At 65.7% G+C, this 57671-nt stretch carries 47 protein-coding genes and 1 pseudogene (1 of these 48 running past the window's edge); 23 read left to right on the top strand and 25 right to left on the bottom strand.

The annotated features are described in order from the left end of the window. Positions 1–12267 carry the 5' portion of a retention module-containing protein gene (locus L6D89_RS17770; protein ID WP_236200670.1) on the bottom strand. Its footprint begins 2574 nt before the window's first position, so 12267 of the gene's 14841 nt are visible here — the first part of the coding sequence; its start codon is at positions 12265–12267; the stop codon falls past the left edge of the window. A 338-nt stretch (positions 12268–12605) separates the two neighbouring features. On the opposite strand from L6D89_RS17770, the gene L6D89_RS17765 reads away from it, so the two are divergent. Genes L6D89_RS17765 through L6D89_RS17755 form a run of 3 tightly spaced genes read left to right on the top strand, consistent with a single transcriptional unit; the run spans position 12606 to position 17493 of the window. Further along, positions 12606–13955 (top strand): TolC family outer membrane protein, encoded by a 1350-nt coding sequence (locus L6D89_RS17765; RefSeq protein ID WP_236171961.1) that lies wholly within the window; start codon positions 12606–12608, stop codon positions 13953–13955. Positions 13956–13976: 21 nt separating this feature from the next. Continuing rightward, positions 13977–16133 carry a type I secretion system permease/ATPase gene (locus L6D89_RS17760; RefSeq protein ID WP_236200669.1) on the top strand — a complete coding sequence of 719 codons (2157 nt, stop codon included), beginning with the start codon at positions 13977–13979 and terminating at the stop codon, positions 16131–16133. Further along, complete coding sequence (locus L6D89_RS17755; protein WP_236171958.1) at positions 16123–17493, top strand: HlyD family type I secretion periplasmic adaptor subunit; 1371 nt, start codon at positions 16123–16125, stop codon at positions 17491–17493. The genes L6D89_RS17760 and L6D89_RS17755 overlap by 11 nt, the downstream gene beginning before the upstream one ends. A 176-nt stretch (positions 17494–17669) precedes the next feature. Here the strand turns inward: L6D89_RS17755 and L6D89_RS17750 are convergent, their stop codons facing one another. From L6D89_RS17750 to L6D89_RS17730, 5 genes are all read right to left on the bottom strand, one after another. Then, positions 17670–18311, bottom strand: a complete 642-nt coding sequence (locus L6D89_RS17750) for an NAD(P)-dependent oxidoreductase (RefSeq protein WP_236200668.1) — start codon at positions 18309–18311, stop codon at positions 17670–17672. A 134-nt stretch (positions 18312–18445) separates the two neighbouring features. Next, positions 18446–19330: a 3-hydroxyisobutyrate dehydrogenase gene (gene mmsB / locus L6D89_RS17745; RefSeq protein WP_236200667.1), complete on the bottom strand. Its 885-nt coding sequence runs from the start codon at positions 19328–19330 to the stop codon at positions 18446–18448. 196 nt (positions 19331–19526) lie between these two features. Beyond that, complete coding sequence (locus L6D89_RS17740) at positions 19527–20630, bottom strand: enoyl-CoA hydratase/isomerase family protein (protein ID WP_236200666.1); 1104 nt, start codon at positions 20628–20630, stop codon at positions 19527–19529. A gap of 10 nt (positions 20631–20640) precedes the next feature. After that, on the bottom strand, positions 20641–21459 hold the full coding sequence (locus tag L6D89_RS17735) for an enoyl-CoA hydratase (protein WP_236171952.1): 819 nt from the start codon (positions 21457–21459) through the stop codon (positions 20641–20643). 326 nt (positions 21460–21785) lie between these two features. Beyond that, a complete protein-coding gene (locus tag L6D89_RS17730; RefSeq protein WP_236200665.1) occupies positions 21786–22949 on the bottom strand; it encodes an isobutyryl-CoA dehydrogenase in 1164 nt (387 codons plus the stop codon). A gap of 151 nt (positions 22950–23100) precedes the next feature. Between L6D89_RS17730 and L6D89_RS17725 the strand changes: the two genes are divergently transcribed. Beyond that, positions 23101–23979: an AraC family transcriptional regulator gene (locus L6D89_RS17725; RefSeq protein WP_236171949.1), complete on the top strand. Its 879-nt coding sequence runs from the start codon at positions 23101–23103 to the stop codon at positions 23977–23979. Between the two features lies 1 nt (position 23980). Here the strand turns inward: L6D89_RS17725 and L6D89_RS17720 are convergent, their stop codons facing one another. Continuing rightward, positions 23981–25228: an ABC transporter substrate-binding protein gene (locus tag L6D89_RS17720; protein ID WP_236200664.1), complete on the bottom strand. Its 1248-nt coding sequence runs from the start codon at positions 25226–25228 to the stop codon at positions 23981–23983. A 210-nt stretch (positions 25229–25438) separates the two neighbouring features. Here L6D89_RS17720 and L6D89_RS17715 point away from each other — a divergent pair, with 210 nt between their 5' ends. Genes L6D89_RS17715 through L6D89_RS17705 form a run of 3 tightly spaced genes read left to right on the top strand, consistent with a single transcriptional unit; the run spans position 25439 to position 27129 of the window. Further along, positions 25439–26005 carry a hypothetical protein gene (locus tag L6D89_RS17715; RefSeq protein ID WP_236200663.1) on the top strand — a complete coding sequence of 189 codons (567 nt, stop codon included), beginning with the start codon at positions 25439–25441 and terminating at the stop codon, positions 26003–26005. 54 nt (positions 26006–26059) lie between these two features. Further along, entirely contained in the window at positions 26060–26752 is a 693-nt protein-coding gene (gene ung, locus L6D89_RS17710) for a uracil-DNA glycosylase (protein ID WP_236171944.1), read from the top strand. A 5-nt stretch (positions 26753–26757) separates the two neighbouring features. After that, positions 26758–27129: a hypothetical protein gene (locus tag L6D89_RS17705; RefSeq protein ID WP_236200662.1), complete on the top strand. Its 372-nt coding sequence runs from the start codon at positions 26758–26760 to the stop codon at positions 27127–27129. Positions 27130–27207: 78 nt separating this feature from the next. Here L6D89_RS17705 and L6D89_RS17700 read toward each other — a convergent pair whose 3' ends face one another. From L6D89_RS17700 to L6D89_RS17685, 4 genes are read right to left on the bottom strand one after another with little or no spacing between them, the layout of a single operon-like run. Beyond that, the gene (locus tag L6D89_RS17700; protein WP_236200661.1) at positions 27208–28728 is read right to left on the bottom strand and encodes a tripartite tricarboxylate transporter permease; all 1521 of its coding nucleotides are present in this window, start codon (positions 28726–28728) and stop codon (positions 27208–27210) included. Between the two features lie 10 nt (positions 28729–28738). Then, a complete protein-coding gene (locus L6D89_RS17695) occupies positions 28739–29206 on the bottom strand; it encodes a tripartite tricarboxylate transporter TctB family protein (RefSeq protein WP_236200660.1) in 468 nt (155 codons plus the stop codon). A 49-nt stretch (positions 29207–29255) separates the two neighbouring features. Further along, complete coding sequence (locus tag L6D89_RS17690; protein WP_236171935.1) at positions 29256–30233, bottom strand: Bug family tripartite tricarboxylate transporter substrate binding protein; 978 nt, start codon at positions 30231–30233, stop codon at positions 29256–29258. 27 nt (positions 30234–30260) lie between these two features. After that, on the bottom strand, positions 30261–31550 hold the full coding sequence (locus L6D89_RS17685; RefSeq protein ID WP_236200659.1) for an OprD family porin: 1290 nt from the start codon (positions 31548–31550) through the stop codon (positions 30261–30263). Between the two features lie 285 nt (positions 31551–31835). Between L6D89_RS17685 and L6D89_RS17680 the strand changes: the two genes are divergently transcribed. Further along, on the top strand, positions 31836–32507 hold the full coding sequence (locus tag L6D89_RS17680; RefSeq protein ID WP_024765529.1) for a response regulator: 672 nt from the start codon (positions 31836–31838) through the stop codon (positions 32505–32507). After that, entirely contained in the window at positions 32500–33906 is a 1407-nt protein-coding gene (locus L6D89_RS17675) for a sensor histidine kinase (protein WP_236200658.1), read from the top strand. The genes L6D89_RS17680 and L6D89_RS17675 overlap by 8 nt, the downstream gene beginning before the upstream one ends. 147 nt (positions 33907–34053) lie before the next feature. On the opposite strand, the gene L6D89_RS17670 is transcribed toward L6D89_RS17675, so the two are convergent. Together L6D89_RS17670 and ygfZ are read right to left on the bottom strand one after the other, a co-directional pair. Further along, positions 34054–34890: an HDOD domain-containing protein gene (locus tag L6D89_RS17670; protein ID WP_236171929.1), complete on the bottom strand. Its 837-nt coding sequence runs from the start codon at positions 34888–34890 to the stop codon at positions 34054–34056. Between the two features lie 45 nt (positions 34891–34935). After that, complete coding sequence (gene ygfZ / locus L6D89_RS17665) at positions 34936–35871, bottom strand: CAF17-like 4Fe-4S cluster assembly/insertion protein YgfZ (protein ID WP_236200657.1); 936 nt, start codon at positions 35869–35871, stop codon at positions 34936–34938. 169 nt (positions 35872–36040) lie between these two features. Here ygfZ and L6D89_RS17660 point away from each other — a divergent pair, with 169 nt between their 5' ends. Then, entirely contained in the window at positions 36041–36295 is a 255-nt protein-coding gene (locus L6D89_RS17660) for an FAD assembly factor SdhE (RefSeq protein ID WP_024765533.1), read from the top strand. Beyond that, entirely contained in the window at positions 36279–36731 is a 453-nt protein-coding gene (locus L6D89_RS17655; RefSeq protein WP_236200656.1) for a protein YgfX, read from the top strand. Before L6D89_RS17660 ends, L6D89_RS17655 begins: the two co-directional genes overlap by 17 nt. Here the strand turns inward: L6D89_RS17655 and nadB are convergent. Continuing rightward, positions 36700–38316 carry an L-aspartate oxidase gene (nadB, locus tag L6D89_RS17650; protein ID WP_236200655.1) on the bottom strand — a complete coding sequence of 539 codons (1617 nt, stop codon included), beginning with the start codon at positions 38314–38316 and terminating at the stop codon, positions 36700–36702. The genes L6D89_RS17655 and nadB overlap by 32 nt on opposite strands. A 460-nt stretch (positions 38317–38776) precedes the next feature. On the opposite strand from nadB, the gene rpoE reads away from it, so the two are divergent. The 12 genes from rpoE to pdxJ all read left to right on the top strand — a co-directional run bounded on the left by rpoE (position 38777) and on the right by pdxJ (position 49349). Further along, entirely contained in the window at positions 38777–39361 is a 585-nt protein-coding gene (gene rpoE / locus L6D89_RS17645; RefSeq protein WP_024765535.1) for an RNA polymerase sigma factor RpoE/AlgU, read from the top strand. Between the two features lie 31 nt (positions 39362–39392). Further along, a complete protein-coding gene (locus L6D89_RS17640) occupies positions 39393–39977 on the top strand; it encodes a sigma-E factor negative regulatory protein (RefSeq protein ID WP_024765536.1) in 585 nt (194 codons plus the stop codon). A 21-nt stretch (positions 39978–39998) separates the two neighbouring features. Further along, positions 39999–40943 carry a MucB/RseB C-terminal domain-containing protein gene (locus L6D89_RS17635; protein ID WP_236171917.1) on the top strand — a complete coding sequence of 315 codons (945 nt, stop codon included), beginning with the start codon at positions 39999–40001 and terminating at the stop codon, positions 40941–40943. Continuing rightward, entirely contained in the window at positions 40940–41410 is a 471-nt protein-coding gene (locus L6D89_RS17630) for a SoxR reducing system RseC family protein (protein ID WP_236200654.1), read from the top strand. The genes L6D89_RS17635 and L6D89_RS17630 overlap by 4 nt, the downstream gene beginning before the upstream one ends. Before the next feature lie 36 nt (positions 41411–41446). Further along, entirely contained in the window at positions 41447–42868 is a 1422-nt protein-coding gene (locus L6D89_RS17625) for a DegQ family serine endoprotease (RefSeq protein WP_236171914.1), read from the top strand. Positions 42869–43015: 147 nt separating this feature from the next. Then, a complete protein-coding gene (lepA, locus tag L6D89_RS17620; RefSeq protein ID WP_024765539.1) occupies positions 43016–44815 on the top strand; it encodes a translation elongation factor 4 in 1800 nt (599 codons plus the stop codon). Positions 44816–44820: 5 nt separating this feature from the next. Beyond that, positions 44821–45675: a signal peptidase I gene (lepB, locus tag L6D89_RS17615; RefSeq protein WP_236200653.1), complete on the top strand. Its 855-nt coding sequence runs from the start codon at positions 44821–44823 to the stop codon at positions 45673–45675. A 144-nt stretch (positions 45676–45819) separates the two neighbouring features. Continuing rightward, positions 45820–46197 (top strand): DUF4845 domain-containing protein, encoded by a 378-nt coding sequence (locus tag L6D89_RS17610; protein WP_236171911.1) that lies wholly within the window; start codon positions 45820–45822, stop codon positions 46195–46197. Further along, positions 46194–46886, top strand: coding sequence for a ribonuclease III (rnc, locus tag L6D89_RS17605; RefSeq protein ID WP_275094688.1), 693 nt, complete (start codon positions 46194–46196; stop codon positions 46884–46886). The genes L6D89_RS17610 and rnc overlap by 4 nt, the downstream gene beginning before the upstream one ends. Next, positions 46879–47820: a GTPase Era gene (gene era / locus L6D89_RS17600; protein WP_236200652.1), complete on the top strand. Its 942-nt coding sequence runs from the start codon at positions 46879–46881 to the stop codon at positions 47818–47820. The genes rnc and era overlap by 8 nt, the downstream gene beginning before the upstream one ends. A gap of 88 nt (positions 47821–47908) precedes the next feature. Then, positions 47909–48613, top strand: coding sequence for a DNA repair protein RecO (gene recO, locus L6D89_RS17595; protein ID WP_236200651.1), 705 nt, complete (start codon positions 47909–47911; stop codon positions 48611–48613). Beyond that, on the top strand, positions 48606–49349 hold the full coding sequence (gene pdxJ / locus L6D89_RS17590; RefSeq protein ID WP_017517398.1) for a pyridoxine 5'-phosphate synthase: 744 nt from the start codon (positions 48606–48608) through the stop codon (positions 49347–49349). Before recO ends, pdxJ begins: the two co-directional genes overlap by 8 nt. Positions 49350–49507: 158 nt before the next feature. Here the strand turns inward: pdxJ and cmoB are convergent, their stop codons facing one another. From cmoB to L6D89_RS17535, 11 genes and pseudogenes are all read right to left on the bottom strand, one after another. Then, positions 49508–50476 carry a tRNA 5-methoxyuridine(34)/uridine 5-oxyacetic acid(34) synthase CmoB gene (gene cmoB, locus L6D89_RS17585; protein WP_236171906.1) on the bottom strand — a complete coding sequence of 323 codons (969 nt, stop codon included), beginning with the start codon at positions 50474–50476 and terminating at the stop codon, positions 49508–49510. Continuing rightward, entirely contained in the window at positions 50473–51213 is a 741-nt protein-coding gene (gene cmoA / locus L6D89_RS17580; protein ID WP_236200650.1) for a carboxy-S-adenosyl-L-methionine synthase CmoA, read from the bottom strand. The genes cmoB and cmoA overlap by 4 nt, the downstream gene beginning before the upstream one ends. A gap of 113 nt (positions 51214–51326) precedes the next feature. Next, a complete protein-coding gene (locus L6D89_RS17575; protein WP_081517641.1) occupies positions 51327–51899 on the bottom strand; it encodes a hypothetical protein in 573 nt (190 codons plus the stop codon). 86 nt (positions 51900–51985) lie between these two features. Next, the gene (locus L6D89_RS17570; protein WP_236200649.1) at positions 51986–52732 is read right to left on the bottom strand and encodes a substrate-binding periplasmic protein; all 747 of its coding nucleotides are present in this window, start codon (positions 52730–52732) and stop codon (positions 51986–51988) included. Between the two features lies 1 nt (position 52733). After that, positions 52734–53408 (bottom strand): lysoplasmalogenase, encoded by a 675-nt coding sequence (locus tag L6D89_RS17565; RefSeq protein ID WP_236200648.1) that lies wholly within the window; start codon positions 53406–53408, stop codon positions 52734–52736. 107 nt (positions 53409–53515) lie between these two features. Continuing rightward, complete coding sequence (locus L6D89_RS17560; RefSeq protein WP_236171896.1) at positions 53516–53911, bottom strand: protease inhibitor I42 family protein; 396 nt, start codon at positions 53909–53911, stop codon at positions 53516–53518. A gap of 501 nt (positions 53912–54412) precedes the next feature. Further along, on the bottom strand, positions 54413–55873 hold the full coding sequence (locus tag L6D89_RS17555; RefSeq protein WP_236200647.1) for a hypothetical protein: 1461 nt from the start codon (positions 55871–55873) through the stop codon (positions 54413–54415). Between the two features lie 2 nt (positions 55874–55875). Continuing rightward, positions 55876–56484: a hypothetical protein gene (locus L6D89_RS17550; protein ID WP_236200646.1), complete on the bottom strand. Its 609-nt coding sequence runs from the start codon at positions 56482–56484 to the stop codon at positions 55876–55878. Between the two features lie 4 nt (positions 56485–56488). Then, positions 56489–56989 carry a hypothetical protein gene (locus L6D89_RS17545; protein WP_236200645.1) on the bottom strand — a complete coding sequence of 167 codons (501 nt, stop codon included), beginning with the start codon at positions 56987–56989 and terminating at the stop codon, positions 56489–56491. Continuing rightward, a complete protein-coding gene (locus L6D89_RS17540) occupies positions 56986–57372 on the bottom strand; it encodes a hypothetical protein (RefSeq protein ID WP_236200644.1) in 387 nt (128 codons plus the stop codon). Before L6D89_RS17540 ends, L6D89_RS17545 begins: the two co-directional genes overlap by 4 nt. A gap of 1 nt (position 57373) precedes the next feature. Continuing rightward, positions 57374–57671, bottom strand: a pseudogene (locus tag L6D89_RS17535) (hypothetical protein); the annotation flags it as partial.

The raw sequence follows: 57671 nt of genomic DNA, 5'->3' as shown, positions 1-57671 counted from the left end.
GCTGAAGCTGCGCTTGCCGTCCTCGTTGAGGGTCAGGGTGCTGTCGGTGGCGGTGGGCAGGTCGTTGCTGCCGGTCACGGTGATGGTCACAGTGGCCGGAGCGCTGACCGCGCCCTGGGCGTCCTTCGCGGTGTAGGTGAAGGCCACCTGGCGCGATTCGCCGACATTCAGCGAATCGAAGTCGGTGCCCGGGTTGAACACATAGCTGCCGTTGGCGTTGAAGGTGAGGGTGCCGTTGCCGGCGCCCACCCCTTGTACCAGGGCGTAACCATTGAGGTTGATCGCACTGTCGATGTCGGTGGCAGCCGGTACCTGGCCGTTGAGTGTGTTGTTCTCGCCGGTGGTCTGCAGGTCGTTCTTGGCTTCCGGTGCATCGTTCACCGCATTGACACCCACGGTGACGGTGGCGGTGCTGATGGCGCCGTGGCCGTCGCTGATGGTGTAGGTGAAGCTGCCGGCGCCGTTGAAGTCCTTGGCCGGGGTGAAGACGACGTTGCCGCCCTCGAGTTTCACGCTGCCATTGACGGCGCCCTGGACGCTGATGATCGAGAGCTTGTCGCCGTCCACGTCGCTGTCGTTGCCTAGCAGGGTCTGCGGGGCGATGGTCAGCGGGGTGTCCTCGTTGGTCACCAGCTCGCCCACGGCGTGGGTCAGCGCGGTGCCGCCGACGGTGGTGTAGGTGCCGCCCTGCGGACGCATTTCCACCTGCAGCTGGGCCTGGCCGCCCTGATCCCAGTAGACGATCTCGATGCTGTGGTTGCCGCTCTGGGCGATGTTGAACACCGCCGACTCGCGACCGGTCGGGCTCTGGATGGCGTCGTACTTGAACACCTCCACGCCGTCGATCTTGATGCTGAAGCCGTCGTCGGCGTTGACCCGCAGCTGGTAGTTGCCGGCGTTGAGGCTGATCGCGCCGGTGAGCTGGATGATCGCATCGGAGGTGTTCGCCGGGTCGGTGTTCAGCGAACCGGCATCATTGCCGAGGAACTTCTGCAGGTTGCCGTCACCGCCCAGGTCACCGCCGCTGAGGTTGTAGTTCAGCGTGGTGGAGGTGAAGGTGGCGCTCGGGTTGTGCCCGGCCATGAAGGTGGTCACCTGGCTCAGGGTGGTCAGGTTGGCGCCGTCCGGGCCTTCGTTGTAGCCCCAGTAGCTGCCCTTCAGACCGCTGACGGTGAAGTTGTCGTTCACCGCCACCGGTGCATCGTTCACCGGGGTGACGTTGAAGGTGATCTTGTTCGGCGTGGTATCGAACGCGCCGTTGCTGTCCTTCACCGAGAAGGTGAAGTTGGCGTAGTTGTCGCCATTGCCGTTGGCCGCCGGGGTGAAGACCAGCTTGCCGAGGTCGGCTGCGTTGATCACCTGGCCGGCGCTCACCGCGCTGCCGTTGAACTTCAGCGTGCCATTGGTGGGCAGGCTGTCGATGCGCACGGCGCTGAGGGCGTCGTTGTGGTCGACATCGCGGAAGCCGAAGTCGCCGGCAGCGAAGGCGCGGCTGCCACCCTCGTCGAGAACGATGGTCTTGTCGGCGCCTTCGGGAGCGTCGTTCGCACCGTTGACGGTAATGGTCACGGTGGCCGGAGCGCTGACCGCACCCTCGGCGTCCTTCGCCGTGTAGGTGAAGGACACCTGGCGGCTTTCGCCCGGAGCGAGGCTGTCGAAGTCAGTGCCCGGATTGAACACGTAGCTGCCGTTGGCATTGAAGGTGAGGGTACCGTTGCCGGCGCCGACGTCCTTCACCAGGGCGTAGCCGTTGGGGTTGATCGCGCTGTCGATGTCGCTGGCGACCGGCACGGATTTCGATAGCGTGGCGTTCTCGCCGGTGGACTGCAGGTCGTTCTTGGCTTCCGGCGCATCGTTCACCGCTGCGATGCCGACCGTGACCAGTTGCTCGACGCTGCCGCCATGGCCATCGCTGACCACCACGGTAAAGCTGTCGCTGCCGTTGTAGTTGGCGGCGGGGGTGTAGGTGTAGTGGCCGTCGCTGCCGAAGGTCACCGTGCCGTTGGCCGGGCCGCTGCCGTTCTTCACGGCATAGGTGAGGCTGTCGCCGTCCACGTCGCTGGCGTGGATCTGCCCGGAAACCGGGGTGTCCTCGTCGGTGCTCAGGTTCTGTGCACCGCTGACGGTCGGCGCATCGTTCACCGGGTACACGGTGACGTTCAGGTCGGCGGTGCGGGTAGCGGCGTCACCGTTGCTGGACTCGGTCGCCGTGGCGCTGACTTCCAGCTTGATGGTGCCGTTGAAGTCGGCCGGCGGAGTGAGTGTCAGGGTGTCGAGGTTCCAGCCCTTGAGGTCGACGCTGTTGTGGGTGGCGTCGGCGGTGAAGCTGTTCTTGCCATCGCTGAGGGTGGCGCCGGCCGGGATCTTGCCGATGCTCACCGACAGGGTTTCCGAGCCGTCGGTGTCGACCAGCGCTGCCTTGATCTTCGACAGGTTGATCGCGGTGTCCTCGTTGCCCTCGTTGAGGCCGAAGACCTTGTAGTGGCTCTGGCCGGCGTCGCCGGTCAGGTCGGACAGGCGCTCGCCACTGCCGGTCAGTTCGCTGGTGTTGTGGTACACCAGCGCGTTGCCGCTGCCCAGTACCTGCGCGGCGCTGCCGTTGTCGGAGATGCTCAGGCTGTAGTTGCCCGGGCCGCTCTGGTTGTGCTGGTAGAGGGCGATCGGGTAGTAGCCGCTCTCGGTCGGGGTGAAGCTGCCGCTGAACTGGCCACTGGTGCCGCCAGTGCCGCCCCAGGTGGCCTGGGCGACGGTGCTGCCACCGATGACCAGGCGCACGCTGTCGTCACCCACTCCGCTGAAGGTGTAGGTGTGGCCGGCCTCGAGGAAGATCAGGCCGCTGACCTTGGTGGCGGTGCCGGCGGTGACGTCGGTGTTGCGCACCGTGTCGGTGGAGCCGTGGGTGGTCGGGGTGCCGGCGGCATCGATCTTCGCCTGCAGGTCGGCCGGCGCTGCGCCGTTGCCGCCACTGCCCAGGGCCAGGCCGGTCCAGGTGTCCACGGTCAGGCCGGTGGCTTTCGGGTGGCTGCTGCTGCCGTCCAGGCTCAGGTTCGGCTTGTCCGCCACCGCCTCGATGGTGACGGTGACGGTGGAGCTGGAAGTGCCGCCCTTGCCGTCGCTGATGCTGTAGGTGATGGTGTCGGAGCCGCTGAAGTTCTCCTTCGGCGTGTAGCTCAGGCTACCGTCCTGGTTGATCACCACGGTGCCGTTGCCGGCGCTGGCGCCGGTGACGATCAGGGCGTCGTGTTCGGCATCGGTGTCGTTGCCCAGCACGTCGATGCGGATCGCCGTGTCTTCGTTGGTGTGCGCGGTGTCCGGCACGGCAACCGGGGCGTCGTTGGTCCCGGTGACGGTGATGGTGATGGTCTGCGGGTCACTCAGCGCGCCGTTGTTGTCCTTCGCCTGGTAGGTGAAGGTGACGTTCTCGCTCTGCCCGGCGGCCAGGTGATCGAAGGCGGTACCCGGGGTGAAGGTATAGCTGCCGTTGGCGTTGAAGGTCAGCGAGCCTTTGCCCTGTGCCACGTCGGTGGCCAGCTGATAACCCGCGATGGTGCCGTCGACGTCGGTGGCAACCGGGACCTGGCCGTGGAGAACGGTGTTCTCTTCGGTGGTCTGGCTGTCGGCGTAGGCGACCGGCTTGTCGTTGGTCCCGGTGACGGTGATGGTGATGGTCTGCGGATCGCTCAGTGCGCCGTTGTTGTCCTTCGCCTGGTAGGTGAAGGTGACGTTCTCGCTCTGGCCCTGGGCCAGGTGGTCGAAGGCGCTACCCGGGTTGAAGCTGTAGCTGCCGTTGGTGTTGAAGGTCAGCGTGCCCTTGCCGGCGGCAACATTGGTCGCCAACTGGTAGCCGGTGATGCTGCCGTCGATATCGGTCGCGGTCGGTACGCGGCCATTGAGGACGGCGTTTTCGTCGGTGGTGGCGGTATCGCTGAAGGCGACCGGCTTGTCGTTGGTGCCGATGATGTTCACGGTCACGGTGGCGCTGGTGCCATCGGCAGACTTCACGGTGAAGGTATCGGTCAGGGTCTGGCCCTGCTTCAGCTCGTTGTAGGCGCTGCTGGCGACGTAGGTCCAGTTGCCGTCGCTGCCGAGGTTGAAGGTGCCGTACTTGCCGGCGACGTTGCTCTGGGTCTGGAAGGTGGCCGGGCTGTCGACATCGCTGACAGTCAGCTTGCCGCCGGTGCTGATCGGCGTGTTGGTTTCGCTGACGCTGACGACGTTCATGCCGCCGATGACCGCGGGATCATTGCTGCCGGTCACGGTGATGGTGATGGTCTGCGGGCCGCTCACCGCACCGTTGTTGTCCTTCGCCTGGTAGGTGAAGGTGACGTCTTCGCTCTGGCCGGCGGCCAGGTGGTCGAAGGCCGTGCCCGGGTTGAAGGTGTAGCTGCCGTTCTCGTTGAAGGTCAGGCTGCCCTTGCCCTGGGCGATGGTGTTGACCACCTCGTAGCGGACGATGGTGCCGTCGACATCGGTGGCGACCGGCACCTGGCCGTGGAGAACGGTGTTCTCTTCGGTGGTCTGGGTATCGGCGAAGGCCACCGGCTTGTCGTTGGTGCCGTTGATGGTCACGGTGACGCTGGCGGCGGTGCCGTCGGCGGCCTTCACGGTGAAGGTTTCGGTGAGCTTGTCGCCGATCTTCAGTTCGTTGAAGGCGGAGTTGGCGACGAAGCTCCAGGTGCCATCGGCGGCCAGGCTGAAGGTGCCATAGCTGCCGACGGTGCCGGCCTGGGGCTGGAAGCTGGCCGGGCCGTCGACATCGGTGACCTCGAGCTTGCCGGCAATGGTGACCGGCGCATCGGTTTCGTTGGCGCTGCCGCTGGTCTGCCCGCCAATGATGGCCGCGTCGTTGCTGCCGGTGACGGTGATGGTGACGGTCTGCGGGTCGCTCAGCGCGCCGTTGTTGTCCTTCGCCTGGTAGGTGAAGCTGACGTTTTCACTCTGCCCGGCAGCCAGATGATCGAAGGCGGTACCCGGGGTGAAGGTGTAGCTGCCGTTGCTGCTGAAGACCAGGTTGCCCTTGCCCTGGCCAATGCCGCTGGCCAACTGGTAGCTGGCGATAGTGCCGTCGATGTCGGTGGCGATCGGGACCTGGCCATGGAGAACGGTGTTCTCCTCGGTGGTCTGGGTATCGGCGTAGGCCACCGGCTTGTCGTTGGTGCCGTTGATGGTCACGGTGACGCTGGCAGTGGTGCCGTCGGCGGCCTTCACGGTGAAGGTGTCGGTGAGTTGATCGCCGACCTTCAGTTCGTTGAAGGCGGAGTTGGCGATGTAGCTCCAGGTGCCATCGGTGCCGAGGCTGAAGGTGCCGTGCAGGCCGGCGACATTGCTTTGCGCCTGGAAGCTGGCCGGGCCGTCGACGTCGCTGACCTCGAGCTTGCCGCCGAGAGTGAGCGGGGCGTCGGTTTCGTTGACGCTGGCGCTGGTCTGGCCGCTGATCACCGCCGCGTCATTGGTGCCGGTGACGGTGATGGTGATGGTCTGCGGATCGCTCAGCGCACCGTTGTTGTCCTTCGCCTGGTAGGTGAAGGTGACGTCTTCGCTCTGGCCGGCGGCCAGGTGGTCGAAGGCCGTGCCCGGGGTGAAGGTGTAGCTGCCGTCGCTGTTGAAGACGAGGGTGCCCTTGCCCTGGGCGACATCGGTAGCCAACTGGTAGCCGGCGATAGTGCCGTCGACGTCGGTGGCGATCGGAACCTGGCCATGGAGAACGCTGTTCTCTTCGGTGGTCTGGCTGTCGGCGTAGGCGACCGGCTTGTCGTTGGTGCCGGTGACGGTGATGGTGATGGTCTGCGGGTCACTCAGCGCGCCGTTGTTGTCCTTCGCCTGGTAGGTGAAGGTGACGTCTTCGTTTTGCCCGGCGGCCAGGTGATCGAAAGCCGTACCCGGATTGAAGGTGTAGCTGCCGTTGGCGTTGAAGGTCAGCGAGCCCTTGCCCTGGGCAACATCGGTAGCCAATTGGTAGCTGACAACGTTGCCGTCGATGTCGGTAGCGGCCGGAACCTGGCCGTTGAGCACGGTGTTCTCGTCGGTGCTGGCGACGTCAGCCGAAGCCACCGGGGCATCGTTGGTGCCGTTGATGGTGACGGTCACGGTGCTGCTGGTGCCGTCGGCAGCCTTCACGGTGAAGGTGTCGGTGAGCTTGTCGTCGACATTCAACTCGTTGTAGGCGCTGTTCGCGATGTAGCTCCAGGTGCCATCGGTGCCAAGGCTGAAGGTGCCGTGCAGGCCGGCGACATTGCTTTGCGCCTGGAAGCTGGCCGGGCCGTCGACGTCGCTGACCTCGAGCTTGCCGCCGAGAGTGAGCGGAGCATCGGTTTCGTTGGCGCTGGCGCTGGTCTGGCCGCTGATCACCGCCGCGTCATTGGTGCCGGTGATGGTGATGGTGATGGTCTGCGGGTCGCTCAGCGCGCCGTTGTTGTCCTTCGCCTGATAGGTGAAGGTGACGTCTTCACTCTGGCCGGCGGCGAGGTGATCGAAGGCGGTACCCGGGGTGAAGGTGTAGCTGCCGTCGCTGTTGAAGACGAGGGTGCCCTTGCCCTGGGCGACATCGGTAGCCAACTGGTAGCCGGCGATGGTGCCGTCGACGTCGGTGGCGACCGGAACCTGGCCATCGAGAACGCTGTTTTCCTCGGTGGTCTGGCTGTCGGCGTAGGCCACCGGTTTGTCGTTGGTGCCGGTGACGGTGATGGTGATGGTCTGCGGGTCGCTCAGCGCGCCGTTGTTGTCCTTCGCCTGGTAAGTGAAGGTGACGTCTTCGCTCTGGCCGGCGGCGAGGTGATCGAAAGCCGTACCCGGGGTGAAGGTGTAGCTGCCGTTGGCGTTGAAGGTCAGCGAACCTTTGCCCTGGGCAACATCGGTAGCCAATTGGTAGCCGACAACGTTGCCGTCGATGTCGGTAGCGGCCGGAACCTGGCCGTTGAGCACGGTGTTCTCTTCGGTGCTGGCGACGTCAGCCGAGGCCACCGGAGCATCGTTGGTGCCGTTGATGGTGACGGTCACGGTGCTGCTGGTGCCGTCGGCAGCCTTCACGGTGAAGGTGTCGGTGAGCTTGTCGTCGACACCCAGCTCGTTGTAGGCGCTGTTCGCGGTGTAGCTCCAGGTACCGTCGGTGCCGAGGTTGAACGTGCCGTGCAGGCCGGCGACGTTGCTCTGCGCCTGGAAGCTGGCCAGGCCGTCGACATCGCTGACGGTCAGTTGGCCGCCCGTGGTGATCGGTGCATCGGTCTCATTGACGCTCACGCTGGCTACGCCGCCGATCACGGCCGGGTCGTTGCTCCCGGTAACGGTGATGGTCAGGGTCTGGGTATCCGTGGCGCCATGTTCGTCGGTGACGATGTACTTGACCACGATGTCCTTGCTCTCGCCTTCGGCGAGGGACTGGTAGGCCGGGTTCTTGCCGTCGAAGGTCCAGCTGCCGTCGGTCTTCAGCACGAAGCCGGCCGGCGGGTTGCCGGAGACGCTGAAGCTCAGCTTGGCGCCGTCGTCCACGTCGGTGGCGGTGAGCTGGCCCTTGCTGACCTGGTCTTCCACGGCGGCAGCGGTCGCGGCGTCGGCGCGCGGGGCATCGTTGGTGCCGGTGACGGTGATCGCCAGGAAGCTCTGGGTGCTCGCGCCGTGCTCGTCGGTGACGGTGTAGGGCACGTTGATGATCTGCACCGCACCCGCCTTCAGGTGCTGGTAGGCGGCATCGCTGGCGTCGAAGCTCCACTTGCCGTCGCTGCCCAGGGTCAGGCCCGCCGGGGCGGCCTGGTTGAGGCTGAAGGTCAGCTTGGCGCCGTTGTCGACGTCGATGGCCTTGAGCTCGCCGCTGATCTGCGCGTCTTCGCGGACGAAGGTCAGCGAGGGCAGGGCGAGCGGCGTGTCGTTGGTGCCGGTGACGGTCAGGGTCAGGGTGTTGCTGCTGGTGGCGCCATGCTCGTCGGTGACGGTGTAGTCGATCGACAGGACCTTGGTCTCGCCGGCGGCGAGGCTCTGGTAGGCCGGGTTCAGGCCGTTGAAGGCCCAGGTGCCGTCCTTGAACAGGGTGAAGCCGGCCGGCGCCTTGTCGTTGAGGCTGAAGCTGAGCTTGGCGCCGTCGTCCACGTCGGTGGCGACCAGCTTGCCGAAGCTGAGCTTGTCTTCAGTGCCCGCTGCGTTGGCGGCCTGGGCCACCGGTGCGTCGTTGGTGCCGGTGATGGTGATGGTCAGGCTGCTGGAGCTGCTGGCGCCGTGTTCGTCGGTGACGGTGAACGGGATGCTGATGGTCTGGGTGGCACCGGCTTTCAGGTGCTGGTACTCGCTGACGCTGGCATCGAAGCTCCACTTGCCGTCGGCATCGACGCTGAAGCCGGCGGGTGCGGTCTTGTCCAGGGCATAGCTGAGCTTGGCGCCGTTGTCGGCGTCGGTGGCGGCGAGCTGGCCGCTGATCTGCGCATCTTCCTTCACGGCGCCAGTGGTGGCGCTGGCCACCGGTGCATCGTTGGTGCCGGTGACGGTGATGGTGATGGTCTGCGGGTCGCTCAGCGCGCCATTGTTGTCCTTCGCCTGGTAGGTGAAGGTGACGTCACGGGATTCGCCATCGGCCAGGCTGTCGAAGTCCTTGCCGGGGTTGAAGCTGTAGCTGCCATCCGGGTTGAAGGTCAGGCTGCCGTTGTGGGTGCCGACGTCGGTGGTCAGTTGGTAGCCGGCAATGGTGCCGTCCACGTCGGTGGCGGCCGGGACCTGGCCCTGGAGAACGCTGTTCTCCTCGGTGGTGGCGGTATCGGCGTAGGCAATCGGGGCGTCGTTGGTGCCGGTGACGGTAAGCGTCAGGGTCTGGGTATCGGTCGCACCGTGTTCGTCGGTGACGATGTACTTGACCACGATGTCCTTGCTCTCGCCTTCGGCGAGGGACTGGTAGGCCGGGTTCTTGCCGTCGAAGGTCCAGCTGCCGTCGGTCTTCAGGGTGAAGCCGGCCGGCGGGTTGCCGGAGACGCTGAAGCTCAGCTTGGCGCCGTCGTCCACGTCGGTGGCGGTGAGCTGGCCCTTGCTGACCTGGTCTTCCACTGCCGCAGCAGTGGCGGCATCCGCGCGCGGGGCATCGTTGGTGCCGGTGACGGTGATCGCCAGGAAGCTCTGGGTGCTCGCGCCGTGCTCGTCGGTGACGGTGTAGGGCACGTTGATGATCTGCACCGCACCCGCCTTCAGGTGCTGGTAGGCGGCATCGCTGGCGTCGAAGCTCCACTTGCCGTCGCTGCCCAGGGTCAGGCCCGCCGGGGCGGCCTGGTTGAGGCTGAAGGTCAGCTTGGCGCCGTTGTCGACGTCGATGGCCTTGAGCTCGCCGCTGATCTGCGCGTCTTCGCGGACGAAGGTCAGCGAGGGCAGGGCGAGCGGCGTGTCGTTGGTGCCGGTGACGGTCAGGGTCAGGGTGTTGCTGCTGGTGGCGCCGTGTTCGTCGGTGACGGTGTAGTCGATCGACAGGACCTTGGTCTCGCCAGCGGCAAGGCTCTGGTAGGCCGGGCTCAGGCCGTTGAAGGCCCAGGTGCCGTCCTTGAACAGGGTGAAGCCGGCCGGCGCCTTGTCGTTGAGGCTGAAGCTGAGCTTGGCGCCGTCGTCCACGTCGGTGGCGACCAGCTTGCCGAAGCTGAGCTTGTCTTCAGTGCCCGCTGCGCTGGCGGCCTGGGCCACCGGTGCGTCGTTGGTGCCGGTGATGGTGATGGTCAGGCTGCTGGAGCTGCTGGCGCCGTGTTCGTCGGTGACGGTGAACGGGATGCTGATGGTCTGGGTGGCACCGGCTTTCAGGTGCTGGTACTCGCTGACGCTGGCATCGAAGCTCCACTTGCCGTCGGCATCGACGCTGAAGCCGGCGGGTGCGGTCTTGTCCAGGGCATAGCTGAGCTTGGCGCCGTTGTCGGCGTCGGTGGCGGCGAGCTGGCCGCTGATCTGTGCATCTTCCTTCACCGCGCCAGTGGTGGCGCTGGCCACCGGTGCATCGTTGGTGCCGTTGATGGTCACGGTCACGCTGCTGCTGGTGCCGTCGGCGGCCTTCACGGTGAAGGTGTCGGTGAGCTTGTCGCCGACATTCAGCTCGTTGTAGGCGCTGTTGGCGGTGTAGGTCCAGGTGCCGTCGGTGCCGAGGTTGAAGGTGCCGTGCAGGCCAGCGACGTTGCTCTGCGCCTGGAAGCTGGCCGGGCTGTCGACGTCGCTGATGTCCAGCTTGCCGCCGAGGGTCAGCGGGGCGTCGGTTTCATCGGCGCTGACGCTGCTCTGCCCGCTGATCACCGCCGCGTCGTTGGTGCCGGTGACGGTGATGGTGATGGTCTGCGGGTCACTCAGCGCGCCGTTGTTGTCCTTGGCCTGGTAGGTGAAGGTGACGTCGCGGGTTTCGCCATCGGCCAGGCTGTCGAAGTCCTTGCCGGGGTTGAAGCTGTAGCTGCCGTCCGGATTGAAGGTCAGGCTGCCGTTGCCCTGGCCGACGCCAGTGGTCAGCTGGTAGCCGGTGACGCTGCCGTCCACGTCGCTGGCGGCCGGCACCTGGCCGTTGAGAACGGTGTTCTCCTCGGTGGTGGCGCTGCCCGGCTGGGCGACCGGGGCGTCGTTGGTGCCGGTGACGGTGATGGTGATGGTCTGCGGGTCACTCAGCGCACCGTTGTTGTCCTTCGCCTGGTAGGTGAAGGTCACGTCGCGGGTTTCGCCCTGGGCGAGGCTGTCGAAGTCCTTGCCGGGGTTGAAGCTGTAGCTGCCGTCCGGATTGAAGGTCAGGCTGCCGTTGCCCTGGCCGACGCCAGTGGTCAGCTGGTAGCCGCTGACGCTGCCGTCCACGTCGCTGGCGGCCGGCACCTGGCCATTGAGCACGGTGTTCTCTTCGGTGGTGGCTGCGCCCGGCAGGGCCACCGGCGCGTCGTTGGTGCCGGTCAGGGTCACGGTCAGCGTGGCGCTGCTGGTGGCGCCGTGCTCGTCGGTGACGGTGTAGGGCACCTGCACCACCTGGGTTTCGCCCTCGGCCAGGTGCTGGTAGGCCGGGTCCTTGCCATCGAAGGTCCAGCTGCCGTCCGGCTTCAGGGTGAAGCCCGCCGGCGGGTTGCCGTTGGTGGTGAAGGTCAGGGTGCTGCCGGTGTCGCGGTCGGTGGCCTGCAGTTGGCCGCCGATCACGCTGTCCTCGGTGACGCTGGCCTGGCCATCCTGGGCAACCGGCGTGTCGTTGGCGCCCTGCACGTTGATGGTGATGACGCGGGTGTCGGTAGCGCCGGACGGGTCGGTCACGGTGACGGTAAAGCTTTCGCTCGGGTTCTGCCCCAGGGGCAGGGCGTTCACCGCATTGGCGTCGACCACGTAGGTGTAGCTGCCATCGGCGTTGACGGTGAGTTCACCGTAGGCGCCCTTGGCGCTGCCGCTCCAGGTCAGGTTGGTGTCGTCGACGTCGGTGGCGGTCAGTTGGCCCTTGATGTCGGCGAAGCTGTCGTTGGCGGCGGTGTCGGTGACGGTGCTGGTATAGGTGCCAGTGGCCACCGGGGCGTCGTTTACCGGGGTGATGCCGACGTTGACCACGAGCGTGCTGGACGCGCCACGGGCGTCGGTGACGATCACGGTGAAGCTGTCGGCGCCGTTGTAGTCGCCGTTGGGGTTGTACTGCCAGGTGCCGTTGGGGTTGAGCACCAGCAGGCCGTTGGCCGGCGCCTGGCCGACGCTGTAGCTGATGGTGTCGCCGTTCGGATCGCGGGCGGCGAAGGTGCCCGTGAGCAGGGTGTCCTCGGCGGTGGTGAGGTTCAGCACACCGTTGCTGCCTTCGCCGAATTCGGGCGCGAGGTTGGGCGGCAGGTCGCCCTGGCGCTCGTCGCCGGCGGAGCCACCGTTGTCCAGGCCGGCGGTGGTGTAGCCGATGGTCGGGTCGACGTGCCCGGCGGTGGCATCGAGCACCACGAAGCTGTGACCGCCGCCAACGCCACCATTGCCGCCAGCTGCCGACGGAGCGGCAGTCGGGCCCGCTGCGGTGGGGGCGAGGGCCTGGGTCGGGTCGAGACCGGCGGCGATGGCCTTCTGCAGGTCCTCGGTGCTCGGCGCGTTGTTTGCCTGCACGGCTGCGTGGTGCGTCTCGGTCTGCGGCAGGTCGGCGCTGCTCCACTGGCTGTCGCGGCCCAGGTCAACCAGCTTGCCCTTGCCGACGTCGAGCGTCACCGCGCCGGAAGCGCCAGTGAGCAACTGCTCGCCCTGGTAGATGCGGTCACCTTCAACCAGGACGCGCTGGACGCCCTCGGGGGACACCGCAATCACTTGGCCGATGATGCTTTTTACGACGGCGACGACGCTGCTCATGCACTTCTCCTGGTGAGGCTTGCCTGGTTGCCGACCGGCCGCGTGCGAGGTCGGCTCAGGAGGCATTCCCTTGTCTGTAAGAGCAAAAAAGTTGGCGTCAAAATCATGGCTTATAGCGGATGGAAATTACGTATATGCCAATGTATTGACCATTCGATTGCCATCCTAAACAATTGGCAAATCGATGTCACTTTGATATCGGTGGCTCGCCCAAAAAAATTTAGCGTGAAATTCATCACGCTTTTTGATGCTTTCCTTGCAGCCATTCGCCGGTCTTTTGACGCTGATTGCGGCAATCGAATCGCTGCGGCTATCTCACTGATAAGGATGTTTTCCTCATGCGCATGCGATTCGCCCCTGTAGTGCCCTTCGCCCTGGCATTCGTGCTCCCCGTTCAAGCTGACTCGCTCAACCAGGCCATGCAGAAGGCCCTGGAGTACCACCCGGAAATCCAGGCCGGCGTGAACTCCCGCCTCGCCGCGGACAAGCAGCTGCGCGCTGCGAAGGGTGGCTACCTGCCGTCCGTCGACCTGACCGCCGGTTACGGCCGTGAAGGCTCCGACAACACCACCACCCGCGGCCAAGGCGACCACTGGGAAACCCTGAACCGTGGCGAATCCAACCTCGCCCTGCGCCAGATGGTGTTCGACGGCTTTGCCACCTCCAGCGAGGTCGGCCGCCAGCAGGCCAACGTGAACTCCCGCGCCTACGCATTGCTCGGCACCTCCGAACGCACCGCGCTGGATGTCGCCCAGGTCTACACCGATGTGCTGCGCCGTCAGGAAATGGTTCGCCTGGCCGAGGAAAACCTGAAGAATCACCAGCGCGTCTACGACCAGATCAGCCTGCGCAGTTCCCGTGGCGTCGGTCGCCTCGCCGACCAGGACCAGGCCGAGGCCCGCCTGGCCCAGGCGCAGAACAACCTGATGACCGAGAAGACCAACCTGGCCGACGCCCGCACCAACTACTACAGCGTGGTGGGCAGCGACCCGGTGGACCTGAGCGACCCGAGCGGTCTTGCCGGCCAGCTGCCGGATGACCTCCAGGCCGCCCGTCGCCAACTGGTCGAGAACAGCCCGATCCTGCGCTCCGCGGAGTCCGACGTGGCTGCCGCCGAGAAGCAGTACGAAGCAGCGAAATCGACCTTCTATCCGAGATTCGATGCAGAACTTTCCCGCGGTGCCGATAACAACCTCGACGGAGAAGAAGGCCACAACAACGAATGGCAGGCCATGCTGCGCATGCGCTACAACCTGTTCGCCGGTGGCAGCAACAAGGCCGAGCTGGAAGCCAAGTCGTACGAGGCGAACCAGGCCCTGGATATCCGCAACAACGCCCTGCGCCAGTTGAACGAGGAACTCGGATTGTCCTGGAACGCCCTGAACAACGCCCGCGATCAGCTGCCGATCGCCCGCCAGTACGTGGACTACAGCACCCGCGTGCGCGAGGCCTACCAGAAGCAGTTCACCATCGGCGAGCGCACCCTGCTCGACCTGCTGGACAGCGAGAACGAACTGTTCAACGCTTCGCGCCGTCTGGCCGACCTGAAGTACACCGAGCTGTTCACCCAGTACCGCATCAAGGCCACCCTGGGCGAACTGCTCAAGAGCCAGGGCGTGGTCGCGCCGATGGCCGCGGTGGCTTCCGAAGACGTCAAGCCGAAAGTCCAGCTGCCCGGCCTCAACTAACCTGCCCGAGAGAGCATCCGCGTGGATCAAGAAGTCAGCGCCGTACCCCTAAGCCACGATCCACGCGGTCTGCTCGACGACCCGCTGCTGGACAGCCTGCTGACGCTCTGTCAGCTGCACCAGAAGCCGGCCAGCCGGGCCATGCTCACCAGCGGCCTGCCGCTGCCCGGCCAGCGCCTCTCCGCCGAGCTGCTGCCCCGCGCGGCGGCTCGCGCCGGCCTGCAGGGGCGCCTGCTGCAGCGTAAGCTGGAGCAGATTCCCGCCCTGGCGATGCCGGCCATGTTGCTGCTGCGCGAAGGACGCTGCGCGGTACTGCTGGGCTGGGAGAGCAATGGCGATGCGCGCCTGCTGCTGTCCGAGAGCGACGGCGGCGAAGTCCGCGTCAGCCGCGAACTGCTCGGCGAGGACTACGCCGGCCAGGCCTTCTTCGCCCAGCCGCAGCACAAGTTCGACCTGCAGCACGGCGAACTCATCCCGCGCGCCAAGAGCTGGTTCCGCGACACCCTCAAGCGCTCGCGCTGGCTGTATGTCGACGCCGTCGCCGCGAGCCTGCTGATCAACCTGATCGCCCTGGCCGCGCCGCTGTTCGTGATGAACGTCTATGACCGCGTGGTGCCCAACCAGGCCGCCGCCACCCTCTGGGTGCTGGCCATCGGCATCAGCGGCGCCTACCTGTTCGACCTGCTGCTCAAGACCATGCGCGGCCTGTGCCTGGACCTGGCCGGCAAGAAGACCGACCTGATCATCTCGGCGACGCTGTTCGAGCGTATCGTCGGCATGAGCATGAAGTACCGCCCGGCGCGGGTCGGCTCGTTCGCCCAGAACATCCACGAATTCCAGACGCTGCGCGACTTCCTCAACTCGCTCACGCTGACCACCCTGATCGACATGCCCTTCACCCTGCTGATCCTGCTGGTGATCGGCATCATCGGCGGGCCGCTGGTGTTCGTCCCGCTGATTGCCTTCCCGCTGGCCGCCGGCCTGGGCTGGCTGATGCAGCGGCCCTTGGTGGAAACCATGAACCGCACCATGGCGCTGGCCGCCGAGCGCCAGTCGAGCCTGATCGAGACCCTCGCCAGCCTCGACGCGGTGAAGGTCAACAACGCCGAGAGCGAGCGCCAGTACCTCTGGGAGCAGACCATCGGCACCCTCAGCCGCCTGGAGCTGCGGGTCAAGCTGCTGTCGACCCTGGCGATGAACATCACCGTGCTGATCCAGGCGCTGGCCGGGGTCATCATGATCATCGGCGGCGTCTACCTGATCATCGCCGGCGACCTCTCCATGGGCGGCCTGATCGCCTGCTACATGCTCAATGGCCGCGCCCTCGGCCCGCTGACCCAGCTCTCCGGGCTGATCCAGCGCTACCAGCAGGCGCGCCTGTCCATGGCCACCACCAACCAGATGATGGAGCTGCCGCAGGAGCGCAACGCCGACGAACGTCCGCTGACCCGCTCGCAGCTGCGCGGCGGCATCGAGATGCGCGGCCTCGACTTCGCCTACCCGAACCAGCAGGTTGCGGCGCTGCATGGCATCAACCTGCAGATCCGCGCCGGCGAGAAGATCGGCATCATCGGCCGCAGCGGCTCGGGCAAGAGCTCCCTGGCCAAGCTGATCGTCGGCCTGCACCAGCCCGACAACGGCAACCTGCTGGTCGACGGCGCCGACGTGCGCCAACTGGATATCAGCGAGCTGCGCCACAACATCGGCTACGTGCCGCAGGACATCAGCCTGTTCAGCGGCACCCTGCGCGACAACCTGGTCAGCGGCGCGCGCTATATCGATGACGAACGCGTGCTGGAAGTGGCCGAGCTGACCGGGGTGAACGAGTTCGTCCGCCTGCATCCGCAGGGCTACGAACTGCAGGTTGGCGAGCGTGGCCACAACCTCTCCGGCGGCCAGCGGCAGAACGTCGCCCTGGCCCGCGCATTGTTGCTCGACCCGCCGATCCTGCTGCTGGACGAACCCACCAGCGCCATGGACAACGCCGGCGAGGAGCGCCTGAAACAGCGCCTGCAATCGATCATGGGCGAGAAGACACTGCTGCTGGTCACCCACCGCGCCTCCATGCTCAGCCTGGTGGAGCGCCTGGTGATCATCGACAAGGGCCGCATCATCGCCGACGGTCCGAAGGACGTGGTCATGGATGCACTGAAGAAGGGGCAGATCAGTGTCGCTTAATCCTCTGGGCAGTATCCGCCACTCTGTCCGTGGCTATTTCAAGGGCGGCGACAACCTCGCCGGCCAGCCGCTCCCGGAAGTCAGCAAGGCGCTGATCGAGGACGCGCCGCGCGTGGTGCGCCTGACCATCTGGATCCTGATCGGCTTCGTCGCCTTCCTGCTGCTCTGGGCACACTTCGCGCAGATCGACGAGGTCACCCGCGGCGAGGGCAAGGCCATCCCCTCGTCCAAGGTGCAGAAGATCCAGAACCTGGAAGGCGGCATCGTCTCGCAGATATTCGTCCACGAAGGGCAGGTGGTGCAGGCCGGCGAGCAGCTGATGCGCCTGGACCCGACGCGCTTCCAGTCCAACGTCGGCGAAACCGAGGCCGACCGCCTGGCGATGTTCCTGCGCGTGGAACGGCTGTCCGCCGAGGTGGAAGAACGCGCGCTGAACATCCCCGATGACGTTCGCGCCAAGGTGCCCGGCCAGGCCAGCAGCGAAGAAGCGCTGTTCCACAGCCGCCAGCAGCAGCTCAAGGACGAAACCGACGGCCTGCAGCAGCAACTGGTGCAGAAGCAGCAGGAGCTGCGCGAGTTCGTCTCCAAGCAGGCGCAGTACCGCAACAGCCTGAACCTGCTGCGCCAGGAGATTTCCATGTCCGAGCCGCTGGTGGCCCAGGGCGCGATGTCCCAGGTGGAGCTGCTGCGCCTCAAGCGCGGCGAGGTGGAGAACCGTGGCCAGCTCGACGCCACCACCCTGGCGATCCCGCGGGCCGAGGCGGCGGTGAAGGAAGTGGAGCGCAAGGTTGCCGAAACCCGCTCGCGCTTCCGCAGCGACGCGCTGAAGGAGCTCAACGAAGCCCGCACCGAACTGAGCAAGGCCACCGCCACCGGCAAGGCGCTGGAAGATCGCGTCAGCCGCACCCTGGTCACCTCGCCGGTGCGCGGCATCGTCAAGCAGTTGCTGGTGAACACCATCGGCGGCGTGATCCAGCCGGGCAGCGACCTGATCGAGATCGTCCCGCTGGACGACACCCTGCTGGTGGAAGCGCGCATCCGTCCGCAGGACATCGCCTTCCTGCGACCCGGCCAGCACGCCATGGTCAAGTTCACCGCCTACGACTACACCATCTACGGCGGCCTGCAGGCGGACCTGGAGCAGATCGGTGCCGACACCGTCACCGATGACGACGGCAACAGCTTCTACCTGATCAAGCTGCGCACCCGTAAAAGCCACCTGGGCAGCGACGACAAGCCGCTGCTGATCATCCCCGGGATGATCGCCACCGTGGACATCATGACCGGCAAGAAGAGCATCCTCAGCTACCTGCTCAAGCCCATCCTGCGGGCCAAGGCGGAGGCGCTGCGCGAACGCTGATCGATTGCTGCGGCAATGGTGAAGCGGGCGCCCTGCGGGGACGGACCAGCTCCGGTGTTGCCCGTTGCGTAGGAGCGGACTCTGTCCGCGATGGATTCCGTCGCGATGCGGACCGATCGCGGACGGAGTCCGCTCCTACCCAGAAGGCCCTGAGCCGGCGTTACTGGCAGCGATGTTCAATACGCCACGGTAAACCGCTGCTGGTGATGGTTGGCCTGCTCGGCCTCGTCGAGCATCGCCACCGCCAGGTCCGGCAGGGAGATGCGGCTCTCGCCGTTGCCATCGAACAACACCTGGTCACCGCCGACACGGAAGCTGCCGCTGCGGGTTTCGCCGTCGAGCAGCATCGCCGGGCTGAGGAAGGCCCAGTCCAGTTCCTTCTCGGTGCGCAGCTGGTCCAGCGCGTCGGCGGCGCCCAGCGCACCCTGTTTCCATTGCTCGGGGAATTCCGGGCTGTCCACCAGTCGTTGGCCAGGGGCGATTTCCAGGCTGCCGGCGCCGCCGAGCACCAGCAGGCGCTTCACCCCAGCCGCCTTCACGCCGTCGAGAATGGCGCGGCTGCCCTTGGCGTGGGCGCCACGGATATCCGGATTGCCCCAGCCGGCATTGAAAGCGCTGATGACGACATCCTGGCCAGCGGCGGCACGGGCAACCTGCGCCGGGTCGTAGACGTCGGCCTGGACCACCTTGAGGTTGTCGCGCGCCGGCAGCTTAGCCGGGTCGCGCACCAGTGCGGTCACGCTATGGCCACGGCGCAGAGCTTCTTCGAGGAAGTAATGGCCGACGTGGCCGGTGGCGCCGATCAGGGCAATGTTCATGGAATCACCTATTCGTGGGAGGGAAGGCCGCGCCTTGCAGCTATGGCCGGCAGGTGATTCATCTTCGACCGGGTGCGGCTGTGGATAAAGCCACCCTCACGCCATGCACTCGTAAGCGTGGCTTCACAATAAGGTCAGTTATCGAAGAGTTTCTGCACCACCGAGAAGTCCTGCTCGCCATGGCCCTGTTTTACCAGCAGGCGATACAGCGCCAGTGCCAGGCTGCCCATGGGCGTGCTGTTGCCGCTGACCTGTGCCGTTTCCAGCGCCAGGCCCAGGTCCTTGGTCATCAGCGACGTCATGAAGCCACCGCTGTAGCCGCGTGAGGCGGGGGCATTCTCCATGACGCCGGGCCAGGGGTTGTACACCTCCAATGCCCAGTTGCCGCCGGAGCTGCGGCGCATGATTTCCGACAGCACGGCAGGGTCCAGCCCGTTGGCGGCGCCGAGGGCGAGGGATTCGGCGGTGCCGATCATCAGCACGGCGAGCAACTGGTTGTTGCACACCTTGGCGACCTGCCCGGCGCCGTCGCCGCCGGCGTGGAAGATGTTCCGGCCCATGGCGGAGAACACCGGGCGGGCGCGTTCGAGCACCTCGGCGTCGCCGCCGACCATGAAGGTCAGGGTGCCGGCGATAGCGCCGCCGGTACCGCCGGAGACCGGGGCGTCGAGCATGGCAATCCTGCGTTCGGCGGCGGCCTGGTGGACCTTGCGCGCCGAGGCGGGGGCGATGGTGGAGCACTCCAGCACCAGGGTGCCGGGGGCGATGTGCGCCAGCAGGCCCTCATTGCCCAGGTAGAGCCCCTCGACGTGCCCGCTGGCTGGCAACATGGTGACCACCACGTCGGCGCCGTCCACTGCATCATGAGCGCTGCGCGCAGCACTGGCGCCCTGGGCGACCAGGCCGTCGATGGCGCTCTGCACCAGGTCGAACACGCGCAGCAGGTAGCCGGCCTTGATCAGGTTGGCGGCCATGGGCGCGCCCATGTGGCCGAGGCCGATGAAGGCGATGGTTTGCATGCTGGTTTCCTCCTGTTGGGCCGCAGGGCGCTCCAGCGCCAGGAGAAGTCATGCCAGCTCCGGGCGGCGGCTCGCGTAGGGCGCATAACGCGCAAGCGTTATCCGCCGCTCGGGTGGGCGGCGGATAACCTGTTCCAGGTTATGCGCCCTACGCTGCTGCGAGGCCGTTCGCGAGCGAGCCCGCTCCTGCAGGGGGCTAGAGGTCCGCCAGCGGATGCTCGCCCTCCCAGGTCGCGTCGAAGTGCGCATTCACCACAGCATCAGGTATGGCAGCGATATCCGGCCAGTGCCAGTGCGGGGTGTTGTCCTTGTCGATCAGCCGGGCCCGCACGCCTTCCGGGAATTCCGGGTGGCGGCAGCAGTTCAGGCTCATCGCGTACTCCATGCGGAACACCTCGGCAGTCGACAGATGGCGCGCGCGGCGTATCTGTTCCCAGACCAGATGGGCGGTCAGTGGGCAACCTGCGGCGAGGGTTTTCGCCCCGCGGGCAATCAGCGCGTCCTCGTCGTCGACCAGCGCGGTCAGCGCATTCCAGGCCTCGGCGATGTTGGCGCTGTCGAGCACCGCGTCCAGGCGTTCGCGGCGCGGCAGCAACTGGGCATCCGGCAGCTCACCGCGAGCCTCGTTTTCCAGTGCCTGCAACAGGCTATGCAGCTGCACCTCGGCCTGTTCGCGCCAGTTCAGTTGCACCAGGCCGTCGATCAGGTCTTCCTGCTGGGTGTCGAGCAGGAAGCGGTCGGCGAGGTCCAGGTCCAGGGCGTCGTGGGCGTTCATCTGCGTGGCGGTCAGGCCGAGGAACAGGCCGAGGCGGCCGGGCAGGCGGGCGAGGAACCAGCTCGCGCCGACATCCGGGTACAGGCCGATATTCACTTCCGGCATGGCCAGGCGGCTGCTCGGGGTGACGATGCGTATGCCGGCGCCTTGCATCAGGCCCATGCCGCCGCCCATCACGTAGCCGTGGGCCCAGCAGATCAGCGGCTTGCCGTAGGTGTGAAGGAGGTAGTCCAGGCGGTATTCGTCGGCAAAGAAGCGACGGGCCAGCTCCGGCACCTCGCCGGGCTTCTCGCGGCAGGCATCCACCAGCTTGCGTACGTCGCCGCCGGCGCAGAAGGCCTTGCCGCCATTGCCGCGCAGGACCACGCAGGCGATCTGCTCGTCGGCCTGCCAGACGCGCAGCTGGTGGTTCATCGCCTCGATCATCGGCAGGCTCAGGGCATTCAGGCTCTTCTCCGCATCCAGCGTCACCACGCCGATGCGGAAGCCGTGCAGGCCGGGGCGTTCTTCGAACATCACATTCATGGTCGGGGCCTTATTGGTTGCGCCAGTGCGGGTCGCGTTTTTCCAGGAAGGCATTCACGCCTTCACGGGTGTCGTCGGCGTCGAACAGGTCGACGAAGCGCTCGCGCTCCTCCGGCAGCCAGGTGCTCGGGCCGCGTTCGCGGGCGCCCTGGATCAGCGGCTTGATGGTGCGCACCGCCACCGGGCTCTGGCGCGCGACCTTGGCTGCCAGCAGCAGCGCCGTGCCGCGTGCTTCGCCGGTGTCGACGACCTGCTCGACCAGGCCGATGCGCAGCGCCGTCTCGGCATCCACGCGCTCGCCGCAGAGGATCATGCGCTTGGCCCAGCCTTCGCCCACCAGCCAGGGCAGTGCCTGGGTGCCGCCGGCGCAGGGCAGCAGGCCCACGGTCGCTTCGGGCAGGGCCATCTGCGCCTGACGTTCGGCGATGCGGATGTCGCAGGCCAGCGCGCATTCCAGGCCACCGCCCATGGCGTAGCCGTTGATTGCGGCGATCGACACGCCACGGAAATCGCGCAGCGCCTCGAAGGCTTCGCCGAAGCGCCGGGCCATCTCGCGGGCGCGGGCCTTGTCACCGTCGGCGAACATGTTCAGGTCGGCGCCGGCGGAGAAGAATTTCGGGCCCTGGCCGGTTACCACCAGGGCGTAGATGTCGTCGTCGCGGTTGAGGTGCTCGATCACCTGGCGCAGGCCGATCAGCGAATCGCGATCCCAGGTATTGGCCGGCGGATGGTTGATGGTGATCAGCGCGGTGTGGCCGTGCTTTTCCACCGTCAGCTTGTGGGTCAGGTCGAAGACTCCGGGCTTGTAGGGCTCGAGGGCGTTGCTCATGGGCATCTCCTTGTCGGTCATGGGCATGGACTCTAGGTGTGCGCGGCAGGGCGCGTCCATGTCCGATCTGTTCGATCGCACCCGCATTGGCGGGCGGTTTTTCCAGTGCCAGGCTCTTCGTAGGAGCGAGCTTGCTCGCGAACCAACCCCGCTGCGGAGATTGTTCGCGAGCAATAACGATGGCGTCCCCCTCGCTCCTACAGGGAAGGTTTCACAGCAAACGGTCCAGTTACGTAGGGCGAATAACGCGCCAGCGTTATCCGCCATCCAGGCGTCGGCGGATAACCTGTTCCAGGTTATGCACCCTACGGTTCGGCCATTTGATTTCAGAGCAGGCGGTCCAGCATCCCACCCTGTTCCAGTAAACGGCGGGCGACGATCACCCGCATGATCTCGTTGGTACCTTCGAGGATCTGGTGCACGCGGCTGTCGCGCACCCAGCGCTCCAGTGGGTAGTCGTTGAGGTAGCCGTAGCCGCCGTGGAGTTGCAACGCCTCGTTGCACAGGGCGAAGCAGCGGTCGGTGGCAAAACGCTTGGCCATGGCGCAATACAGCGTCGCCTCGCCGTCCTTGTGGTCCAGCTTGTGCGCGGCCAGGCGCACCATCTGCCGGCTGGCGGTGAGGTCGGTGAGCATGTCGGCGAGCTTGAACTGCAGGGCCTGGAACTCGGCCAATGCCTTGCCGAACTGCTTGCGCTCCTCGACATAGCGCAGCGACTGCTCCAGCGCCGCCTGGGCCGCGCCGAGGGAGCAACTGGCGATGTTCAGGCGGCCGCCGTCCAGGCCCTTCATGGCGTAGACGAAGCCCTGGCCCTCCGGCCCGATGCGGTTGCCGGCGGGAATGCGCACGCCTTCGAAGGTGATAGTGCGGGTCGGCTGGGCCTTCCAGCCCATCTTGTCCTCGTTGCGCCCGTAGCGGATGCCCTCGGCGTTGGCCGGCACCAGGAAGCAGGAGATGCCCTTGGCGCCTTCCTCGCCGGTGCGCGCCATGACGATCAGCACGTCGGTGCTGCCGGCGCCGGAGATGAAGGTCTTGGCGCCATCCAGCACGTAGTCGTCGCCATCGCGCCTGGCGCGGGTGCGCAGGCGCGCGGCGTCGGAGCCGGCGTCCGGTTCGGTGAGGCAGTAGGAGGCCAGCAACTCGCCGCCGATCAGGCCCGGCAGCCACTGCTCCTTGAGCGCGGCGTCGGCGAAGCTGGCGAGCATCCAACTCGCCATGTTGTGGATGGTCATGTATGCCGTGGTGGCGACGCAGCCGGCGGCCAGTTGCTCGAAGATCAGCGAGGCGGACAGCCGCGACAGGCCGAGGCCGCCATCTTCCTCGGCAATGTACAGGCCCAGGTAGCCCTGCTCGGCGGCGCGGCGGATCACCTCCACCGGGAAGTGGTGCTGGCGATCCCAGTCGGCGGCGTGGGGCGCCAGCTCGCGGCTGGCGAAGGCACGGGCGCTATCCACCAGCAGGCGTTGTTCTTCGGACAGATCGAAATGCATGCAGCTACCTCTGGTTGTTCTTGTCGGCTACAGCAGCGTGCGCAGGGCACGCCTGGTTGTTCGGTTATAGCGGTTGCGCCTGCCGCTGTGGATTGACGATCTTGTGTAGGGGATGGACGATCTTGGTCTTGCCGTCGCCGGAATACCGAACATGTCCCGTCCGCTGATTTCCACCTGGCCGCTGCCGCAGCAAGGCGTTCGCTTTATCACCCCACCGCGCCTGCGCCGTGCGCTGGACCGCCATCCGCTCGGTCAGGCCTGCTATCCGCTGGCCCTGGGGTATTACCCGGCGGCGGTGGGGCACCGCATGGAGCGGCAGGTGCCGGACGATCACCTGCTGATCTACTGCAGCGCAGGGCATGGCTGGCTGGAAACGCAGGATGGACGATTCGAGGTAACCGGCGGCGACCTGCTGGTGCTGCCCAAGGGCCGCGCGCATGCCTATGGCGCCGATCCCCAGCGGCCCTGGTCGATCTTCTGGGTGCACCTGGAGGGCCGCCTGGCCGAGGACTTCCTGCGCCCGCTGGGCAAGTCGCCGCGCCTGCGCGTGGGTGTGCAGCCGCGCCTTCTCGGGGAGTTCGATGCGTTACTGGCGCTGCGCCGGCAGGGCCTGAGCCTGCCGCACTTCATCCATGCCGCCCACCTGTTGCAGAGCCTGCTGACCTCGCTGGCCCTGCGCCCGGCGCGGGCGCGGCTGAAGTCCGGGCGGGTGCTGGACGTGGAGGCGGTGCAGGCGATGATGCACGAGCACCTGCACGATGCGCTGAACCTCGACGAGCTGGCGGCGCAGTTCCGCCTGTCGCGCTTCCACTTCGCCAAGACCTATCGCGCACTGACCGGGCAGGCACCGATCCAGGATTTCATCCGGCTGAAGATGACCCACGCCTGCCGCCTGCTGGACCAGGGCAATCTCGAAGTACGCCAGGTCGCCGAGCAACTGGGCTACGCCGACCCGTACTACTTCTCGCGGCTGTTCAAGAGCGTGGTGGGCATGGCGCCCAGTCACTACCGGGCGCTGCATACCGGCTGAGTCATTGCAGGGTCAGCGGCTTTCCCGCGGCGCTGCGTTCGGCCTGCCACTCGGCGAGGCTCGGAGCCGCTTCGGGGCCGTCCATGTGCTCGACGATCTCGAAGTAGTCCTGGTGCAGCGGGTCGCGCAGCACCTCGTCGCGCGGTTTTACCTTCACCACATAGACGCGCTGGATGTTCTGGTGGTCGAAGTCGCGCCATTGCTGCTCGCCCTTGAGCAGGTTGTAGCGGTGACCCTCCAATGCCTTGACCAGCGCGTCGCTGTCCAGGCTGCCGCTGCGTCTGGCGGCGTCGGCCCATTGGTAGACGATGCTGTAGGCCGAGGCGGCGGAGCTGGCCGGGTAGACCCCGTAGCGCTGGGTGAAATCGCGCACGAAGGCCTGGCCGCGTGCCGAACCTTCGCGCTCGGGCACCTGCCAGGTCCAGGGTTCGGTGCCGATCACGCCCTGCATCAGGCCGGGGCCGGCCAGCTCGACCATGCTCTGGGTGAGGTTGGGCGCGATGATCTGGTGGTTGCGCGTCAGCCCCAGTTCATCGGCGATGCGCATGGCGTGCACGAGGTCCTCGCCGAACAGAGCCAGCACCAGCACATCGGCCTGGCTCGCGGCCGCCTGGGTCAGTGCGTCGCGATAATCGGAGAGGCGCGCGCCGGGGAAGGGCACCTTGATCGACGGATGCCGGGCGGCGTCCTCGGTGCCGGTGTAGTGGCGCAGCGAGCTTTCGGTGGTCAGGCCCCAGGTGTAGTTGGCGGTGACGTAGAAGTAGCGCTTGCCCGGCAGCGTGCGGCCCAGGTAGCTGCCCAGGGCGCGGGCGCTCATCCAGGCGCTGTTGCACTCGCGGAACATGTAGCGCTGGCCGTCCTTGCCGGTGGTGTCGTTGGAGTAGGTGAGGGTGCCGAAGTACAGCAGCTTCTTCTGCGCCGCGCGTTCGCCGGCGGCGATGGCCACCGCGCTGGAAGCCCCGCCAAAGAACATCGCCGCGCCGTCGGCGGCCATGGCGTCGATATTGCGCAGGGCCTTTTCCGGACGCGAGGCGTCGTCCTTGCTCAGCAGGTGCAACGGCCGACCCAGCACGCCGCCCTGGGCGTTGATCTCGTCGATGGCCAGCAGCGCGCCGCGCATCTGTGCCAGGCCCTCTTCCTTGTAGGAGCCGGTGCGCGGGTAATTGAGGCCGAGGTTGATCGGTTCGGCGGCTTGCGCCAGGCAGCTGAGGGCAGCCACCAGCGAGAGTGCGGCAGTCAGAAATCGCATGTTCGTTCCCTGTTGTTTTTATTGGCGGGTGAAGCGAAGAAGGGACTGTGCACAGACTGGCTGGCCACTCCCATTGGCCTTTGGTCGAATCCGGGCGTGGCGAAAGGACGCAAGCTGGCGCATGGCGTCACCTGCGCTGGCGTGCCTGAACGTGCGCGCTGCCCTGTGGCTCGCTAGTCTTCGCCGACTACCCGGAGAAGGAATCCGTTGATGCTGCCTGTGATCGCCGAACTGCTGCTGACCCTGGCTTGCGCTGTCGCCGCCTGGCTTGCCCTGCGCGGGCAAATGGGCTGGCGGGCGCTGGGGTTCCTGTCCATGGGCGTGGCGGCGCTGCTGGGCGCGCTGGAGTATGGCGGCGTTGCGGCGATGGCCGAGCCGCACCACCTGGCCAGCGTCGTATCGGGCGCCGTCGGTTTGCCATTGATTGCGCTGGGGCGGCTGAGCGGCGCTCCGGTGCAGCGGGCGCTGGTGCTGCTGGCGTGCATGGCGCTGGTGCTGTTGCCGTCCCAGGTCACGCTGCTGAGCAACCTCCTGGCGTTACTGGTGATCGCCTGGCCCGGGCGTTCGCGGCGCTATGCGCTGGCCCTGCTCGGTGCGCTGCTGTTCATCGGCAGCGGGCTGCTGATCGGCACCCGTGGTGAGTTGGCCGGTGTACCGCGTCGCGAACTGTTCCACCTCGGGCTGACGGTGGCGGTGCTGGCCTGGACGCTGGCGGGCCTGGGCAGCGGGCTGCCGCGCCTGTCTCAGGCACTGGCGGCGCGGCACAAGGCGCCTTGACTTGGCGGGGGCGCTTGCTTAGCGTGCCGGTTCGTTTCACCAGGCAGACGCACCATGACCAACGAAGATCGCATCAAGCTGGAAGCCAGCTGGAAAGAAGCCCTCCACGAGGAATTCGACAAGCCCTACATGAAGCAACTGGGTGAATTCCTGCGCGCGGAGAAGGCCGCCGGCAAGGTGATCTTCCCGCCCGGGCCGCTGATCTTCAATGCGCTGAACACCACGCCGCTGGAGCGCATCAAGGTGGTGATCATCGGCCAGGACCCGTACCACGGCCCCGGCCAGGCCCACGGCCTGTGCTTCTCGGTGCAGCCGGGTGTGCCGACGCCGCCGTCGCTGCAGAATATCTATAAAGAGCTGCAACGCGACCTCAACCTGCCGATCCCCAACCACGGCTATCTGCAGCACTGGGCCGAGCAGGGCGTGCTGCTGCTCAACACCTCGCTGACCGTCGAGCAGGCCAACGCCGGCTCCCATGCGAAGGCCGGCTGGCAGCCCTTCACCGACCGGATTATCGAAGTGGTCAGCGAGCGCTGCGAGAACCTGGTGTTTCTGCTCTGGGGCTCCCACGCGCAGAGCAAGCAGAAGCTGATCGACCCGCAGAAGCACCTGGTGCTCAAGTCCGCGCACCCGTCGCCGCTGTCGGCCTACCGCGGCTTCCTCGGCAATGGCCACTTCAGCCGCACCAACAAGTTCCTCGAACAGCACGGCCTGACGCCCATCGACTGGTCGCTGCCGCCGGTGTGATGCCGATGCTCCGGCGTGCATGGCTGGCTGTCCTGCCGGGGCTGATGCTCGGCGCGAGCGGCTTTGCCGCCGGCTCCCACCTCGAAGAGTGGCGCTCCACCGAATCGGTCCAGGGCCTGTACGAAATCGACCAGGCGGCCCGCGCCTTCGTGGCCGCCGAGAACGCCCGCAGCAACACCGCCTGGACCGTCGCCGAAGCCAATCTCAAGATCCTCGTCGCCCGCTGTTCGGTGCCGCTGGATGCCCGCTGGGGTGAGATTCGACTCTCGGCACCAGACGGGCGCGCGCTCACCCGCAAGGTCGTTGAAGTCGTCTGCCCCAAGCCGGTCAGCGGTGAGCGCTGGAAGGTTCCGCTGCGCGTTTCCCGCGCATCCTGATCCCGCAAAAAAAGAGGCCCGCACGAAGGCGGGCCTTGAAAGTCGCCGCGCGTCTCGACGCGGCGAGCGTGGTTGTGTTTACGCGGCGTCAGCCAGCGCCTCGCGGGCGCGGCGGGTGCGCTTGCGCCAGGCGCGGTACAGCGGCAGGCCGAGCATCAGCGCGACCAGTGCCCAGGTGCCGATGGCGATGGGGCTGGACCAGAGGATGCCCAGTTCGCCGTTGGAGATGGACAGCGCGCGGCGCAGGTTCTGCTCCATCAGCCCGCCGAGGATGAAGCCCAGCAGCAGTGGCGAGAGCGGGAAATCCAGCTTGCGCAGGATGTAGCCGAGGATGCCGATGGCGACCATCAGGAACAGGTCGAAGGTGGTGGCGTGCACTGCGTAGACGCCGATCGCGGTGATGATCGCGATACCCGGCACCAGCGCCCAGTTCGGCACCGAGAGGATGCGGGTGAACACCCGGACCATCGGCACGTTGAGGATGATCAGCATGACGTTGGCGATGAACAGCGAGGCGATCAGGCCCCAGACGATGTTCGGCTGCTCCTGGAACAGCAGCGGGCCGGGGGTGATGTTGTACAGGCTGAGCGCGCCGATCATCACCGCGGTGGTGCCCGAGCCGGGCACGCCGAGGGTCAGCATCGGCACCAGGGCGCCACAGGCGGAGGCACCGATGGCGGTTTCCGGGGCGGCGAGGCCGCGCAGGTCGCCCTTGCCGAACTTGCCCGACTCCCCGGCCATTTTCTTCTCGGTCATATAGGCCACGGCGCTGGCCAGGGTCGCCCCGGCGCCGGGCAGTACGCCCATGATGAAGCCGAGCAGGCCGCAACGCAGGTTGACCACGGCGACCGAGGCGGCTTCCTTGGCGTTGAACAGCATGCGCCCGCTGGCTTCGACCATCTTGTGGCCGTGGTGGGTCTTCTCCAGCAGCAGGAGGATTTCGCTCACCGAGAACAGACCCAGTACCAGCACCACGAACTGGATGCCGTCGGAGACGTGGATGTTGTCGAAGGTGAAGCGGTACACGCCGCTGTTGGCGTCGATCCCGACGCTGGAGAGGAACAGCCCGAGCAGCGCTGCCAGCAGCGTCTTCAGCGGCCGGTCGCCGGCGAGCCCGCCGAGGGCGACGATGGCGAAGACCATCAGCACGAAGTATTCCGCCGGGCCGAAGGCGATCGCCCATTTCGCCAGCAGCGGGGCGAACAGCACCATGCCGCAGGTGGCGATGAAGGCGCCGATGAACGAGCTCCAGGCCGACAGCGACAGGGCCACGCCGGCGAGGCCGTTGCGTGCCATGGGGTAGCCGTCGAGGGTGGTCATCACGGTGGAGGCTTCGCCGGGGATATTCAGCAGGATCGAGGAAATCCGCCCGCCGTACTCACAGCCCAGGTACACGGCGGCCAGCAGGATCAGCGCCGACTCCGGCGGTAGGCCCAGGGCGAAGGCCACCGGGATCAGCAGGGCCACGCCGTTGATCGGGCCCAGGCCCGGCAGCAGGCCGACGACGGTGCCGATCAGCGTGCCGATCAGTGCGGTGATCAGGTTGTAGGGAGTCAGGGCAACACCGAAGCCCTGGCCGAGGTAGCTCAACGTATCCATGATTCAGTCCTCAGAGCAGGGGATCGAGGATGCCCAGCGGCAGCGGGACGTCCAGGGTGCGGTCGAACAGCACGTAGAGGCCGATGGCGAGCAGCGTGGCAGTGACCACGCTGGCAAGCGGGCGGCCACCGTAGATCAGCGCGATGAAGGTGCCGACCAGGGCACTGGCGGGGATGAAACCCAGCGGCTCGAACAGCCCGGCGTAGACCGCCAGCAGCGTGACGCAGAGCACCACCTTGGCCAGCAGCGCGCCTTCCAGCGCGGGCTCGTCGTCCTCGCGCTTGATCGGCGTCGGCCGCACGATCAGCCAGGCGAGGCCGGCGGCCATCAGGCCCAGGCAAAGCAGCGGATAGGCGCGCGGGCCAACCGGTTCGTAGGAAAAGGGTGCCTGCAATTGCCAGGCGATCAGGGCGAAGGCGACGCAGGCGAACAGCCAGGCGCCGGCGAACAGCCGCTGGAAGAGGCTGGTACGGGACATGGGGAGTCTCCTTGCGCCGCCTTCGCTGAAGGCGGCGCCGCACGGGGCGTTACTGGATGAGGCCGAACTCGCGGGCGAGCTGCTTGTACTGGGCGACCTGCTGCTTCACGTAGGCGTCCAGCTCCGGGCCGGTCATGGCGAAGGGGAACAGCTCGCGCTGGTCGCGCAGCTTGGCGAAGTCTTCCGAGGCCAGCAGCTTGTCGAACGAGGCCTTCCAGAACTGGTAGTCCTCGTCGCTCACCTTCGGCCCGACGTAGAAGCCGCGCACCACCGGCCAGACGATGTCGAAGCCCTGCTCCTTGGCGGTGGGGATGTCGGCCATGCCTTCATCCTTCAGGCGCTCTTCGGAGAACACCGCGAGGATGCGCATCTTGCCGGCGCGGATGTGCGGCATGGAGTCGGAGATATCTGTGCTGCCGACCTGGATGTGCCCGCCCAGCAGCGCCGTGGCGATCTCGCCGCCACCTTCCAGGGCGACGTAGCGCAGCTGCTTCGGATCGATGCCGGCAGCCTTGGCGATCAGCGCGGTCTGCATCCAGTCCTGGCTGCCGACTGTGCCGCCGGAGCCGATCACTACCTTGCCCGGGTCGGCCTTCAGCGCAGCGACCAGGTCCCCGAGGTTCTGGTACGGCGAGTCGCTGGGCACCGCGATGGCGCCGTAGCTGGTGCCTACGGCGGCCAGCCATTTCACGGCGTTCTCGTCGAAGCGGCCAAACTTGCCCTGGGCGAGGTTCAGCAGGGAGCCGCTGGAGAAGGCGGTGATGGTGTTGCCGTCGGCCGGGCGCTGGGCGACCACCGCGTTATAGGCCACGGCGCCGACACCGCCGGGCATGTAGGTGACGCGCATCGGCTTGGTCAGCAGCTTCTCGTCCACCAGGGCGCTCTGTGCCAGCTTGCAGGTGAGGTCGAAGCCGCCGCCGGGAGAGGCCGGGGCGATGCATTCCGGGCGCTTGGGCTCGGCCATCAGTTGGCTGGCGGCGAGCAGGGTGGCGCCAGCCAGGGTCAGGTTGCGCAGGACGGTGGACATGGTGCGATTCCTCTTATTGTTGTCGGTTTACCAGATCGCCAGGGAGTAGCTGAGGTAGATACGTGTCTCGTCGGCGTCCCGCGCGAAGCTCGAACGGTAGGTGGCGTTGCGCACGCGCACTGCCACGTCCTTGAGCGGGCCGCTCTGGATCACGTACTTGATGTCGGTGTTGCGCTCCCATTCCTTGCCGTGACCATCCATGCCGTTGATTTTGGCATTGTCGCCGCTGATGTAGCGATTCATCAGGGTCAGGCCGGGGATGCCGAGGCCGGCGAAGTCGTAGTCGTGGCGGACCTGCCAGGAGCGCTCGTCGGTCTCGGCGAAGTCGCCGACCTGGACGAAGTTGACCAGGTAGGGGTTGCTGCCATCGATGTAGGGGAAGGCGCTGTCGCCGCTCATCTGCTGCCAGCCGAGGCTGAACTTGTTGGCGCCCAGGGCGTAGCCAAGCAGGCCGTTGAAGGCGCGGTTGTCGATCTCGCCGCCGCGCGTCTCGCCCTGGTCGTCGCTGACGGCCAGGCGTACATCGGCGCTGAACTTGCCGGGGCCCAGCGGATAGGCCGCGAGCAGGCCGACGAAGTGCTGGCGGTAGACCTCGTCCAGCTGCGCATAGTGGTAACGGCCGGTGAGGTTATCGGTGAACTTGTAGTCGCCGCCGGCCAGGTCGTAGTGCTTGCCTTCGGCGCTGCCACCGGAGAAGCGACGGTTCTTGTTGTTCAGCGCCAGGTCGGTGTAGTCGGTGGAGTCGCGGTCCTTGACCTTCTCCAGACGCCCGCCAGTGAAGTTCAGGCCCGGCAGGTCGGTAGAGTTGAGCAGGCCGCCCTCGAAGGTCTGCGGGAACAGACGGCTGTCGTTGGGCTGCAGGGTTGGCAGGTCGGGGATCAGGCTGCCGATCTTCAGCTCCGTCTCGGAGGCCTTGAACTTGGCAGTCAGGCCGAGCTTGCTGTACTCGTCGGCGGCGCGGCCGTCATCGTGGGTCGGCAACAGGCCGGTGCCGGTGCGGTCCGGCGAGGAATCGAGCTTCAGGCCGAGCATGCCCATGGCATCGAGGCCGACGCCGATGGTGCCGGGCGTGTAGCCGGACTGGAAGTCGAGGATGAAACCCTGCGCCCACTCCTCGCGCTTGGACTGGCCGGCGCCATCACGGAAGTCGCGGTTGAAGTAGATGTTCTGGGTGCTGAGCGTGGCGCTGCTGTCTTCGATGAAGCCGGCGGCATCGCACAGCGGGGCGACCCCGGCGAAAGCCAGCAGGGCGGGAGTCAGGCAACGGCAATTGGGCTTGGCGAAAGCCGGTGCAGCCAAAGGCTGGGCGGTGGGCATCTGTGGTCTCCGTTCTTGTTGTTGTCGCGCAAGGGCACCACGCCGCCTTGCGCTCTGTTGACGGTCTTCGCCGTCGTCGAGTCCGCTTCTCCCGCCGTTGCGCCTGGGCAGTCGGCGCTGAAATTTCGGGGTTGGGAGGCGGCTCGTTGGCGATGCTAACGGGCTAAGCTTTCGCCAGGCTTTCAGTCTCCTTTCGCAGTGATTTCAGCGAATTTCCCCCATTCACAGCGGCTCGCGGATGGGTAAACTGCCGGCCCGAACCTGTAGTCCGAGGGGTAGAAACGCGTGCGAATTCTCCTGGTTGAAGACCATCCGCAACTCGGCGAAAGCGTCGCCCAGGCGCTCAAGGGCGCCGGCTGGACGGTGGACCTGCTGCAGGATGGCGTGGCCGCCGATCTGGCGCTGGCCAGCGAGGACTATGCGCTGGCGATCCTCGACGTCGGCCTGCCTCGGCTGGACGGCTTCCAGGTGCTGGCGCGTCTGCGCGAGCGCGGCAAGACCCTGCCCGTGCTGATGCTTACCGCCCGCGGCGAAGTGCGCGATCGCGTGCACGGGCTGAACCTGGGCGCCGACGATTACCTGGCCAAACCCTTCGAACTCACCGAACTGGAAGCGCGGGTGAAGGCCCTGCTGCGTCGCAGCGTGCTCGGCGGCGAGCAGCAGCAACGCTGCGGCGAACTGGTCTACGACCTCGGCGCGCGGCGCTTCACCCTCGCCGAACAGGCGATGAACCTGACCTCCCGCGAGCAGGCCGTGCTGGAGGCGCTGATTGCCCGGCCGGGGCGGGTGATGAGCAAGGAGCAACTGGCGGCGCAGGTGTTCGGCCTGGACCAGGACGCCAGCGCCGATGCCATCGAGATCTACGTGCATCGCCTGCGCAAGAAGCTCGAGGGCAGCTCGGTGCGTATCGTTACCTTCCGCGGCCTGGGTTACCTGCTGGAAGCCCAGGATGGCTGAACGGCGCTGGGCCTTCCCAGGCACGGGCAGCCTGCGCGGGCGCCTGCTCTGGCGCCTCGGCGGCCTGCTGCTGGTGCTGTTGCTGATCGGCAGTGCGGCGACCTACTGGCGCGCCCGGCACGCGGCCGACATCGCCTATGACCGGACCCTGCTGGCGTCGGCGCGGGACATTGCCGATGGCCTCTACGCCAGTGACGGCACCCTGCGCGCCAATGTGCCCTACGTGGCGCTGGACAGCTTCGAGTACGACAGCGCCGGGCGCATCTTCTACCAGGTCATCGACCCCCAGGGAAAGATGATCTCCGGCTATGAGAACCTGCCGGCGCCGCTGCCGACCACGCCGCGCACGGACGACTACCCGGCGCTGGCCAAGTTCTACGATGCCACCTACGAAGGGCAGGGCGTGCGGGTGGTCAGCCTGCTTCAGCCGGTGAGCCAGCCGACGGTCAACGGCATGGCGGAAATCCGTGTCGCCGAAACCATGGGCGCGCGCGAGCGGCTGGCGCGCAACCTGCTCGCCGACACCCTGCTCAACCTGGCGCTGTCGGCCATCGCCGCGCTGATGATGGTCTGGTACGCGGTAAGTGCCGGCCTGCGCCCGCTGGATCGTCTGCGTGAGGCCGTGGAAGATCGCCAGCCGGACGACCTGCGGCCATTGCCGGAAGTCCGCGTGCAGAAGGAGCTGCGTCCGCTGGTGGCGGCGCTCAACCACTTCACCGTGCGTCTGCGCGGGTTGTTCGACCGGCAGTCGCAGTTCATCGCCGAGGCCTCCCACGAACTGCGCACCCCGCTGGCGGCACTCAAGGCGCGGCTGGAACTCGGCCTGCGCGAGCAGGACCCGCAGCAGTGGCGCGCTACGCTGGCGGATGCGGTGCAGAACACCGACCGGGTGACCGGTTTGGCCAATCAGCTGCTGTCGCTGGCGCGCGTGGAGAGTGGCGCGCGCGCCATCGCCGAAGGCGCCGGGGAGCGCATCGAACTGGGCCAGCTGGCCCGCGAACTGGGCCTGGCGCTGGCGCCGCTGGCCTATTCGCGCGGCGTCAGCTTGGCGCTGGAGGCTGCCGAGCCGGCCTGGGTGAAGGGCGATCCGACCCTGCTCAACGAGCTGCTCAGCAACCTGGTGGACAACGCCATTGCCCACGCCCCGGCGGACGGCAACGTGATCATCCGCGTGCGCTCGCCGGCGGAGCTGGAGGTCGAGGACGACGGCCCCGGCATCCCGCCGGAAGAGCGCGACAAGGTATTCCGCCGCTTCTACCGTCGCCGCCAGCAGGGCACCGGCCTGGGGCTGGCCATCGTTGGCGAGATCTGCAGCGCCCACCGCGCCCGCATCGAGCTGGGCCAGGGCGAGCTCGGCGGGCTGCTGGTGCGGGTAACCTTCCCCGCGGAAAACGCCTGAGCCAGAAACGCGAAACCCGCCGGTGAGGGCGGGTTTCGGTGTTGGGCGAAAGCATCGCGGACGGAGTCCGCTCCTACCCGGAGCTTGATCCCTGCGTAGGAGCGGACTCCGTCCGCGATCGATCACCGCCGGCGCAATGGTCTGCCGTTACTGCAGCATGCTCATCGCCGCTTCCATGGCGGCGGAGAGGTCTTCGTCTTCCTTCACGTCCGCTGTCGGGTCCAGGCCCAGCTTGGCGAAGGCCGGGATGGTCGCCCAGTCCAGCTCGGTGTAGGGGTGCTGGCTGCCGAGGTAGCTCTGCAGGGTGGCGACCTGGACGATGTCCACGTAGTCGACCTTGGCCGAGTCGCGGGTGAAGTCCAGGTGTTGCCCCGGCACCGCAGCGATCGGCGCCGGGAAGTCCCAGGCCTTGAGGATGCGGTCGCCGATGATCGGGTGGATGCGCTCGATCACGTGGTTGAGGCTGATGGAGTCGGCCAGCAGTTCGCTGTGCTCCTCGGCGTAGGTGAGGATCGGCAGCACGCCGATCTGGTGCACCAGCCCCGCGAGGGTCGCCTGGTCCGGCGCCAGGCGGGTGTAGTGGCGGCACAGGGCATGGCAGATGCCGGCGATCTCGGTGCTCTTGTTCCACACCTCGCGCATCTTGCGGTCGACCACGTCGGACGTGGCCTGGAACATCTGCTCCATGGCCAGGCCGGTGGCCAGGTTGCAGGTGTAGTTGATGCCCAGGCGGCTGATCGCCATCTGCAGGTCGGTGATTTCCTTGTTGGTGCGCAGCAGCGGGCTGTTCACCACCTTGATGATGCGTGCGGTCAGGGCAGCGTCGTTGCCGATCACCTTGCTGAGGTCCTGGATGCTGATGTCCGGGTCTTCCGCCGCCTCGCGGACGCGCAGGGCGACTTCCGGCAGCGTCGGCAGCACCAGCTCATCGTTATCGATAGCCCGCAGCAGTTCCTGTTGTACTTTTTCGGCAAGCTTGCTCATGCAGTGTCCTTCAGGGAAAGCCGGGCTCCCCGCCCGGCACGGAATTCAGCGCTGGATCTCGCGGTCGCTGTCCAGAACGTAGGGCAGGTCCAGCAGGCGCAGGGGCTGGTCCTCGCCCAGGCGCACATTGCCGTCGGCAGCGGCGTCTTCCTGCAGCACGGCGAGCAGTTCCACGCCATCGGCCGCGCGGGCCGCCAGTACTACTTCGCCGACGCTGCTGGAATGCACCGGCGAGAACAGCTCGCGGCCCGGCTCCGGCAGGTCGGCACCATCGAGTTTCAGGCGCTGCAGGCGGCGCTTGAGGCGGCCGAGGTACTGCATGCGCGCGACGATTTCCTGGCCGGTGTAGCAGCCTTTCTTGAAGCTCACGCCGCCCACCGCCTGCAGGTTGATCATCTGCGGGATGAACAGCTCGCGGGTGGCGCCGAACACCTGGCCGACGCCGGCACGGACCTGGCCGAGCAGCCAGTCGTTGAGCTCGGCGTGGGGCAGGCGAGCCTGCAGCAGGTCGGCAATGGCGGCGGCGCGTTCGGCCGGCGCCCAGAGTTCGACGCGGCCCTGGCCAAGGCCGATGGCGATCAGGCCGTCGGCCCGTGCTACCTGGTCGGCTTCGCCGGAGAGCGCCAGGCCCTGCTCGGCGAGTACGGCATCGGCACCGCTCAGGCCGAAGCGCGCCCACTGGGCGCTGTCATCGGCGAGGGTGGCCTTGGAAAACACCGCGTACTTCTTCAGGTCGGTCAGTTGGCTGTCCAGCAGGTCCCTGGCCATGGCCAACAGGAAGCCTTCGCCCTCGGCGAGGATGCGGAAGCTGGAGGTCATGCGGCCCTTGGGCGTGCAGCGAGCGCCGAGGCTGGAGTATTCGGCGTTGAGATAATTGAGATTGCAGGTCAGCTGGCCCTGGAGGAATTTGCCGGCGTCCGCGCCACGGACGGCGAGAATCCCTTCGTGATTGAGTTCGGTGTAGAAAGCAGAGTCGGTCATCACGATTCGCTGGAAGAAAGTTAGGGGCCTCATGATAGAGCCCGGGCCGTGCCTTGTCAGCGGGTGCCGGGGGAGTCGAGCATGCGTATAATGCCGCTCGGCTCGCGCCGTCCGTCGACTTCGCGAGCGACAACATGTATTCGCCCGCTGTTAATCGAGGTGCCCGCAGATGACCGACGAAACCGAACTCAAACGCCTTTTCTGGCACAGCCGCCGCGGCATGCTGGAACTGGACGTCCTGCTGGTGCCCTTTGTCCAGGAAGTCTACCCGGGCCTGCCCGCCGATGATCAGGCGCGCTTCCGCAAGCTGCTGGAATGCGAGGACCAGGACATGTTCGGCTGGTTCATGCAGCGCGGCGAGCCGGAAGATGCCGACCTGCGCATCATCGTTCGGATGATCCTGGACCGTGTCCAGCCGAAGTGACCCCTTCGAATGCCGCTGGCAACCGTCCGTCGGTTTGCTGGCGGCCTATCTCGCCGCGCAGTTCGGTGCCGCCCTGGCGCTGCTGCTCGCGGAGATTCCCCTGCACTGGAAGACGCTCGGCCTGAGCCTCTGCCTGCTGCACGCCTGCTGGGTTGTGCCTGGGCGGATTCTATTGCGCGCGGCGGATTCGGTACGTGCGCTGCGCCACAACGCCGAGGGCTGGCAGCTGTGGAGTGCGCGGGAGGGGTTCCAGCCGGTGCAGTTGCTGCCGGACAGCCTGGCGTTGCCCTGGTTGATCGTCCTGCGTTTCCGCCGTCCCGGCGACTGGCTGGCGCGCAGCGTCTGCGTCCCCGCCGATGCCCTGGCGCCCGAGCTGCACCGGCGCCTGCGCGTGCGGCTGCGCTTCAGTCGCAGTAGGTGGATGGCGCCAGGATAGTGTCGCGGGCCTCGGGCAGCAGGTCCGGGTAGTCCAGCGTGTAGTGCAGGCCGCGGCTCTCGTGACGCTGCATGGCGGAGAGGATGATCAGCTCGGCCACCTGGGCGAGGTTGCGCAGCTCGATGAGGTCGCGGCTGACCTTGTAGTTCGAGTAGAACTCGTCGATTTCGTCCAGCAGCAGACGCACCCGGTGCTGGGCGCGGGCCAGGCGCTTGTTGGTGCGCACGATGCCCACGTAGTCCCACATGAAACGCCGTAGCTCGTCCCAGTTGTGCGCGATGATCACGTCCTCGTCGGAATCGGTCACCTGGCTGGCATCCCAGCACGGCAGCGCGACCAGGGGCTGTGCCTTGGGAAGCTCGGCGAGGATGTCGGCGGCAGCGGAGCGGGCGTAGACGAAGCACTCCAGCAGCGAGTTGCTGGCCATGCGGTTGGCGCCGTGCAGGCCGGTGAAGGTGGTTTCGCCGATGGCGTAGAGGTTCGGCACGTCGGTGCGACCCTGGGAATCCACCAGTACGCCGCCGCAGGTGTAGTGCGCCGCCGGCACCACCGGGATGGGTTCGCAGGTGATGTCGATGCCGAAGTCCAGGCAGCGTTCGTAGACGGTGGGGAAGTGCTCGCGGATGAACTCGGCTGGCTTGTGGCTGATGTCCAGGTAGACGTAGTCGATGCCCAGGCGTTTCATCTCGTGGTCGATGGCGCGGGCTACCACGTCACGCGGGGCGAGTTCGCCCAGGGCGTGGAAGCGCGGCATGAAGCGCTCACCGTTGGGCAGGCGGAGCAGGGCGCCTTCGCCGCGCAGCGCCTCGGTGATCAGGAAACTCTTGGCCTGCGGGTGGTACAGGCAGGTCGGGTGGAACTGGTTGAACTCCAGGTTGCCGACCCGGCAGCCGGCGCGCCAGGCCATGGCGATGCCATCGCCGGAGTTGCCGTCGGGATTGCTGGTATAGAGGTAGACCTTGCTGGCGCCGCCGGAGGCGAGCACGGTGAAGCGCGCGCTGAAGGTATCCACTTCGCCGGTGGCGCGGTCCAGCACGTAGGCGCCCAGGCAGCGCTGGCCGTTCATCGCCAGTTTTCGCTCGGTGATCAGGTCGACGGCGACCCGTTGCGACAGCAGTTCGATGTTCGGCCGCTGGCGTGCCTGCTCCAGCAGCGTATTGAAGATGGCGGCGCCGGTAGCGTCGGCGGCGTGGATGATGCGCCGGTGGCTGTGACCGCCCTCGCGGGTCAGGTGGAATTCGAAGCCGCCGTCCTCGCGGCCCGGCTCGTGGTCGCGGGTGAACGGCACGCCCTGCTCGATCAGCCACTGGATGGCCTCGCGGCTATGCTCGACGGTGAATTTCACCGCGTCCTCGCGGCACAGGCCGGCACCGGCTACCAGGGTGTCCTCGACGTGGGATTCCACGGTATCGGTGTCATCCAGCACGGCAGCGACCCCGCCCTGGGCCCAGAAGGTGGAGCCCTGGGACAGTTCGCCCTTGCTCAGCACGGCAATCCGCAAGTGCGAAGGCAGCGTCAACGCCAGGGTCAGGCCGGCGGCCCCGCTGCCGATCACTAGGACATCATGCTGGAAATGCTGACTCATACCCGGCTCCACAAAATGGCGCCCTAGTATATAGAAGGGGGCCACGGCACAATACTGGCGAACCGATGACACCGAAGGTGCGTGCGGCGGGACGGCAGTCGCAGGGCGGGAGGCATTCTTCCCCGCTCAAGCCGGCCTGGCGGGCGTCCGGGTGGCGTCGAAATCATTGAAGGATCACGGTAAATCCCCGGAACTTTTTCAGGCGTTCCGGTTCGAACGCGGAATACCCAATCAGCTTTGCGCGCAGATTGACATTGCGCGGAAGGGGAGCGGGTGTTCCGCCCGGTACAGTTGAATTTGACGGGCTTCGGACGCATGTCGGGGTCCGGTTGCCGCCAATGTGAAAAAACTGTGCGGCGTATGCTTGGAGGGGAGAACTTTTGCAAAAGACCCGAGTCTATCTTGGCAGGACGATTCACCAGGGTGCTCGAAGCTCCTCCAGGTTTTCAGAGGAGCATTCATGCTAACCCAGGAAACGGATCAGCAACTGGTTGAACGGGTACAGCGCGGAGATAAACGGGCCTTCGACCTGCTGGTGCTGAAGTACCAGCACAAGATTCTGGGGCTGATCGTGCGATTCGTGCACGACGCCCAGGAAGCCCAGGACGTCGCACAGGAAGCGTTCATCAAGGCGTATCGCGCCTTGGGTAACTTCCGCGGTGACAGTGCCTTTTATACCTGGCTGTACCGTATCGCCATCAACACCGCGAAGAACCATCTGGTTGCGCGCGGTCGGCGGCCGCCGGACAGCGATGTCACGGCAGAGGACGCGGAGTTCTTCGACGGCGATCACGCCCTGAAGGACATCGAGTCGCCGGAAAGAGCCATGCTGCGGGATGAGATCGAGGAAACGGTCCATCGCACCATCCAGCAGTTGCCCGATGATTTGCGCACGGCCTTGACCCTGCGTGAGTTCGAAGGCCTGAGTTACGAAGATATCGCCACCGTGATGCAGTGTCCGGTGGGAACCGTCCGCTCACGGATCTTCCGTGCGCGGGAAGCGATCGACAAAGCTTTGCAGCCTTTGTTGCATGATGAAGTCTGATACAGCGGCAGAAGCCAAGAGAGGTACCGCTATGAGTCGTGAAGCCCTGCAGGAGTCGCTGTCCGCTGTTATGGATAACGAAGCGGATGAGCTGGAGCTGCGGCGTGTGCTTGCAGCCTGCGGCGAGGACGCCGAATTGCGGGCCACCTGGTCCCGTTACCAACTGGCCCGTGCAGTGATGCACCGTGAGCCGGCCATGCCCAAGCTGGACATTGCAGCTGCCGTCTCCGCCGCATTGGCCGATGAGGCCGTACCGGCGCCGCGCAGTCGCAATCCCTGGCGCAACGTTGGCCGCCTGGCCGTCGCCGCCTCGGTGACCCTGGCCGTGCTGGCCGGTGTGCGCATGTACCACCAGGATGACAGTGTTGCCAACGGCCTTGCCCAGCAAGGCGCCACTCCGCAGATCGCCCTGCCGCAAGTGCAAGGCCCGGCGGTATTGGCAGGCTACACTCAGGACGAGGCGCCGCAGGTGATCACCAATGCCCAGGGCGGGCAGACCACCTGGCACGAGCAGCGTCTTCCGGGTTACCTGCGTCAGCACGCGCAGCAGTCCGCCGTCAGCGGCACCGACAGCGCCCTGCCTTACGCACGCGCCGCGAGCCTGGAAAGCCGCTGATTTGCGACCTTAAGGAGCGACATGCGCGCTACGACAGCACTGTTGTTCTTCCTCGGCGGTCTGCTGGCATTGCCAGTCCAGGCCGCCGATGCGTTGGACTGGATCAAGCGCCTCTCCGAGGCTGATCAGCAACAGAACTTCCAGGGTACCTTCATCTACGAGCGCAGCGGAGCCTTCACCACCCACGATGTCTGGCATCGTGTGGAGAGCGATGGCTCCGTGCGCGAGCATCTGGTCCAGGTCGATGGGCCGCGCCAGGAAGTGGTGCGCGTCGATGGCGCTACCCAGTGCGTAGGTGGGGGGATGTCGGGCCAGGTGTCGACCGGCGAGATGTGGCCGGCACGCAAGCTCAATCCGACCGATCTGTCCGCCTACTATGACGTTCGCGTCGCCGGCGAGTCGCGCATTGCCGACCGCCCGGCAGTGGTGCTGGCGGTGATCCCGCGTGACCAGCATCGCTACGGATTCGAGCTGCACCTGGACAAGCAGACCGGCTTGCCGCTCAAGTCCCTGCTGCTCAACGACAAGGGCCAGATCATCGAGCGCCTGCAATTCACCCGCATCGACATGGCGGCGCCGGACGACGGCGAGCTGCAGCCGAGCTCGGCATGCAAGCCGGTGAAGGAAGCGAAGGTCGCCGAAGTGAAGACCAACTGGCACTCCGAATGGGTGCCGCCGGGCTTCACCCTGAACAGCACGCTGCAGGAACGCAGCCCGGTTTCCAATGACCAGGTGCTTTGCCTGGCCTATGGCGACGGCCTGGCGCGCTTCTCGGTGTTCCTCGAGCCGCTGCATGGCGCCAAGGTCGATGATGCCCGCACCCAGTTGGGCCCGACCACTGTGGTGTCGAGGCGGTTCGCCAGCGAAGACGGCGGCACCATGGTGACAGTCGTCGGCGAGATACCCAGTGGTACTGCCGAGCGCGTGGCGTTGTCCATGCGGCCATCGGGAGCCCAGCCTCAGTGATCCAGGAGCGGGGGAGGGTGATTGCGGTCGAGCCTGGTGCTGTCCAGGTCGAAACGCTGCGCCGCTCCACCTGCTCGGGATGTTCAGCCAACGCCGCTTGCGGTCATGGGCTGGGTGAGCGACTGGGGCTTCTCCAGCGGCGTGGCCGCGTAACCACGTCGATCCCCTGGAGTCCGGCTTCATCGAGCCTTAAGCCAGGCGATGAAATCCTGCTTGGCATGGACGAAGAGCTTCTGCTCAAGAGCGCCCTGCTTTTCTATCTTTCCCCACTGATCGGACTGTTCGCGCTGGCGCTGCTGGCGGCATGCTTCGATCTGAGGGAACCTCTCATCATCGTGGCCGGGCTGGCGGGATTTCTGCTGACCTGGCTGCTGGTGCGTCACTACGCGCGACGCCATACGGATGATCCGGCGATGCAACCGGTTGTGCTGCGTGCGCTGGTCGGTGGGCCGCCCGGCCCTGTTTAGTGATCTTCCCAATCAACATCACGGGAGCTGTAGTCAATGCAAACCCTGAAACGCAGCATGGCTGCGCTGGTCGCCCTGCTGGCCCTGAGCCTGTCGGTCACCGCGCGGGCTGAACTACCGGACTTTACGCCGCTGGTCGAGAAGGCTTCGCCGGCGGTGGTCAACATCAGTACCACGCAGAAGCTTCCCGATCGCTCCAACGCGCAGATGGGCATTCCGGACCTCGACGGCCTGCCGCCGGGCCTGCGCGAATTCTTCGAACGCAGCATTCCCCGCGGCCAGGGGCAGGCGCCCCGTGGCCAGCAGCGTGAAGCCCAGTCGCTGGGCTCGGGCTTCATCATTTCCGATGATGGCTACATCCTCACCAACAACCATGTGGTGGCCGACGCTGACGAGATCCTCGTGCGCCTGTCCGATCGCAGCGAGCACAAGGCCAAGCTGGTCGGTGCCGATCCGCGCAGCGATGTGGCCGTGCTGAAAATCGACGCCAAGGGTCTGCCGACGCTCAAGCTGGGCGATTCCGACAAGCTGAAGGTCGGTGAGTGGGTGCTGGCCATCGGTTCGCCGTTCGGCTTCGATCACTCGGTGACGGCCGGTATCGTCAGCGCCAAGGGCCGTAGCCTGCCGAACGAGAACTACGTGCCGTTCATCCAGACCGACGTGGCGATCAACCCGGGTAACTCCGGCGGCCCGCTGCTGAACCTGCAGGGTGAAGTGGTGGGCATCAACTCGCAGATATTCACTCGTTCCGGCGGCTTCATGGGGCTTTCGTTCGCGATCCCGATCGATGTGGCGCTGAACGTCGCCGATCAGCTCAAGGCTGGCGGCAAGGTCAACCGTGGCTGGCTGGGCGTGGTGATCCAGGAAGTGAACAAGGATCTGGCTGAGTCCTTCGGCCTCGACAAGCCGGCCGGCGCGCTGGTGGCGCAGTTGGTGGAAGATGGCCCGGCAGCCAAGGGCGGCCTGCAGGTGGGGGACGTGATCCTCAGCCTGAATGGCCAGACCATCAACGAATCCGCCGACCTGCCGCACCTGGTGGGCAACATGAAGCCCGGCGACAAGGCGTCCCTGGAAGTCATCCGTGACAATAAGCGCCAGACCCTGAGCATGACCATCGGCAGCCTGCCGGACGACGACGATGCCGTTGCCGCGGTCGAAGGCAAGGGCGCCGAGCGCAGCAGCAACCGCATGGGCGTGACCGTGGCGGAGCTGACTGCCGAGCAGCGCAAGTCCCTGGATATCAAGGGCGGTGTGGTGATCAAGGAAGTGCAGGGTGGACCGGCGGCGATGATCGGCCTGCGTGCGGGCGACGTCATCACCCACCTGAACAACCGTGCAGTGGATTCTTCGAAAACCTTCAGCGAAATCGCCAAGGCGCTGCCGAAGGATCGTTCGATCTCCATGCGCGTGCTGCGCCAGGGCCGTGCGAGCTTCATCACCTTCAAGCTGACCGAATAAGGTTGGCGCACCGAAAAAGGGCGGTCTCGACCGCCCTTTTTCATGCCTGACCGTCCGGCGCGGCGTGACGCCCCTGGCTGTATTCAGGTAAACTCCCCGGCTATTTTTCGGCGGACCGCCGCCTTCAGCCTTCCGAGTGTGTTCGCCGTGAGTGACCTGAGTCATATCCGCAATTTCTCCATCATCGCCCACATCGACCATGGCAAGTCGACGCTGGCAGACCGCTTCATCCAGATGTGCGGCGGCCTGTCCGACCGCGAGATGGAGGCCCAGGTTCTGGACTCCATGGACCTGGAGCGTGAGCGCGGCATCACCATCAAGGCGCACAGCGTCACCCTTCACTACAAGGCGAAGGACGGCAAGACCTACCAGCTGAACTTCATCGATACCCCCGGCCACGTCGACTTCACCTACGAAGTCAGCCGCTCGCTGGCCGCCTGCGAAGGCGCGCTGCTGGTGGTGGACGCAGGCCAGGGCGTGGAAGCGCAGTCGGTCGCCAACTGCTACACCGCCATCGAGCAGGGCCTGGAAGTGATGCCCGTGCTGAACAAGATGGACCTGCCGCAGGCCGACCCGGACCGCGTGAAGGACGAGATCGAAAGCATCATCGGCATCGACGCCACTGACGCCGTAGCCTGCTCGGCCAAGAGCGGCATGGGCGTGGAAGATGTACTGGAGCGCCTGGTCACCGCCATCCCGGCGCCCGAAGGCGAGATCGACGCCCCGCTGCAGGCGCTGATCATCGACTCCTGGTTCGACAACTACCTGGGCGTGGTCTCGCTGGTGCGCGTCAAGCACGGCCGGGTGAAGAAAGGCGACAAGATCCTGGTGAAGTCCACCGGGAAGGTCCACCAGGTGGACAGCGTCGGCGTCTTCACCCCCAAGCACACCGAGACTCCGGACCTCAAGGCCGGCGAAGTGGGCTTCATCATCGCCGGCATCAAGGACATTCTCGGTGCCCCGGTGGGCGACACCCTGACCCTGAACAACACGCCCGACGTGGACGTGCTGCCGGGCTTCAAACGCATCAAGCCGCAGGTCTACGCCGGCCTGTTCCCGGTCAGCTCCGATGACTTCGAAGACTTCCGCGAAGCCCTGCAGAAGCTGACCCTGAACGACGCCGCGCTGCAGTACGAGCCGGAAAGCTCCGAGGCCCTGGGCTTCGGCTTCCGTATCGGTTTCCTCGGCATGCTGCACATGGAGATCATCCAGGAGCGCCTGGAGCGCGAATACGACCTGGACCTGATTACCACCGCACCGACCGTGATCTTCGAGATCGTGCAGAAGAACGGCGACATCCTCTATGTCGACAACCCGTCCAAGCTGCCCGACCTCTCGTCCATCGATGAAATGCGCGAGCCGATCTGCCGCGCGACGATTCTTGTGCCTCAGGAGCACCTGGGCAACGTCATTACCCTGTGCATCGAGAAGCGTGGCGTCCAGCGCGACATGCACTTCCTCAGCGGCCAGGTCCAGGTGATCTACGACCTGCCAATGAACGAAGTGGTGCTGGACTTCTTCGACCGCCTGAAGTCCACCAGCCGTGGCTATGCTTCGCTGGACTACAGCTTCGATCGCTTCGAGCCGGCCAACCTGGTGCGTCTCGATGTGCTGATCAACGGCGAGAAGGTCGACGCCCTCGCTCTGATCGTCCACCGTGACAACGCCCCCTACAAGGGCCGTCAACTGGTGGAGAAGATGAAGGAATTGATTCCGCGGCAGATGTTCGACGTCGCGATTCAGGCAGCCATCGGCGGGCAGATCATCGCTCGTTCGACGGTCAAGGCGCTCAGGAAGAACGTGCTGGCTAAGTGCTACGGTGGTGACGTGAGCCGTAAGCGCAAGCTGCTGGAGAAGCAGAAGGCCGGTAAGAAAAGGATGAAGCAGGTCGGTAGCGTGGAGATTCCGCAGGAAGCCTTCCTCGCTGTGCTCAAAGTGGACAGTTGAACCCTATGACCCTGAATTTCCCGCTGTTGCTGGTGATTGCCGTCGCAGTTTGCGGCGTTCTCGCCCTGGTGGACCTGGTGCTGTTCGCACCGCGCCGCCGGGCAGCCATTTCCGCCTACGAGGGCACGGTCGGCGAGCCCGACCCGGAAGTGCTGGAGAAGCTCAACAAGGAGCCGGTGCTCGTCGAGTACGGCAAGTCGTTCTTCCCGGTGCTGTTCATCGTACTGGTGCTGCGTTCGTTCCTGGTCGAGCCGTTCCAGATTCCGTCCGGCTCGATGAAGCCGACGCTGGAAGTGGGTGATTTCATCCTGGTGAACAAGTTTGCCTACGGCATCCGCCTGCCGGTGCTGGACACCAAGGTGATCCCGGTGGGAGACCCGCAGCGTGGCGATGTCATGGTGTTCCGCTATCCCAGCGACCCGAACATCAACTACATCAAGCGGGTCATCGGCGTGCCGGGTGACACCATCCGCTACACCAGCGACAAGCGCCTGTACATCAACGACCAGGCCGTGGCCGAGTCGCTGGTGGGCGAGGAGCCGGGCACCCTGGGCAGCGTGACCCTGTACCAGGAGAAGCTGGGCACCGTGGAGCACATGATCCGCAAGGAAATGACCCGCTTCCGCATCGAGCCGGGCAAGCAGTGGAAAGTGCCGGCCGGCCATTACTTCATGATGGGCGACAACCGCGACAACTCCAACGACAGCCGCTACTGGAACGATCCGAAGATTCCGAAGGAGCTGCTGGGCATGGTTCCGGACCGCAATATCGTCGGCAAGGCGTTCGCGGTCTGGATGAGCTGGCCGGACCCGAAGATGCGTAACATGCCGAATTTCTCGCGAGTTGGTGTGATTCACTAAACTTGTGAGACGGTCCAGGCCGGCAACGCTGGAACGATGCTAGAAAAAAGGGCGGGGCTGCACGCGGGGAGCGAGGCAGCCCCGCTTTACTTGGACCCGCCGCGCCTGGCGGGCAAATAAGAAAGATACCGACATGAGGTCGATATGACGTACGCACGTTCGCAGAAGGGAATGTCGTTGCTGGGTTGGCTGGTCGTGCTTGCCGTCGTGGCATTCCTTGCCAGCGCCGCGTTCAAGATCATTCCGCACTACATGGACTACTACGCCATCGAGAAGGCCGTTACTTCGGTGGAAACCGACAAGGCCGCGGAAGTGCACTCGGTTCCGGAGTTCTACGCCTATGTGAACAAGGCGCTGATGCTCAACAACATCCGTGACCTCAATCTGGAAGATGCCCTGGACGTGAAGCTCGAGAACAACGAGTTCCGCGCCCACCTGAAATACGAAAAACGCGAGCCACTGGTACAGAACATCGACCTGGTGGTGAAATTTGACAAAGAATTCCGTGTACGAATGCCGTGAGTAACAACAGCCTGGATCGACTCGAGCGCAAGCTTGGCTACACCTTCCGCGACCAGGACCTGATGGTCCTGGCGCTGACCCATCGCAGTTTCGCCGGGCGCAACAACGAGCGCCTGGAGTTCCTCGGTGACGCCATCCTCAACTTCGTCATCGGCGAAGCTCTGTTCACCCACTTTCCCCAGGCCCGCGAAGGCCAGCTGTCACGCCTGCGCGCGCGACTGGTGAAAGGCGAGACCCTGGCCCTGCTGGCTCGCGGTTTCGAAATCGGGGATTACCTGCGACTGGGCTCGGGCGAGCTGAAGAGCGGCGGTTTCCGTCGCGAGTCGATCCTGGCAGACGCCATGGAGGCGCTGATCGGCGCCATTTATCTGGACACCGGCATGGACTCCGCCCGCGAGCGGATCATGGCCTGGCTCGGCCCGCAGTTGCGCGAGTTGACCCCGGTGGATACCAACAAGGATCCCAAGACCCGCCTGCAGGAGTTCCTGCAGTCGCGCGGGTGCGAACTGCCGCGTTACGACGTGGTGGATATCCAGGGCGAGCCGCATTGCCGCACCTTCTTCGTCGAGTGCGAGGTTGCCCTGTTGAATGACAAGACCCATGGTCACGGCGGCAGCCGCCGTATCGCCGAGCAGGTGGCCGCTGCCGCCGCCCTGGCGGCCCTGGGCGTGGAGAATGGCCATGAATGATCACGAGCAAGACCAGCACGACCCATCCGAGCAAGATGAAGCAGGAGTCGTTCGCTGCGGCTACGTCGCGATCGTTGGTCGCCCCAACGTCGGCAAATCGACCCTGCTCAACCATATCCTCGGGCAGAAACTGGCGATTACCTCGCGCAAGCCGCAGACCACCCGCCACACCCTGCTGGGCATCAAGACCGAGGGTGATGTACAGGCGGTGTATGTCGACACCCCTGGCCTGCACAAGGACAACGACAAGGCGCTCAACCGCTACATGAACCGTTCGGCCAGTGCCGCGCTGAAGGACGTCGATGTGGTGATCTTCGTCGTCGACCGCAACCGCTGGACCGACGAAGACCAGATGGTCTACGACAAGGTCAAGTACGTGAGCTGCCCGGTCCTGCTGGCGGTGAACAAGGTTGACCGCATGGAAGACAAGGGCGACCTGCTGCCGCATCTGCAGTGGCTGGCCGAACAGCTGCCGAACGCCGAAGTCGTGCCGATTTCCGCCCAACACGGGCAGAACCTTGACGTGCTGGAGTCCCTGGTGGCCGAGCGCCTGCCGGAGAGCGAGCACTTCTTCCCGGAAGACCAGATCACCGACCGCAGCAGCCGCTTTCTTGCCGCCGAACTGGTGCGCGAGAAGATCATGCGCCAACTCGGCGCCGAGCTGCCGTACCAGGTCACCGTGGAGATCGAGGAGTTCAAGCAGGACGGTCCTATCCTGCACATCCATGCGCTGATCCTGGTCGAACGCGACGGCCAGAAGAAGATCATCATCGGCGAGAAGGGCGAGCGCATCAAAAGCATCGGCCAGAACGCGCGCAAGGACATGGAAGTGCTGTTCGATTCCAAGGTCATGCTCAACCTCTGGGTGAAAGTGAAGGGCGGCTGGTCCGACGACGAGCGCGCACTGCGTTCGCTGGGCTACGGCGACCTCTGACCCTCGGCGCCCCGCGATCTTTCGCGGGGCGCACCCTTCGGGCGCCTGAGGGCGTCCGCCTCCCGACTTCCACTCCAGGCGTAGCGCCATGAGCCTCGCTTCCACTGCCCAAGCCGCCTTCGTCCTGCACAGCCGTCCCTACAAGGAAACCAGCGCGCTGGTGGATTTCTTCACCCCGCAGGGGCGTCTGCGTGCTGTGCTGCGCGGCGCGCGGGGCAAGGCCGGTGCGCTGGCGCGGCCGTTCGTGCCGCTGGAAGCCGAGTTCCGCGGGCGCAGCGAGCTGAAGAATGTCGTGCGCCTGGAACCCCATGGCATTCCCAATCTGCTCAGTGGCGAGGCGCTGTTCAGCGGCCTGTACCTGAACGAGCTGATGATCCGCCTGCTGCCGGCGGAAGACCCGCATCCCGTGCTGTTCGAGCACTACCGCGCGACCCTGCCACTGCTGGCGGCTGGCAGGCCGCTGGAGCCGCTGCTGCGCTCCTTCGAATGGCGCCTGCTGGACGACCTGGGCTATGGTTTTTCCCTGGACACCGATATCGTCGGCCAGAGCGTCGCCCCCGACGGTCTCTACCGCCTGCTGCCCGACTCGGGCCTCGAGCCGGTCGGCAGCCTGCAGCCGGGCCTGTTCCATGGTGCCGACCTGCTGGCCATGGCCGAAGCCGACTGGAGTGCCCCCGGTGCCCTGGCGGCAGCCAAGCGCCTGATGCGCCAGGCTCTGGCGCCCCATCTTGGCGGCCGACCGCTGGTCAGCCGCGAGCTCTTCATGAATCGCAAGGACAACTCCCGTGACTGAAGCCAACCGTATCCTGCTCGGCGTGAACATCGACCACGTCGCCACCCTGCGCCAGGCCCGCGGCACCCGTTATCCCGACCCGGTGAAAGCCGCGCTGGACGCCGAGGAAGCCGGCGCCGATGGCATCACCGTGCACCTGCGCGAGGACCGCCGGCACATCCAGGACCGCGACGTGCGCGTGCTCGCCGAAGTGCTGCAGACGCGCATGAACTTCGAGATGGGCGTCACCGAGGAGATGATGAAGTTCGCCGAGATCATCCGCCCGGCCCATGTCTGCCTGGTGCCGGAAACCCGCCAGGAGCTGACCACCGAAGGCGGCCTGGACGTCGCTGGCCAGGAAGCACGCATCCGCGAAGCGGTGCAGCGCCTGGCGGCCGCCGGTTGCGAAGTGTCGCTGTTCATCGATCCGGACCAGCGTCAGATCGAGGCTTCTGCACGTATTGGTGCGCCGGCCGTCGAGTTGCACACCGGCCGCTACGCCGATGCACACAACCCGGCTGAAGCCGCCCATGAGCTGGCGCGCATCCGTGATGGTGTGGAGTTCGGTCTGTCCCACGGGCTGATCGTCAACGCCGGCCACGGCCTGCACTACCACAACGCCGAGCCGGTAGCGGCGATCGCCGGGATCAACGAGCTGAACATCGGCCACGCCATCGTTGCCCACGCGCTGTTCGTCGGCTTCAAGCAGGCGGTTGCCGAGATGAAGGCGCTGATCGTGGCAGCGGCGAATCGCTGAGTGTTGCCGGCTTTGCTTCGCGAGCAAGCTCGCTCCTACACGGGGCCGAGCTTGCTTGCGAACCGCTGAACCTAGGCTCGCAGGGCGAATAATGCTTCAGGCGTTATGCACCCTGTGACAGCCGCTCTTCGTAGGAGCGAGCTTGCTCGCGAACCGATCTAGGGTTTACGCGCCACCAGTGTGGCGCGCAGCGGCGCCGGCAGGCCTTCGATGGTGCGGCCATGGTCGTCCGGATCGAGGAAGTCCGGCAGCGACTGGTAGCGCATCCACTCGGTCGCTCGCTGTTCTTCCACCGAGGTGCGGCTGATGTCCACGCTGCGCACGTCGGTGAATCCGGCGCGGCGCAGCCACAGCTCCAGCGCCGGCACTGACGGCAGGAACCACACGTTGCGCATCTGCGCGTAGCGGTCCTCGGGCACCAGCACGGTGTTCACGTCGCCTTCCACCACCAGGGTTTCCAGCACCAGTTCGCCTCCCTTGCGCAGGCAATCTTTCAGCGCGAGCAGGTGGTCGATGGGCGAGCGGCGGTGGTAGAGCACGCCCATGGAGAACACGGTGTCGAAGCCTTCGAGCTTCTCGGGCAGGTCTTCCAGGGCGAGGGGCAGGTGCCAGGCCGGCAGGTCCGGAAGGTAACGCTTCATGGCGAGGAACTGGCAAAAGAACAGCCAGTTGGGATCGACGCCCACCACACTGCGCGCGCCGGCGCCGAGCATGCGCCACTGGTAGTAGCCGTTGCCACAGCCGACATCCAGCACGCGCTTGCCGGTCAGATCGAGGTGCGGCGAGACGCGCTGCCATTTCCAGTCCGAGCGCCATTCGGTGTCGATATGCACACCGAACAGGTGGAACGGACCTTTGCGCCAGGGAATCAGCCCTTGCAGGGCCAGCTTGAGCTGGTCGCGGGTGGCCTCGTCGCAGGCGCCTTCCAGATTGAAGCGTTCGCGCAGTTCGATGGCGGCAGGCTGCAGTTCGGGCAGACGATCCACCGCCGCCAGCCAGCGCTCCAGGTCACCGTGGCCATCGTCGACCTTGGCAGCCAGTTGCGCGGGTAGCGTGGCAGCCCAGGGTTCCAGCGGTGTGCCGGCCAGTTCAAGGCAGAGGCGGTCGAGGTCGAAGCGTTCGATCATGGCAGGGCAATCAGGGAAGCGAAGTTGAGGCACTGGAACCAGGGCACGACCTTGGAGAATCCGGCGGCCAGCAGGCGCTCGCGGTGGGTTTCCAGGGTGTCGGGACGCATGACGTTCTCGATGGCGGTGCGCTTCTGGGCGATTTCCAGTTCGCTGTAGCCATTGGCGCGCTTGAAGTCGATGTGCAGGTCGGTGAGTAGCTCGTGCTCCTGTTCGTCGGCGAAGCGCAGTTTTTCCGAGAGGATCAGCGCACCGCCCGGGAGCAGGGCGCTGTGCAGCCGGGCAAGCAGTTCCAGGCGTTGTGCGGGGGCGATGAACTGCAGGGTGAAGTTCAGCGCGATCAGCGAGCAGGGCTTGAGGTCCAGGGTGAGGATGTCCGCCTCGATCAGTTCGACCGGCAACAGCTCCTGGTGCATGGCATCCTGGGCGCGCAGGTATTCACCGCAGCGCTCGATCATCGGCGCGGAGTTGTCGACGCCGATGACGCGGCAGCCATCGGTCTTCACGTGGCGGCGCAGTGCCTGGGTCACGGCGCCCAGTGAGCAGCCGAGGTCGTAGAGCACACTGTTCGGCGCTGCGAAGCGCGCACCGAGCACGCCGATGTTCTCGACGATGGTGGGGTAGCCCGGCACCGATCGCTTGATCATGTCCGGGAAGACGCGCACCACGTCCTCGTTGAAGGTGAAGTCGGGAACCTGGGCTTTCGGCTGGGCGAAGATGCGGTCGGATTCGCTCACGCTGGATGGGGCCTCGTTACGCTGAACAGGCAACAGGGCGCGGCGCGCCCGGTGTGCCGGGGCGCGCATTGTAGCCGAGGCGCGAAGTGCGCCCAAGCGTCAGCCGATAAGGGTCACTTGAGCTGGTCGGAGAAGTATTCGCCGGCGCCCTGCAGTGGGCCGAGGGGGTTCTTCTTGTCTTCCATGCGGCGGATATTCGGCTCGCCGTTGCTGGTCTTGTGCACCACCACGTCATCGATCAGCACGAACACCGGGCGGAACGACCAGCCCTGCACCTGGCGGCGCTTGCGGAAGTTGAAGATGTCGGCCCAGAAGCTGCCGACGCGCTGGCTGTCGGTCTTGTTGAAGTCGAAGGCGTACCCCACGCAGCGGTCCTTGGCCTGCAGGCAGGTCACCAGGCCGTCGGGCAGGTAGTCGATGGGGATATTCGGCTGCACGAAGAGCAGGCGCACATCGATGAACGACAACATTTTGGCATTGCCCTGGGACAGCGGATCGAAGCCCAGCGCGTAGAGCTGCGACTTGGTGGTCTTGCCAGGATCAACCTGGTTGTAGCGGCTCTGTGCATCCTGGTAATCCAGGAATGGTGATTGCACTTCCGCGCGTTCGCTGGGCAGCAGGCTGCCACAGGCCGAGAGAGTCAGGCAGGCTCCCAGCAACAACATCGAGCGAACTACTGCACGCATGGAGCTCCCCTTTTCCCAGTCTCTTATGATTGATCTATAGCCGATGACAGAGGGCTCTGCCGGACTTTTCTCACGCCTTCGCAGGACTAGTCAACGGCGATGCCATAACCCTGCATCAGGGGCTTCCACTGGTCGTTGCGGCGCAGCTCGCGCAGGCCTTCGTCGAGGTCGCTCAGGCGCTCCTGCACAGCCTCCAGGCGCGGATTGAGAGCAACGTACATAGGGCGTTTATCGGCGAGCTCGCCGACGGCTTTAATGCTCCCCGACAGGCCATGACGGTGCAGGTAGTGTTCGACGATCTGGCTGTCCTCGAGCAGCACCGTGATGCGCCCCAGCAGCAGTTTCTGGATATTGCGTTCGAGCACTTTCTCGCCGCTGAGTACCTGTACCTGCTCATGATTGGAGAGGTGCCGGTCGCGCCAGGCGTCGAGTTCCCTGCCGTACGAATAACCCTGCGCCAGGCCGATGGACTGGCTGCTCAGCGAGGTCGGGCCCTGCCAGGTCCAGGGGTTGTCCTTGCGTACATAGAAGCGCATGGTCACCCAGCCGATGGGCTCCTCGCCGATCAGCAGTTCCTCGGACTCTTCGCTGTATGCGCCGACTACGCCGTCGACCAGGCCTTCGCGAGCCATCTGCAGGGCGCGCGGCCAGGGCAGGGGTTCGAACAGCGGTGGTTGCGGCAACACCTGGCCGAGGGCTTCGAGGAGGAAGCCGGGCTTTTCCGGATTGTCCGGGCAGAGGTAGGGGCACCAATCGTCGCCGGCCAGGCGCAGGGGCTCGGCGCTGGCCAGCGCCGAGCAGAGGAGCAGCAGCGGTGAAGCGATTCGCAGCATGTCAGGCCCGGGAAGTGGTTTGTCCTTCCGAGTATGGCAGAGCGATATGACGGGATGTGACCGACGCGGCGATACCGAACTGGCCGAGCCAGTAGGTGAGCATGATGGCGTAGGAGGAGCCATCGAAGGCGGCGACGAAGCGGCTGATGCCGATCATCGAATCGGAGCTGACGAACAGCAGTGCGCCGAGGGCGGCGAATATCCGGCTGGCATTGGCGATCGAGGGCACGCCAAGTCGGGCAATGGCACGCCAGAGCATCGCGCTGATGGTCAGGCTGTACAGTGCAATGGGTAGCAGCAGGGGGCCGAGACCACGGCTGTAGAGCAGGGCGAACAGGGCGCCGCCCACGCCGCCTGAGATCAGCAGGCCTAGCGGGGCTGGGCGGCGGGTGTCGCCCAGGTAGGCGACGAGGTAGGCCAGATGCGCGAGCAGGAAGGCGGCCAGGCCGGGGACGAAGGCATTGATCGGCCATTCCAGCAGGATGTCGCCGAGCATCGACAGCACCAGGCCGATGGCGACCCAGCGGCGATAGCCGTCAGCCGGGGTACCGAGGATCCAGAACAGCATGGCCAGCACCGGCAGCGGTTTGCACAGCATGCGCAGGATGGGCAGGTCGAAGGTCACGGCAAACAGGTAGGCGGCACCGCCGATCAGTGCCAAGAGTGCCCAGCGCATGGGGATCCCTCCGGAGGAAATGAACGCCCACTGTGCCGCAGCGCCGCGCCCGGCCTACAGGCCGAAGGCGCCAGCGCGAGCGGCTTATGGCGCCGGGTATCGCCGCATTACTTCACGGCGATGGGGCAGACGAAAGTCTGCGCGGGGGCCACTTCTGCTTCCCACGGCCGGCGGTAGGCCAGTTCCAGGGTGTCCTCGCCGGCGGCGGTCACGCGGAAGCGCCAGGTGGATTCGCCGGCGCTGCCGACCAGGCCTGCGTCTTCCGGGTTGCTGTAGACCTCTGGTCCGAGGGCGCGCAGCAGGCCGTTGGCGGCGTTGCGCAGTTCCCAGCGGAAGCCGGTGGTGGGGTTGCTCGGCAGGATCAGCACAAGCTCCTGGCCGGTGTGCAGTTTCAGTGGTTTGCAGTCGCTGGCGTCTTCCAGGGTGACCACGGGTTTGCTCTGTCCGGCGCAGCCGGCGAGCAGGGCCAGGGTGAGGGGCAGCAATGGGCGGTACGACGGCATGACGGCTCCTGGGAGGGGGACAGGTTGGGCCGCAGGATAACGCAATCGGGGTTTCAAGCGGACTTTGTCCGTTTTGTGTGCTGTTGGGGTATTGGTATTTCCGCGCCGCTGCGGAGTGTGCTGATGTTTTATGTTTCGCCCCCTCGGGCGACCCACTTTGGCAAACGCCCCAAAGTGGGCAAAGGTCTTGCCCCGGACATCCGGTTTTTCGCTTGGGGCGAAAAATACCCTCGTTGAAGCGGGGTTTCAGGGGCACGCTGCGAAGGGCCATCCTTGGCCCATCGCAGCTCTCGCGACATCCATGTCGCTCAACCCCTGAAACCCCGCTTCAACGAGGCCTCCTGAACGGGGCAGTTCGGAGTGTGTGGTGGTTTCTCTGGAGCCAAAGCCGAGGCAGAGGTGTAAGCGCGCGCCGTTTTTGGCACTGCCTTGCGAGATGCTTGGCACTGCCTTCCGCCGCTCAGTCCGCCCGATGTTTGCACGACAATTGGCACCGCCGCCTCACACCCACCCGAAGGTCGGCTGATCGAGATGGCGCAGAACCTGATGCGTTACTGGGTTGAAGCTCGCCAGGTCAAGCCCTGCGCTCTGTCCCTCGGATGTTGTGTAGCTGAATGGCTCGCCGTGAACCCCGCTCGGCGTCAGTGCCGAGGAGTAGTACCGCAGCTCCGGGACAAAGACGGTCGTGACGTTCTCCGGGTATCGCAGCAGGACTTCGACCGCGAGATTGGAAACCCCCGCGAAGGTCAGCAGAGGGTGGACGCTGCGAAAGCCCCCTGAGGGGTAGGCATACATGGCCGGAATCAAGGCGGGGATAGCGTCGTCTTCTGGCGCACTGAAGTAACCAATCTCGTCAATGCCTCCAGGTGTATCGCTGCTGCCCGCCTGGCTCTGCACCTCCATTTGGCCGAATGTCGTGCGCATCGTGCCGCTGTCCACTGTGCGCTCGCCATTCTCGCCATAAGCTGTAGCGTCGCTGGATAGCTGGGAGCTAGCGGACACCGACAAAGAAACGCCGCCGCCAGAGATTTCATAGGTGTAGTCGTAGCTCTCCTGCTTGGACGATATGAACACCATGTCAGCGCCGCCCCCTGTTACGGAGGCCGTGCGCGTAACGGTGCCCACCGCGCGGGCGGTAAAGCGCAGAACTTCCGCCTCGCCCGACTCCCCATACCAAGCCCAGTAGTCGGAGGCGATGGAGTAGTCGCACAGGAATTCCCCTACGCGCGCGCGGCTGATTCCGCCCCTGACAATGGTCCCCGGATCATCTCCAGGGTCGGCTGCAACGGTGATCCTGCCGCGACAGTCTTTACCACTGGCAAGAATGGTATGGCTGACGCCCAGGTTGTCGAAGGCCCCGGAAAAGCGCACCTCCAGAAGCGCGAGGGTTTCCTGCGCTGACAAGGTGGGCTGGTAGTTGCGATAGAGCCGCAGGATGACTCCTGTGCCATCCGGCCGACGATCAAGTACATCGACCTCCACCCCCGTGACGGGCTGGTCTGGAATGGGAATGTCCAACTCCGTGAAGGTCAACGTCAGTGTGCGCTCGGAGGTGGTCCAGAAGTTCGGAGCGTTCATCACTCCTACGCCGAAGCTCATCCTCAACAGCTGAGTCTCGTTGTCCGAGGTCACTGTGAGGCCAAAGTCGCCTACCTGACCTTCCAGCAGAACACGGCCTGCGTTGATTGCCTGGCCGCCATAGGCATACACGGCGCGCCCACCACGAGCAGCGCGGAGAACAGCGGCATTCCACCATTGTTCGTCCGGGTCGTCTGTCTCTACCAGAGAGACTGGCATTCCCATATCCCAGAGGAACGTCCAATGCGTGACGTTCGTGACCGGAACGGTCCGCCCGCTGGGCAGAGCTACCCACCCACCCGAGCCGTTCCAGGTGAGAGGGCCATGCCATGGCCAGCCCCACACGGCGATTTCAGGATCAAGCGGTGTATTCGGGAAGGCCATGATCAGCTCAGCGGCGGCACGCCGACCCACTGGGTCGGACCAGGATCACTGGGAACGACTGTCGCATAAGCCATCGTTGGGTCGCCGCCCTCGGCGGCGTACTCAATACCCTTGAAGGTCAGGCGGATGTCTTGGGTGATGGTGAGCCGCAGGAAGTCTTCGCCGACAGCGGCTGTAACACCTTCCGCCCCCTCGGGCATGGTGATGCCGCCCATGGGAAATGGAAACTTTACGTCCACCCGCGCGGTGACGGAGCGGCCGTTGATGGCCAGAACCTCCAGCACCAGGTCTTCGCGGATCACTGGCGAATCGGGAAGCTCAACCATCGCCAGGGCCTGCGCCCCTTCCAGGTCAAAGCCCACACTCAGGCTGACCAGGCGCGTCATGCGGTCGACTGCCTGAGTGGCGCTGACGTGGTTGATATCGGCATAGAGCCCTTTCGCGTTGCCCTTGACCAGTACCCAGTCTTCCGGGTGCTCGGCAGCGACCGCAAACCACAGCGAGCCGGTAGGGTTCTCGTCGGCATCCACCATGATGTAGTGCGCGCCAACGGAGGGCGGTGCTGTGCTGGGCCAGGTGGCGCCGGTTACGACGTGCGTGATGTTTGGCATAGGGTCACTCCTGCATGATCAATGTGTTGCCCTGGCCGTCGACCAGGGTATTGCCTGCGCCATCGGTCAGCACCGAGGCTGTTGGATCAGGGCCGGGACCGCCTTGCTCAAGCGCCGCAACACGCTCCGTCAGCGTATTGAGGGCTTGCTGCAATGCGTCGTTGTTCTGTTGCAGTTGGCCCTGGACCTGCTCGGCAGCGTCCAGGCGGGCCAGCACCTGGTTGAGAGCCCCTGCGGTAATGGTGCAGAACACCCGCGCGCCTTGTGCCCAGCTGCTCTCGACGCCCTCAACTGCGCGCACGATGGCGACGACAGAGCCTGTGCGCCTGGCCTTCACGACCTCCCAGCTGGACTGCTCTGCGGGGTCGGCGCTGTTAGTCAGCGTGAGCAGGTAGTCCACGCCCGCTGTGAGCCGCGCGACGGCCTCGGTACTTATTGGCAGTTGCAGCCCACCGAGTGCCAAAGGGGCCGTCAGGACTGCATCCAAGTTATTGAGGAACCTCATTTCTGCACCCCGTTCTTGAACTCAAAGGCCACGGGCGCGTTGTTCGCGTCGACCATGTGGATTTTCTTGAGGCTCTTCCAGCGTGCCCAGATCAAGCCGTCAGTGGTCGGAACCAGCACCGAGTCGAAGTACTCGCGCGTGGCGGCATCGGGCTCCGTAAGCGGGCTTGCTATGCCCCCGCCAACTGGCGCTGCGGGCGCGGCGTAGTCGGCCCGGCTTCGCTGGCCTGCCAGTGCGCCCCGCTGGGGAACTTGCGACAGGCGCCTCTCCTGGGTGTTGCTGTCCTGGATAGCGCGAAGGTCATCGATAAGGGCCTTACCGCTGGCGCGGCGGCTGGCCTCCATTGAGTTGCCGCTAGCGCGGCGGGCATCTGCTGCACTCATGTCAAAGCACCAGGTGGTCGTTGGGGATGCCGACCTGGTAGAGCCCAGCAACCGCGACCTTCCGCTCATCTCGCAGCTCGGCGGGAATCTCCGAGGCGGTGATGGTCATGCGGCGCGGGAACTCTTCCAGGTTGGGGTTGATGTCGTCGTCGCGGTTGTCGTAGTTGCCCGCGAAGCCGTCCAGGTCGTCGTCGTAGATCGGGCTTTCGTTGCGCATGCCCAACTGAGTAGGCAGGCCCGGATGCCCGATGTGGGTCGGCGCGGCGTCGACCACCGGCTTGGCCGGGACCGTCAGCGGG

Origin of the sequence: Pseudomonas pseudonitroreducens (assembly GCF_021603645.1) — a bacterium.
Classification (GTDB): domain Bacteria; phylum Pseudomonadota; class Gammaproteobacteria; order Pseudomonadales; family Pseudomonadaceae; genus Pseudomonas; species Pseudomonas pseudonitroreducens.
The sequence above is the reverse complement of the archived record's forward strand: the minus strand, read 5'-3'. Positions and strand labels throughout refer to the sequence as shown.

Coding starts and splice junctions, on each gene's coding strand:
- L6D89_RS17670 (WP_236171929.1), bottom strand. CDS start 34,890: ATGAGCAAGCTTGCCGAAAAAGTACAACAGGAACTGCTGCGGGCTATC.
- L6D89_RS17610 (WP_236171911.1), top strand. CDS start 45,820: ATGACGTACGCACGTTCGCAGAAGGGAATGTCGTTGCTGGGTTGGCTG.
- L6D89_RS17735 (WP_236171952.1), bottom strand. CDS start 21,459: ATGAGCAACGCCCTCGAGCCCTACAAGCCCGGAGTCTTCGACCTGACC.
- L6D89_RS17695 (WP_236200660.1), bottom strand. CDS start 29,206: ATGTCCCGTACCAGCCTCTTCCAGCGGCTGTTCGCCGGCGCCTGGCTG.
- L6D89_RS17675 (WP_236200658.1), top strand. CDS start 32,500: ATGGCTGAACGGCGCTGGGCCTTCCCAGGCACGGGCAGCCTGCGCGGG.
- nadB (WP_236200655.1), bottom strand. CDS start 38,316: ATGAGTCAGCATTTCCAGCATGATGTCCTAGTGATCGGCAGCGGGGCC.
- rpoE (WP_024765535.1), top strand. CDS start 38,777: ATGCTAACCCAGGAAACGGATCAGCAACTGGTTGAACGGGTACAGCGC.
- L6D89_RS17575 (WP_081517641.1), bottom strand. CDS start 51,899: ATGCGTGCAGTAGTTCGCTCGATGTTGTTGCTGGGAGCCTGCCTGACT.
- L6D89_RS17560 (WP_236171896.1), bottom strand. CDS start 53,911: ATGCCGTCGTACCGCCCATTGCTGCCCCTCACCCTGGCCCTGCTCGCC.
- L6D89_RS17540 (WP_236200644.1), bottom strand. CDS start 57,372: ATGAGTGCAGCAGATGCCCGCCGCGCTAGCGGCAACTCAATGGAGGCC.
- L6D89_RS17705 (WP_236200662.1), top strand. CDS start 26,758: ATGCTCCGGCGTGCATGGCTGGCTGTCCTGCCGGGGCTGATGCTCGGC.
- recO (WP_236200651.1), top strand. CDS start 47,909: ATGAGCCTCGCTTCCACTGCCCAAGCCGCCTTCGTCCTGCACAGCCGT.
- L6D89_RS17685 (WP_236200659.1), bottom strand. CDS start 31,550: ATGCCCACCGCCCAGCCTTTGGCTGCACCGGCTTTCGCCAAGCCCAAT.
- cmoB (WP_236171906.1), bottom strand. CDS start 50,476: ATGATCGAACGCTTCGACCTCGACCGCCTCTGCCTTGAACTGGCCGGC.
- ung (WP_236171944.1), top strand. CDS start 26,060: ATGACCAACGAAGATCGCATCAAGCTGGAAGCCAGCTGGAAAGAAGCC.
- L6D89_RS17555 (WP_236200647.1), bottom strand. CDS start 55,873: ATGGCCTTCCCGAATACACCGCTTGATCCTGAAATCGCCGTGTGGGGC.
- L6D89_RS17660 (WP_024765533.1), top strand. CDS start 36,041: ATGACCGACGAAACCGAACTCAAACGCCTTTTCTGGCACAGCCGCCGC.
- L6D89_RS17750 (WP_236200668.1), bottom strand. CDS start 18,311: ATGAACATTGCCCTGATCGGCGCCACCGGCCACGTCGGCCATTACTTC.
- L6D89_RS17565 (WP_236200648.1), bottom strand. CDS start 53,408: ATGCGCTGGGCACTCTTGGCACTGATCGGCGGTGCCGCCTACCTGTTT.
- L6D89_RS17730 (WP_236200665.1), bottom strand. CDS start 22,949: ATGCATTTCGATCTGTCCGAAGAACAACGCCTGCTGGTGGATAGCGCC.
- L6D89_RS17765 (WP_236171961.1), top strand. CDS start 12,606: ATGCGCATGCGATTCGCCCCTGTAGTGCCCTTCGCCCTGGCATTCGTG.
- L6D89_RS17570 (WP_236200649.1), bottom strand. CDS start 52,732: ATGCTGCGAATCGCTTCACCGCTGCTGCTCCTCTGCTCGGCGCTGGCC.
- lepB (WP_236200653.1), top strand. CDS start 44,821: ATGACCCTGAATTTCCCGCTGTTGCTGGTGATTGCCGTCGCAGTTTGC.
- L6D89_RS17625 (WP_236171914.1), top strand. CDS start 41,447: ATGCAAACCCTGAAACGCAGCATGGCTGCGCTGGTCGCCCTGCTGGCC.
- era (WP_236200652.1), top strand. CDS start 46,879: ATGAATGATCACGAGCAAGACCAGCACGACCCATCCGAGCAAGATGAA.
- L6D89_RS17740 (WP_236200666.1), bottom strand. CDS start 20,630: ATGAATGTGATGTTCGAAGAACGCCCCGGCCTGCACGGCTTCCGCATC.
- L6D89_RS17640 (WP_024765536.1), top strand. CDS start 39,393: ATGAGTCGTGAAGCCCTGCAGGAGTCGCTGTCCGCTGTTATGGATAAC.
- mmsB (WP_236200667.1), bottom strand. CDS start 19,330: ATGCAAACCATCGCCTTCATCGGCCTCGGCCACATGGGCGCGCCCATG.
- L6D89_RS17545 (WP_236200645.1), bottom strand. CDS start 56,989: ATGAGGTTCCTCAATAACTTGGATGCAGTCCTGACGGCCCCTTTGGCA.
- L6D89_RS17725 (WP_236171949.1), top strand. CDS start 23,101: ATGTCCCGTCCGCTGATTTCCACCTGGCCGCTGCCGCAGCAAGGCGTT.
- ygfZ (WP_236200657.1), bottom strand. CDS start 35,871: ATGACCGACTCTGCTTTCTACACCGAACTCAATCACGAAGGGATTCTC.
- L6D89_RS17715 (WP_236200663.1), top strand. CDS start 25,439: ATGCTGCCTGTGATCGCCGAACTGCTGCTGACCCTGGCTTGCGCTGTC.
- L6D89_RS17690 (WP_236171935.1), bottom strand. CDS start 30,233: ATGTCCACCGTCCTGCGCAACCTGACCCTGGCTGGCGCCACCCTGCTC.
- L6D89_RS17720 (WP_236200664.1), bottom strand. CDS start 25,228: ATGCGATTTCTGACTGCCGCACTCTCGCTGGTGGCTGCCCTCAGCTGC.
- L6D89_RS17635 (WP_236171917.1), top strand. CDS start 39,999: ATGCGCGCTACGACAGCACTGTTGTTCTTCCTCGGCGGTCTGCTGGCA.
- L6D89_RS17700 (WP_236200661.1), bottom strand. CDS start 28,728: ATGGATACGTTGAGCTACCTCGGCCAGGGCTTCGGTGTTGCCCTGACT.
- L6D89_RS17550 (WP_236200646.1), bottom strand. CDS start 56,484: ATGCCAAACATCACGCACGTCGTAACCGGCGCCACCTGGCCCAGCACA.